General features: G+C 59.0%; 43 protein-coding genes and 1 pseudogene (2 of these 44 only partly in view). 31 read left to right on the plus strand and 13 right to left on the minus strand.

The genetic code is table 11. The features are described 5' to 3' along the window. Positions 1-148, plus strand: the 3' end of a protein-coding gene (locus TU86_RS11020) for an MATE family efflux transporter (protein WP_048364352.1). It extends 1,199 nt beyond the left edge of the window; 148 of the gene's 1,347 nt are visible here — the last part of the coding sequence; its start codon lies off the left edge, out of view; its stop codon occupies positions 146-148. A 75-nt stretch (positions 149-223) separates the two neighbouring features. Here TU86_RS11020 and speA read toward each other — a convergent pair whose 3' ends face one another. The 4 genes from speA to TU86_RS11040 form a co-directional block, all read right to left on the minus strand. Next, positions 224-2,140, minus strand: coding sequence for an arginine decarboxylase (speA, locus tag TU86_RS11025; RefSeq protein ID WP_048364353.1), 1,917 nt, complete (start codon positions 2,138-2,140; stop codon positions 224-226). A gap of 217 nt (positions 2,141-2,357) precedes the next feature. Further along, positions 2,358-2,729, minus strand: coding sequence for a translation initiation factor Sui1 (locus TU86_RS11030; RefSeq protein WP_048364354.1), 372 nt, complete (start codon positions 2,727-2,729; stop codon positions 2,358-2,360). A gap of 218 nt (positions 2,730-2,947) precedes the next feature. Further along, on the minus strand, positions 2,948-3,496 hold the full coding sequence (locus TU86_RS11035; protein ID WP_048364355.1) for an NUDIX hydrolase: 549 nt from the start codon (positions 3,494-3,496) through the stop codon (positions 2,948-2,950). A 3-nt stretch (positions 3,497-3,499) separates the two neighbouring features. Next, positions 3,500-4,567, minus strand: a complete 1,068-nt coding sequence (locus TU86_RS11040; protein ID WP_048364356.1) for a DUF2333 family protein — start codon at positions 4,565-4,567, stop codon at positions 3,500-3,502. Between the two features lie 285 nt (positions 4,568-4,852). Here TU86_RS11040 and TU86_RS11045 point away from each other — a divergent pair, with 285 nt between their 5' ends. From TU86_RS11045 to TU86_RS11110, 14 genes and pseudogenes are all read left to right on the plus strand, one after another. After that, positions 4,853-6,523, plus strand: a complete 1,671-nt coding sequence (locus tag TU86_RS11045; protein ID WP_048364357.1) for a response regulator — start codon at positions 4,853-4,855, stop codon at positions 6,521-6,523. Positions 6,524-8,022: 1,499 nt separating this feature from the next. Continuing rightward, positions 8,023-8,538 (plus strand): annotated as a pseudogene (locus TU86_RS23675) (methyl-accepting chemotaxis protein); the annotation flags it as partial. 124 nt (positions 8,539-8,662) lie between these two features. Continuing rightward, positions 8,663-10,435, plus strand: a complete 1,773-nt coding sequence (locus TU86_RS11055; protein ID WP_048364747.1) for a protein-disulfide reductase DsbD — start codon at positions 8,663-8,665, stop codon at positions 10,433-10,435. 130 nt (positions 10,436-10,565) lie between these two features. Further along, positions 10,566-11,021, plus strand: coding sequence for a type II 3-dehydroquinate dehydratase (gene aroQ / locus TU86_RS11060; RefSeq protein ID WP_019408789.1), 456 nt, complete (start codon positions 10,566-10,568; stop codon positions 11,019-11,021). A gap of 25 nt (positions 11,022-11,046) precedes the next feature. Next, the gene (accB, locus tag TU86_RS11065; protein WP_003439221.1) at positions 11,047-11,505 is read left to right on the plus strand and encodes an acetyl-CoA carboxylase biotin carboxyl carrier protein; all 459 of its coding nucleotides are present in this window, start codon (positions 11,047-11,049) and stop codon (positions 11,503-11,505) included. A 17-nt stretch (positions 11,506-11,522) separates the two neighbouring features. Then, a complete protein-coding gene (gene accC, locus TU86_RS11070; RefSeq protein WP_048364359.1) occupies positions 11,523-12,884 on the plus strand; it encodes an acetyl-CoA carboxylase biotin carboxylase subunit in 1,362 nt (453 codons plus the stop codon). Positions 12,885-13,133: 249 nt separating this feature from the next. After that, positions 13,134-14,012 carry a 50S ribosomal protein L11 methyltransferase gene (prmA, locus tag TU86_RS11075; RefSeq protein WP_048364360.1) on the plus strand — a complete coding sequence of 293 codons (879 nt, stop codon included), beginning with the start codon at positions 13,134-13,136 and terminating at the stop codon, positions 14,010-14,012. 30 nt (positions 14,013-14,042) lie between these two features. Then, entirely contained in the window at positions 14,043-15,281 is a 1,239-nt protein-coding gene (locus TU86_RS11080) for a DUF3426 domain-containing protein (RefSeq protein ID WP_048364361.1), read from the plus strand. A gap of 174 nt (positions 15,282-15,455) precedes the next feature. After that, positions 15,456-16,469, plus strand: coding sequence for a tRNA dihydrouridine synthase DusB (dusB, locus tag TU86_RS11085; protein ID WP_048364362.1), 1,014 nt, complete (start codon positions 15,456-15,458; stop codon positions 16,467-16,469). After that, a complete protein-coding gene (fis, locus tag TU86_RS11090) occupies positions 16,466-16,786 on the plus strand; it encodes a DNA-binding transcriptional regulator Fis (protein ID WP_019408796.1) in 321 nt (106 codons plus the stop codon). The genes dusB and fis overlap by 4 nt, the downstream gene beginning before the upstream one ends. Positions 16,787-16,867: 81 nt before the next feature. Further along, the gene (purH, locus tag TU86_RS11095; RefSeq protein ID WP_048364363.1) at positions 16,868-18,475 is read left to right on the plus strand and encodes a bifunctional phosphoribosylaminoimidazolecarboxamide formyltransferase/IMP cyclohydrolase; all 1,608 of its coding nucleotides are present in this window, start codon (positions 16,868-16,870) and stop codon (positions 18,473-18,475) included. Positions 18,476-18,652: 177 nt separating this feature from the next. Continuing rightward, positions 18,653-19,951, plus strand: a complete 1,299-nt coding sequence (gene purD, locus TU86_RS11100) for a phosphoribosylamine--glycine ligase (protein ID WP_048364364.1) — start codon at positions 18,653-18,655, stop codon at positions 19,949-19,951. Between the two features lie 99 nt (positions 19,952-20,050). Continuing rightward, positions 20,051-22,828 carry a hybrid sensor histidine kinase/response regulator gene (locus TU86_RS11105; RefSeq protein ID WP_048364365.1) on the plus strand — a complete coding sequence of 926 codons (2,778 nt, stop codon included), beginning with the start codon at positions 20,051-20,053 and terminating at the stop codon, positions 22,826-22,828. Between the two features lie 81 nt (positions 22,829-22,909). Next, positions 22,910-23,506, plus strand: coding sequence for a MarC family protein (locus TU86_RS11110; RefSeq protein ID WP_048364366.1), 597 nt, complete (start codon positions 22,910-22,912; stop codon positions 23,504-23,506). 48 nt (positions 23,507-23,554) lie between these two features. Here the strand turns inward: TU86_RS11110 and TU86_RS11115 are convergent, their stop codons facing one another. From TU86_RS11115 to TU86_RS11150, 8 genes are all read right to left on the minus strand, one after another. Continuing rightward, entirely contained in the window at positions 23,555-24,169 is a 615-nt protein-coding gene (locus TU86_RS11115; RefSeq protein WP_157395893.1) for a hypothetical protein, read from the minus strand. A 7-nt stretch (positions 24,170-24,176) separates the two neighbouring features. Then, positions 24,177-24,926: a hypothetical protein gene (locus TU86_RS11120; protein WP_048364368.1), complete on the minus strand. Its 750-nt coding sequence runs from the start codon at positions 24,924-24,926 to the stop codon at positions 24,177-24,179. A gap of 24 nt (positions 24,927-24,950) precedes the next feature. After that, positions 24,951-25,748 (minus strand): hypothetical protein, encoded by a 798-nt coding sequence (locus TU86_RS11125; protein ID WP_157395894.1) that lies wholly within the window; start codon positions 25,746-25,748, stop codon positions 24,951-24,953. 417 nt (positions 25,749-26,165) lie between these two features. Further along, positions 26,166-27,839, minus strand: coding sequence for a precorrin-3B C(17)-methyltransferase (cobJ, locus tag TU86_RS11130; RefSeq protein ID WP_048364370.1), 1,674 nt, complete (start codon positions 27,837-27,839; stop codon positions 26,166-26,168). Beyond that, positions 27,836-28,567 (minus strand): precorrin-2 C(20)-methyltransferase, encoded by a 732-nt coding sequence (locus TU86_RS11135; RefSeq protein ID WP_048364371.1) that lies wholly within the window; start codon positions 28,565-28,567, stop codon positions 27,836-27,838. Before TU86_RS11135 ends, cobJ begins: the two co-directional genes overlap by 4 nt. After that, positions 28,567-29,193 carry a precorrin-8X methylmutase gene (locus tag TU86_RS11140; protein ID WP_048364372.1) on the minus strand — a complete coding sequence of 209 codons (627 nt, stop codon included), beginning with the start codon at positions 29,191-29,193 and terminating at the stop codon, positions 28,567-28,569. The genes TU86_RS11135 and TU86_RS11140 overlap by 1 nt, the downstream gene beginning before the upstream one ends. Next, a complete protein-coding gene (cobG, locus tag TU86_RS11145; protein ID WP_338053664.1) occupies positions 29,186-30,520 on the minus strand; it encodes a precorrin-3B synthase in 1,335 nt (444 codons plus the stop codon). The genes TU86_RS11140 and cobG overlap by 8 nt, the downstream gene beginning before the upstream one ends. Before the next feature lie 106 nt (positions 30,521-30,626). After that, positions 30,627-35,882, minus strand: a complete 5,256-nt coding sequence (locus TU86_RS11150; protein WP_048364374.1) for a dermonecrotic toxin domain-containing protein — start codon at positions 35,880-35,882, stop codon at positions 30,627-30,629. Positions 35,883-36,121: 239 nt separating this feature from the next. Here TU86_RS11150 and TU86_RS11155 point away from each other — a divergent pair, with 239 nt between their 5' ends. The 13 genes from TU86_RS11155 to TU86_RS11220 all read left to right on the plus strand — a co-directional run bounded on the left by TU86_RS11155 (position 36,122) and on the right by TU86_RS11220 (position 49,996). Then, on the plus strand, positions 36,122-37,333 hold the full coding sequence (locus TU86_RS11155) for a bifunctional cobalt-precorrin-7 (C(5))-methyltransferase/cobalt-precorrin-6B (C(15))-methyltransferase (RefSeq protein ID WP_048364375.1): 1,212 nt from the start codon (positions 36,122-36,124) through the stop codon (positions 37,331-37,333). Continuing rightward, the gene (locus TU86_RS11160; RefSeq protein WP_048364376.1) at positions 37,326-38,423 is read left to right on the plus strand and encodes a cobalt-precorrin-5B (C(1))-methyltransferase; all 1,098 of its coding nucleotides are present in this window, start codon (positions 37,326-37,328) and stop codon (positions 38,421-38,423) included. Before TU86_RS11155 ends, TU86_RS11160 begins: the two co-directional genes overlap by 8 nt. Beyond that, positions 38,420-39,148, plus strand: coding sequence for a cobalt-precorrin-6A reductase (locus tag TU86_RS11165; RefSeq protein ID WP_048364377.1), 729 nt, complete (start codon positions 38,420-38,422; stop codon positions 39,146-39,148). The genes TU86_RS11160 and TU86_RS11165 overlap by 4 nt, the downstream gene beginning before the upstream one ends. Positions 39,149-39,501: 353 nt before the next feature. Further along, positions 39,502-39,792, plus strand: coding sequence for an addiction module antidote protein (locus tag TU86_RS11175; RefSeq protein ID WP_048364378.1), 291 nt, complete (start codon positions 39,502-39,504; stop codon positions 39,790-39,792). A gap of 107 nt (positions 39,793-39,899) precedes the next feature. After that, entirely contained in the window at positions 39,900-40,298 is a 399-nt protein-coding gene (locus TU86_RS11180) for a DUF2946 domain-containing protein (protein ID WP_048364379.1), read from the plus strand. A gap of 47 nt (positions 40,299-40,345) precedes the next feature. Further along, entirely contained in the window at positions 40,346-40,840 is a 495-nt protein-coding gene (locus TU86_RS11185; protein ID WP_048364380.1) for a copper chaperone PCu(A)C, read from the plus strand. 48 nt (positions 40,841-40,888) lie between these two features. After that, positions 40,889-41,257, plus strand: a complete 369-nt coding sequence (locus TU86_RS11190) for a DUF2946 domain-containing protein (RefSeq protein WP_048364381.1) — start codon at positions 40,889-40,891, stop codon at positions 41,255-41,257. Positions 41,258-41,357: 100 nt separating this feature from the next. Continuing rightward, positions 41,358-43,448 (plus strand): TonB-dependent copper receptor, encoded by a 2,091-nt coding sequence (locus TU86_RS11195; protein ID WP_048364382.1) that lies wholly within the window; start codon positions 41,358-41,360, stop codon positions 43,446-43,448. Positions 43,449-43,533: 85 nt separating this feature from the next. Beyond that, entirely contained in the window at positions 43,534-44,910 is a 1,377-nt protein-coding gene (locus tag TU86_RS11200) for a PepSY-associated TM helix domain-containing protein (protein ID WP_048364383.1), read from the plus strand. A 166-nt stretch (positions 44,911-45,076) separates the two neighbouring features. Next, on the plus strand, positions 45,077-47,203 hold the full coding sequence (locus TU86_RS11205) for a TonB-dependent receptor (RefSeq protein ID WP_048364384.1): 2,127 nt from the start codon (positions 45,077-45,079) through the stop codon (positions 47,201-47,203). Between the two features lie 50 nt (positions 47,204-47,253). Next, positions 47,254-48,042, plus strand: a complete 789-nt coding sequence (locus tag TU86_RS11210) for an ABC transporter ATP-binding protein (RefSeq protein WP_048364385.1) — start codon at positions 47,254-47,256, stop codon at positions 48,040-48,042. Beyond that, on the plus strand, positions 48,039-48,989 hold the full coding sequence (locus TU86_RS11215; RefSeq protein ID WP_048364386.1) for an ABC transporter substrate-binding protein: 951 nt from the start codon (positions 48,039-48,041) through the stop codon (positions 48,987-48,989). Before TU86_RS11210 ends, TU86_RS11215 begins: the two co-directional genes overlap by 4 nt. Continuing rightward, positions 48,986-49,996 (plus strand): FecCD family ABC transporter permease, encoded by a 1,011-nt coding sequence (locus TU86_RS11220; RefSeq protein WP_048364387.1) that lies wholly within the window; start codon positions 48,986-48,988, stop codon positions 49,994-49,996. Before TU86_RS11215 ends, TU86_RS11220 begins: the two co-directional genes overlap by 4 nt. 39 nt (positions 49,997-50,035) lie before the next feature. On the opposite strand, the gene TU86_RS11225 is transcribed toward TU86_RS11220, so the two are convergent. After that, the gene (locus TU86_RS11225; protein WP_048364388.1) at positions 50,036-53,440 is read right to left on the minus strand and encodes a hypothetical protein; all 3,405 of its coding nucleotides are present in this window, start codon (positions 53,438-53,440) and stop codon (positions 50,036-50,038) included. A gap of 296 nt (positions 53,441-53,736) precedes the next feature. Here TU86_RS11225 and urtA point away from each other — a divergent pair, with 296 nt between their 5' ends. The 3 genes from urtA to urtC form a co-directional block, all read left to right on the plus strand. Beyond that, complete coding sequence (urtA, locus tag TU86_RS11230) at positions 53,737-55,002, plus strand: urea ABC transporter substrate-binding protein (protein ID WP_048364389.1); 1,266 nt, start codon at positions 53,737-53,739, stop codon at positions 55,000-55,002. Between the two features lie 149 nt (positions 55,003-55,151). Next, on the plus strand, positions 55,152-56,654 hold the full coding sequence (urtB, locus tag TU86_RS11235; protein ID WP_048364390.1) for an urea ABC transporter permease subunit UrtB: 1,503 nt from the start codon (positions 55,152-55,154) through the stop codon (positions 56,652-56,654). Beyond that, positions 56,654-57,671, plus strand: partial view of an urea ABC transporter permease subunit UrtC gene (gene urtC, locus TU86_RS11240; RefSeq protein WP_048364391.1) — the 5' portion only. The gene runs 59 nt beyond the window's last position; 1,018 of the gene's 1,077 nt are visible here — the first part of the coding sequence; it begins with the start codon at positions 56,654-56,656; its stop codon lies beyond the right edge, outside the window. Before urtB ends, urtC begins: the two co-directional genes overlap by 1 nt.

The raw sequence follows: 57,671 nt of genomic DNA on the forward strand, positions 1-57,671 counted from the left end.
CGCCCTGCCCGTCGCCTGGGCGTTGCACCAGTATGGCAATCACGGGCTGTGGATAAGTTTTCTGCTGTTCATGGTGCTGCGCAGCGTCACGCTGGGTGCGTATGCATGGCACATGCAGCGCAAAGACGAATGGTTCCATCCCCGCTAATCAGCGCACTTCGCCAGCGCCTGCGCAAAACAAAAACGCCGCCCAATGGGCGGCGTTTTCAAGGCGTGGCGAAACTTACGAAGACAGGTACGACGAACGCGTCAGGCCCAGGCGCAAGGCGTCCAGGTACTGGGCGCGCTCTTTGACGCTGATGTTGGCGCTGGCCACTTTGTCACGGTAGTGGTTCATCAACTCCTCGGGCGACAAGTGCACGTAGCGCAGCATGTCTTCGATGGTGTCGTGGGTCTCGATACCGGCGTGGTACACGCTGCCGTCAGCGTTCTGGTAGATGTTCACCGAGTCGGTGTCACCGAACAGGTTGTGCATGTCACCGAGAATTTCCTGATAAGCGCCCACCAGGAAGATGCCCAGCAAGTAGTCTTCGCCTTCATTCAGGCTGTGGACCGGCAAGCTGGTCTCGATGCTTTGCTCGTCGACGTATTGCTTGATCTTGCCATCAGAGTCGCAGGTCAAATCTTGCAGCACGGCACGGCGCAGCGGCTCTTCGTTCAAACGGTGCAACGGCAAAATCGGCAGTACCTGGCCAATTGCCCAGGTGTCCGGCAGGCTCTGGAACACCGAGAAGTTGCAGATGTACTTGTCGGCCAGCTTGTCATTGAGTTCGTCCAGCACTTGGCGGTGCGAACGCTGACGCGCTTTCAAGGAGTTGTGCAGGCGACGGCAAACGGCGAAGTAGCACTGCTCAGCCAAGGCTTTTTCAGCCAGGGATATCTTGCCGTCTGCGTACTGGGCGGCAATGTCACTCATGTAGTGCGTGGCACGCCAGTAGGTTTCGGTGACCATTTCAATGTCGGTCGGGCCCAGCAGGTCCACCAGCCATTGCACGGTTTCAGGCAGGCTTTCTTTGTTCTCGATGAGCGGCACGTCGTCGTTGTGTTTTTCGACGTCGGTCACTTGCACCACCAGCATGGCGTGGTGCGCGGTCAGGGAGCGGCCGCTTTCAGAAAAGATGTTGGGATGCGGCAGGTTTTGCGCGTCGCAGAACTCTTTGAGCATGCCGACCACAACACCGGCGTAATCGTCCATGTCGTAGTTGATCGAGCTGGCGTTGCGCGAGTGCGTGCCGTCGTAATCCACGCCCAGACCGCCGCCCACGTCGATGTGGTCTACCGGCAGGCCGAGGTTGCGCAGCTCGCCATAGTAGCGAATCGCTTCTTTGAAGCCGTGCTGATAGTCAGCCAGGTTGGCGATCTGCGACCCCATGTGAAAGTGCAGCAGGCGAATGCCTTGGTCCAGACCGGCGGCGCGGAAGCGCTCAACCACCGACAACAGCTGCGCCGCCGACAAACCAAACTTGGATTTCTCGCCGCCGGTGTCTGCCCACTTGCTGGAGGCCAGGGACGACAGGCGCACGCGCAGGCCCACTTGTGGCTTGACCTTGAGCGAGGCCGCCTCTTCGATCACCAGGTCCACTTCGGACTCTTTCTCGATCACGATGAACACGTTGTGACCCAACTTCTGGCCCATCAGCGCCAGACGAATGAACTCGCGGTCCTTGTAACCGTTGCACACGATGGTGCCGCCTTTAGGGGCCAGCGCCAGCACGGCCAGCAGCTCAGGCTTGGAGCCGGCTTCAAGGCCAATCGACACGTCTTTGGTGGCGATGATGTTTTCGATCACCGCCTCTTGCTGGTTCACCTTGATCGGGTACAGCGCGGTGTACTTGCTCTGGTATTCCAGACGCTCGATGTTGGCATCGAAAGCGCCGGTCAGCTGGCGTACACGGTCTTGCAGGATATCCGGGAAACGCACCAGTAACGGCAAGGACAAACCGCTGCTTTTACGCAGTTCGTCGACTTGCTCGTACAGATCGATGGGCGAGCTGTTCGGGCCGTTCGGACGGACTTCTACGCGACCGGCTTCATTGATCGCGAAATACCCGGCCCCCCAATGGCGAATCCCGTAAACACTGCGGCTGTCCGCAACTGTCCATTGGCTGCCATCGTCTTTGCGTGTGCGTCGTACGGACATCGAAGTCCCCTATAAATAAGTCAAATAGCCCAGCCTGAAGGCAAGCTGGCGCAGTCTAAAGCGTGAATATGAAGATTCGTCTGCACAGGGGTAGACCCTGATCACAGCGTGGAGTTTAGAAACCCGTCGTAACAGGCTCTGTGAAAACCATGGCCAGCGGTGACTGTCAGTCCGGAGGGGCAACAGCCTGGCTCAGCGGTGGTTTTCACAGAGGCTGCTAGCCGCCGGACTTCTTGGCTTTAAACCCGAGTTTGACCAATTCGGCTAACAGCAGATCAACGTGCTCGCCCTGGATCTCGATGATGCCGTCTTTCAACGCACCACCGGTGCCACAGCGTTTTTTCAACGTAGTGGCCAGGTCTTTGAGGGCGTCTTCAGCCAGCGGCACACCGGTGATGGTGGTCACGGTCTTGCCGCCACGGCCTTTGCTTTCGCGGCGCACGCGAGCAATGCCGTCACCTTCGGGGATGCGGGTTTGTTTGCAGGTACAGGCGTCCACCGGCTGACGACAGTCCGGACAGTGACGACCTGCGTCGGTGGAAAATACCAAGCCACCAAGGGCGGCGAAGGATGCGGCTTTTTTGGCCACCGGCAATCCTCTAGATGGAGGACGAAAAATTGGCCAGCACATGACGCGGGAGCATCAGGGGTTACCGACCGCGAAGCCCCACTCTGGCAGGGGCAGCGCAACTCAGGCGGCGAACCGCTTGAGCCTGAAAAGGTCGCGCAGTGTAACGACAAAATCGCCGGTGCCCAAGAGCCAATCAGCGGCAATTTACAAACGTTTTCACACCACGGCGCCTGCGCCTACGAAGAATTTTTTCGGGTCTGGACCAGGTAACGTTTGAGCGCCGCCAGTGAGTCAGGGCAGTACGACTGGATTTTACTAAGGAACAACGCCTTGCCCACCGAAATAAAGCGGGCGCTTTGCACTTCTTCAGGCTGGATCTGCAACGGCCCGTCCCAGATGGCTGAAAACACCGCACACCACAGGTGATTATTCGCACTGTCAAAGTAGAAACGCTCATGGGCGATCAATGGCACGCCGCTGACACCCAGCTCTTCTTGCAGCTCACGGGCAGCCGAGTCGGCGTAGCTTTCATCCGCCCCCACCATGCCGCCCGCCGCCACGTCCCAGTAGCCGGGGTACAGCGCCTTGCTCAGCGTGCGCTGATGCACGCACAGCTCACCCGCCGAATTGAATAACAGTATGAACGTGCCGCGCCCGATTAAACCTCGATCACGCAGTTCGGCACGAGGCAAGACACCCAGTAACCGGTCTTCACGATCGACCCAGGCGACTTGCTCGGCATCAGAGGCCGCACGGTGCGCGGCCTCCAAGGCTGAAGTAGCCATCACTTATCCTTGTGAGAGCAATTGACGAAGGTCCATGACCGCCGCGTTGGCGCGGGAGATGTAGTTGGCCATGACCAACGAATGGTTGGCCAACATGCCATAACCGCTGCCATTGAGAATCATCGGGCTCCAGACAGGCTCTTGTGCTGCTTCCAGCTCGCGAATGATCTGACGGACACTGACCGTTGCATTCTTTTTAGCCAACACGTCGGCAAAGTCAACTTCGATGGCGCGCAACAGGTGCGACAACGCCCACGCTTGACCGCGTGCTTCATAGAACACGTTGTCGATCTGCATCCACGGTGTTTCGACGATTTCTTCATCCACCACCGGCACTTGGCCCGGTTGCAAGGACTCGGTTTTCAGCGTGCTATTGAGCTTGACCCGGCCCACACTGGCCGACAGGCGCTGCGACAACGAACCCAAACGCGTGCCCACATCACCCAGCCAGTTGTTCAGGTTGTCGGCACGGGCATAGAACAGTGCGTTTTTCTGGTTCGGGTCGGACAGGCGCGCCTGGTAGCGGCTCAGCGAGTTGATGCCTTCCTGATACTCAGACTCGCTGGACGGCAGCATCCAGCTCTTGTTGTCGAAGTTGAAGCGTGGCTCGGCCTTGGCCAAATCCGCATCTTCGGCCGACTGCGACTGCGAGCGGGCGAAGTCTTTGCGCAAGGCGCGGGTCAGGTCACGCACTTGCACCAGCACGCCGTATTCCCAGCTCGGGATGTTGTCGAGCAGCACGCCTGGCGGAAAGCGGTCATTAGACAAATAGCCGCCCGGCTTGTTGAGCAGCGTACCGGCCACGGTTTTGAGGGTTTCAACCGTGGTGAACCCCGGCACCATTTGCTTGCCGTCACGGTCAGCCGCCTGCTGGGCATTTTGCTGCACAGGGAACAGGTCAGGCTCCTGGCTCCAATACCAGCCAAAGCCCAGGCATACCAGCACATACACGCCCAACAGCGTCGCGATTGAGCGGCTTAGCAAGATGCTTTTGAAATAGCCACGCGGCGCTGTTTTGGTCTCTTTGACCGATTCGCGGGCGCTGCCCTCACGTTTTTTCCAGTCCAGCATGGCTATATCCTTTCGATTACTGAATTCAACGGTTCGACCACAACCCTAACCCATCGTGCCTTCGGTGCCTGCTTTAAATCGCCTGCACGTTGATCTGCAACAAGACGGTCTGGTGGCGCGAGCGGCACTATAAATCATGCTCGCGACGCTGCCACACCCATCGCAACGATTAAAAATGGCACGCTGACAGTTAATTTCAAGCGGGGACTCGTGCATTTTGAAAGAGGTGCTAGCATAGAGCCACCAGTCGAACCTCAGCATGCCCCCTCACGCAGCAGTCAGGATATGACCGAGCAAGAAGACCCTAGCCGCGAGCGCCTAAAGAACCACTTTGCCCAACGGGTCATCCACCAGGCACGTCAAATTCTTGAGATCTGGCAACGCTTGCAAGGTAACGAGTGGTCCCCGCCAGACCTGGCCGAACTCAGCGAGGCGAATCAACGCCTGCTGCGCTTTGCCGAACGCTTTGAACAACCCGAGCACTCACAACTGGCCGGCGCCATCAGCGACGCACTGCAACACGTTGATGCCAATGGTGGGCGGTTGAGCAGCACGCTGATTAGCGACCTCAACCGTTTGATGCAGCGCCTGTCGCGCACCGGTTTGCGCCACGGCGATCAACTGGAGCAGACGTTCCTGCCGCCGCTGCGCAAACCCGTCTACATCTTGTTGCAAGACCTTGACCGTGCTGAACGGTTGGCTAAACAGCTGGATTTCTTTGGCCTGGGCGCGCAATCAATCTCCAGCGTCAAGGCGTTTCGCAGTGCGATGGTCGAACGCTTGCCGGCCGCGATTGTGATGGACGTGGACTTCAGTGGCGCAAACCTAGGCCTGGAGCTGGCGGCACAAGCCCAACTGGGCCTGGAGCAAAAGCTGCCCCTGTTATTTTTCAGCCTGCACGAAACCGACACCCCGACCCGTCTGGCGGCCGTGCGCGCAGGCGGGCAAGAGTTCCTGACCGGCACCCTCGAAGCCTCCAGCCTGATGGAAAAAATCGAGGTACTGACCTGCGTGGCGCAGTACGAACCGTACAAAGTGCTGATCATCGACGATTCAAGGGCGCAAGCGCTGCACACCGAGCGCCTGCTCAACAGCGCCGGCATCGTCACCCGCACCCTCATCGAACCGATTCAGGCGATGGCTGAACTGGCGGATTTTCAGCCCGACCTGATCATCCTAGACATGTACATGCCCGCCTGCACCGGCACCGAACTGGCCAAGGTGATCCGCCACAATGATCGCTACGTCAGCGTGCCGATCATTTACTTGTCGGCCGAAGACGATCTGGACAAGCAACTGGACGCCATGAGCGAGGGCGGCGACGACTTTTTGACCAAGCCGATCAAGCCGCGCCATTTGATTACCACCGTGCGCAACCGGGCTGCCCGTGCGCGCCACCTTAAAGCGCGCATGGTGCGTGACAGCCTCACCGGCCTGTACAACCACACTCACATTCTGCAACTGCTCGAAGACTGCACCTTTCGCGCACGCCGCGAAGACCGTCCGCTGAGCTTTGCGATGATCGACATCGACCATTTCAAACGGGTCAACGACTCCTACGGCCACCCAATGGGCGACCGCGTGATCAAAAGCCTGGCGCTGTTTCTCAAACAACGCCTGCGCAAGACCGATTTCATTGGCCGTTACGGCGGCGAGGAATTCGCCATCGTCATGCCTGACACGGATCAGGAGGCCGCGCACAAAGTGCTGAACACCATTCGCCAGCGCTTTGCCGAAATCCATTACCCGGCGCAACCGACCGATCTGTGCTGCACGTTCAGCGCAGGCGTGGTTGAACTCAAGGACGACACTGACGGCCTGATCATGGCCTCGCAGGCGGACGAAGCGCTGTACCGCGCCAAAAATAATGGACGCAATCTGGTCGAGCGCTACCACCCGACAAGGCCAATTGCCACTATTTGCATGGAATTGCAGGATTCCGTCACATCGCTGTAACGCCAGTGCAATAACTTCAGCCGCTTCTCAATGCGTCGTAGGCAAAATCCCACATGCGCCTGAAGCTGCTTACCAACCTCAATACGGCGTTGCTGGTCGCCGTCTGCCTCGCTCTCGGCGCTACGTTGTGGTGGTCGCAACACGCGCTGGAGCGGCCATTTTTATTGATGGAGCGTTACGTCAACCTGTCACAGCAGTTCCAGAATCAGGTCGCGCGCAATATTGAAGATTATTTGGCCAGCGGCGATGCCCTGCGTTTAAGCGATGCCACGACGGCGCTCGACACGCTGAAAACCGAGTTAGCCCCCTTACCGCCCGCACTGGCCAGCGCCTTGCGCCCCAGCCTTGAAAGCCTGAGCACCTACAGCAACAGCGAGCTGCTGGCGGCGGGCAAACTGGCCGGCGACCCGCAAGCGTTGCTGATTCAGGCCGAGCGCGAGCTAGGCGCCACTCTGGAGCAACTCGCCCAGTACGCCAGCCAAGGCTCAGCCCCCGCCGCACAGGACTATTTAAGCCCTCTGGTTAAGGCGTTTCAGCACGTGGCCACGTTATCGCTGAGCCGCGAAAAACTGGTGAGCAGCGGGCGCAGTGAACTGGCCTCTGACGTGGAACGCGAGTTGGCAACTCTCCAGGCTCAAGCCCACACCCTCGACGCACTGCCCTTGCTCGGCGTCAGTGCCAAAAGCGCCTCGGCCAGCGATGATTTTGCCGCCCTGATGGGGCTTGAGTCCCAACAGAGCGGGCAAGCAGAGGACGCTGCTGTCAGCCTCAAGCGCGAGCTCAATAATCTGCTGAACCGCTACCCTGGCGAACTTAAACGCACGCAAACACAAATCGAACAACGCACACAACTGGCCGCAGCCACCCATGTGAAACTGGACGCGGTGCAACAGGCCATTGCCGGGCTTGAGCCGGTGGTGCGCGCCGAACACGGGCAGATCCAGCAAGAAGTGCGGTTGATTCAAGCCGTGATGATTGCCCTCATCCTGCTGATCGCGCTGTTGATCGACACCCTGCAACGCAAGCTGGCCAAGGTACTGACGCACCTGGCGCCGATGCTCGGGACGTGGGCGCAAGGGGACTTCAGCCGCGATATTCAACTGGGCAACACCAACCGCGAGTTGCACGACATTCAGGCTTCACTCAATCGGCTGCGCACGTATCTGGTCAATCTGGTCGGCACCTTGCGCGTAAACGCCGAACAAGTGGCGGGCAGCAGCCAAACCTTGGCCGAACTGAGCAACGGGCTGCACAGTGGCGCCGAACGGCAAGCGGGGGACACGGCTCAAATCCGCGATGCGCTGGGCGAACTGGAAGCCACGATTTCTCAAGTCGCCGGGGACGCCAGCCAAGCGGCCGATGCCAGCCGCAGTGCCGGACTGGCCGTGGCGCAGGGTCAGCGCGTGATCGGTCAAAGCCTGACCGGCCTGCATGCGCTGGTGGGCGAGGTGCAAGGCAACGCGCAAATGATCGAGCAGTTGGCCGAAGAGTCCGCCACGATTGGCGGCGTGTTGACGGTGATTCGCTCGATTGCCGACCAAACCAACCTGTTGGCGCTCAACGCCGCAATTGAAGCCGCCCGCGCAGGCGAGATGGGCCGCGGCTTTGCCGTGGTGGCCGAAGAAGTGCGCACCTTGGCGCAGCGCACAGCTGGCGCCACCGGGGAAATTCAAACCTTGATCGGCGGGCTGCAAGCAGCCGCGCGCCAATCGGTAGAAGGCATGCGCGCCCAAGTGGTACACGCACAGGCGACAGCACAACAGGCTCAGGCAGCGGACGGCGCACTGGATGAAATCGTCGGGGCGATTGCCACCATCGCTGACACCGCGGTGCGCATTGCCGACGTTACCGCGCAGCAGAGTGGCGCGGTCAGTGAGATCCGCGATCACAGTGAACGCATTCACCAATTGGGCGACGACAACCTGCAACGCATCAGCCAGGGCCGTGATCAGGGCGAACGTTTGCTGGTGCTGGGCGGCGAGCTGAACGCCGCCGTCCAAGCGTTTCGGGTGTGACCCCGTAGCCGCGCGACCGACGGCGAAGCGCTCGTAACGGCCACAGGTGTACGTGCTCGAAGCTGACCTGCACAGTGTTTCTCAGTCCGTTATCATGGCCGCACGTTTGATTTGCGAGATCACTATGCGCCGCCTGCTTTTGCTTATGTGTTTACTCTTCGCCGTGCCAGCCCTGGGCGCGGGGTTGCTGGATAACCGACCCAGCGCCACGCTGGGGGCGATCAATAACAGCCGCGATTTCCTGCCGGTCAGCGAGGCGTTCAAGCTCAACCTGATCCAGAGCACCCCTGAAAACATCAAGCTGCGCTTTGTACCGACCGACGGTTATTACCTGTACCAACACCGTTTCGCGTTCAAGGCCGAGCCTGACGATGTGGCTCTTGGCCCGGTGCAATTGCCGCCTGGCGAACCCAAGCATGATGAGTATTTCGGCGATGTGCAGGTCTATCACGGCATCGTTGACGTGGACGTGCCACGTGCGGCCAACGATCCACGGGCGTTCACGCTGGTGGTCACCTATCAAGGCTGCGCCGACAAGGGCTTGTGCTACCCGCCCGAAACAGTGCGCCTGAATATTGAAGGCACGCCAGCCGCCGACACCGCCACTCCCGGCGCCCCGACTGCGTCCTGGAGCTGGCGCGAGCTGGCGATCTTTTTCCTGGCGGGGCTGGGCCTGACCTTTACCCCGTGCGTGCTGCCCATGCTGCCGATTCTGTCGGGGGTGGTGTTGCGCGGCCAGGTCGGCGGGTGGCGCGGTTTCAGTCTGTCGCTGGCTTACGTGCTGCCAATGGCTGCCTGCTTTGCCCTGCTCGGCGCGCTGATGGGCATGTTCGGCGCTCAGCTCAATCTGCAAGCCCGCTTGCAGTCCGCCTGGGTGCTGGTGCCGTTCGCGATGTTTTTTGCGGTGTTTGCGCTGGCGATGTTTGGCGTGTTCGAACTCAAACTGCCACGCGCCCTCAGCAATCGCCTGGACCGTGTGGCCAATAACACCCAAGGCGGCTCGTTGTGGGGCGCCGCCGTACTGGGTGTGGTCTCCAGCTTGCTGGTATCGCCTTGCGTGTCGGCGCCGCTGGCCGGTGCGCTGCTGTATATCAGCGCCAGTGGCGATGCATTGGGCGGCGGCTTGAAGTTGCTCGTGTTAGGGCTGGGCATGGGCACTCCGCTGGTGATCGTGGCCACCGGCGGCGCGGCCTGGCTGCCTAAAAGCGGACCGTGGCTGGTCACGGTGAAAAATGCCATTGGCGTGTTGCTGCTGGGCTTGGCCATCGGCCTGCTCAGCCGCGTTCTGCCCGGCCCGGCCACCTTGCTGTTGGTCGGTTTTCTGGCCGCCGGGGTGAGCCTGTTTCTCGGCACGCTGGAATTTATCGACAAGTCCCCTCGCCAGCGTCTTGCGCAATTGGTGGGCCTCTTCCTGCTGGTTTATGCGCTCATGTGTTGGTATGGCGCATTAAGCGGCCAGGGCGATCCCCTCAAACCTGGACCTGGCCAGCCCCCTAGCACAACCCAGGGCAGCGCCGCACAACCCGCCAGCCAATGGCTCACTGTCAGCACCCCGGCACAGCTTGACGCCGCACTGGCCCAAGCCAAAGCCGCAGGGCAACCGCTGTTGCTCGACTGGTACGCCGACTGGTGCATCAGTTGCAAAGTAATTGAGCACGAGGTGCTGAACAACCCGCGTGTGCTGGACTTACTCAAAGGCTATCAACTGGTGCGTTTCGACATCACCGCCAGCAACCCCGAGCAACGCGCCCTGCTCGACCGCTACCAACTGTTCGGGCCTCCTGCGCTGATGTTCTTTGACAAAAAGGGCTCAGAAATCAGTGACCAACGGGTCATTGGCGAGATCAATGCACAAGACTTCGCCGAACGTGTCGTCAAGGCGAATGACCAGATCTAGCAGCTGAGTCACAAACTTTGCGCGAACATCGGTCATCGTGCTGGCTATTGCAGTTAACTGGACAGCGATTATGCTTTTGGGCATAGTCGCCCGGCACTGACAACTGCACACAGATAATAAGGAACAGCACATGGCGACTTTCCTGGTGCTACACGGCCCCAACCTGAACTTGCTCGGCACCCGCGAGCCGGGCGTCTACGGCGCCACGACGCTGGCGCAGATCAATCAGGATCTGGAACAACGGGCCCGCGAAGCCGGTCACCATTTGCTCTACCTGCAAAGCAATGCCGAGTATGAATTGATCGACCGGATTCACGCTGCACGCGATGAAGGCGTGGATTTTATTTTGATCAACCCGGCGGCGTTCACCCACACCAGCGTGGCATTACGTGACGCGCTGCTGGCGGTGAGCATCCCATTCATCGAAGTGCATTTGTCTAACGTGCACAAACGCGAACCTTTCCGCCATCACTCCTACTTCTCCGACGTTGCGGTAGGTGTGATCTGCGGCCTTGGCGCCAGCGGTTATCGACTGGCCTTGGAGGCCGCCCTGGAACAGCTTGAACTACAAGCTAAACGCCCCTGACCGACCCATTGGGAGTTGACGATTCATGGATATCCGTAAAGTTAAGAAACTGATCGAACTGCTGGAAGAGTCCGGCATCGACGAGCTGGAAATTAAAGAAGGCGAAGAGTCGGTACGCATCAGCCGCCACAGCAAGACTCCTGCTCAGCAGTTCTACGCCCCGGCTCCAATGCAAGCGCCTGCCGCAGCGCCAGTGGCTGTTGCTCCGGTTGCCACCGTGACTGAAGCCCCTGCTGCACCAAAACTGAACGGTTTTGTGGTCAAGTCGCCAATGGTCGGTACGTTCTACCGCACCCCGGCGCCTACCTCGCCTGCCTTCGTTGAAGTGGGCCAGACCGTCAAGGTCGGCGACACCATTTGCATCGTTGAAGCGATGAAAATGATGAACCACATCACCGCTGAAAAAGCCGGTGTTATCGAGTCCATCCTGGTAGAAAACGGTCAGCCGGTTGAGTTCGACCAACCGCTGTTCACCATCGTTTGAACCACGGGGAGCCAACGATGTTGAAGCCTCAGAAGAAGCTGGAAAAAGTCCTGATCGCCAACCGTGGCGAGATTGCTTTGCGCATCCTGCGGGCGTGCAAAGAAATGGGGATCAAGACGGTCGCGGTGTACTCAACTGCCGACAAAGAGCTGATGCACCTGGGCCTGGCTGACGAAACCGTCTGCATTGGTCCGGCACCGGCCAACCTGTCTTACCTGCACATTCCGGCCATCATCGCGGCCGCTGAAGTGACCGGCGCCACGGCGATTCACCCAGGCTATGGCTTTTTGGCTGAAAACGCCGATTTTGCCGAGCAAGTCGAAAAATCCGGCTTTGCCTTCATCGGCCCTAAAGCTGACACCATTCGCCTGATGGGCGACAAGGTATCGGCCAAGCACGCCATGATTGCTGCGGGTGTACCTACGGTTCCAGGTTCTGACGGCCCACTGCCTGAAGACGAAGAAACCGCGCTGCGTATTGGCCGTGAAGTCGGCTACCCGGTGATCATCAAAGCCGCTGGCGGCGGCGGTGGTCGCGGCATGCGCGTTGTACACCGCGAAGAAGACCTGATCGAAGCGGCCAAGCAGACTCGCGAAGAAGCGGGCGCCTGGTTCAGCAACCCGATGGTCTACCTCGAAAAATACCTGACCAACCCACGTCACGTGGAAGTCCAGGTTATTTCTGATGGCCAGGGCAATGCGATCCACCTGGGCGACCGCGATTGCTCGCTGCAACGTCGTCACCAGAAGGTACTCGAAGAAGCGCCCGCACCGGGCATCGACGAAACCGCACGCGCCGAAGTGCTGGCTCGCTGCGTAAAAGCATGCGTGGACATCAACTACCGTGGCGCGGGCACCTTCGAGTTCCTGTACGAAAATGGTCGCTTCTACTTCATCGAGATGAACACTCGCGTGCAAGTAGAGCACCCGGTGTCCGAAATGGTCACTGGCATCGACATCGTTAAAGAGATGTTGAGCATCGCCGCCGGTAACACGCTGTCCTTCACCCAGGCTGACGTGAACATTCACGGTCACTCGCTGGAATGCCGGATCAACGCTGAAGACCCGGCGACGTTCATGCCCAGCCCAGGCATGGTCAAGCACTTCCACGCACCGGGTGGCAATGGCGTTCGCGTCGACTCGCACCTGTACAGCGGCTACAAGGTTCCGTCCAGCTACGACTCCCTGATCGGCAAGCTGATCACGTGGGGTTCGACCCGTGACGAAGCCATGGCGCGCATGCGCAATGCCCTGGACGAAATCGTGGTCGACGGGATCAAAACCAACATCCCGCTGCACCGCGATCTGGTGAATGACGAAGGCTTCTGCAAAGGCGGCGTCAACATTCACTACCTGGAACACAAACTGGCTAACCAGTAAGTTTGTGCCCTGATCAACAAAGCCGCTTTCGAGCGGCTTTGTTGTGTCTGGCAATCGCAAAAATCGCAGGCTGCGATCTGTTGAGCGTTAAAAGATCGCAGCCAGCACCCGCTTCTACCCATATTCTGCGATTACCGTCAGCAGCGTTTTTCATCGCTTTTGATTACCCGTCACGCCCCTGCTCGCGTAAACTTGCGCGCTTCTCGCAGCCCGACGGCTGCACACTTCTATTTTTCAAAGGTGCCCGCCATGCCTTGGCTGCAAGTACGCCTCGCCATCAGCCCGGAACAAGCCGAAACCTACGAAGACGCGTTCCTCGAAGTCGGTGCCGTTTCGGTCACGTTCATGGATGCCGAAGACCAACCGATCTTCGAACCTGAACTCAATACCACGCCACTGTGGTCGCACACCCATTTGCTGGCACTGTTCGAGGGCGGCACCGAAGCCGAACTCGTGCTGTCCCATCTGGCACTGCTGACCGGCTCACCACTGCCAGAACACCACGCCGAAGTCATCGAAGACCAGGACTGGGAGCGCAGCTGGATGGACAACTTCCACCCGATGCGTTTCGGTCAGCGCCTGTGGATCGTGCCAAGCTGGCACGCCGCACCGGAGCCGGGCGCGGTGAACCTGCTGCTTGATCCGGGCCTGGCCTTCGGCACTGGCACCCACCCCACGACCGCGCTGTGCCTTGAGTGGCTCGACGGCCAGGACCTCAAGGACTGCAACGTGCTGGACTTCGGTTGCGGCTCGGGCATTTTGGCCATTGCGGCCCTGCTGCTGGGCGCCAAAGAAGCCGTCGGCACCGACATTGACGTGCAGGCGCTCGAAGCCTCACGCGACAACGCCGGCCGCAACAACATCGACCCAGCCCTGTTCCCGCTGTACCTGCCGCAAGACTTGCCGCACGTACAGGCTGACGTGCTGGTCGCCAACATTCTGGCTGGACCGCTGGTCGCACTGGCGCCTCAACTGTCCAGCCTGGTGAAACCGGGTGGCCGTCTGGCACTCTCCGGCATCCTCGCTGAACAAGGCGATGAAGTGGCCGCGGCCTACGCTCAAGACTTTGATCTGGACCCTATCGCCAATCGCGATGGCTGGGTGCGCATCAGTGGTCGTCGGCGCTAGAATGCACGCCTGTCTAACCCGGATGGCCGCATGAGCGATAGCTTCGTAACACAGTGCCCCCATTGCCAAACCAGCTTTCGCGTCAGCCATTCTCAATTGAGCATGGCCCGTGGAGTGGTGCGCTGTGGCGCCTGCCTGCAAGTGTTCAATGCCGCACAGCAATTGCTCAACAAGAGCACTGAAACAGAGCAGCAGCCTGTCGCTGCCGCCCCTGTTGCTGTCGTGCCCGAGGCCGTCGAGCCACCCACCAGGCCCGAGCCGATCAGCCAGACGCAATGGCAGGCAGGCGAACTCGACCTCGAGCATCTGGATCTGGACAAAGAGCTGGCCAAGCTTGAGGAGCTGGAAATTCAGCCCAGCAAAAGCTTTGGCCAGCCGCACACACCTAAAGAAGACACGCTGAGTGCGCACCGCGAAAGCGACACCGGCGAAGACAACCCTTGGCCCGACAGCCTGTTCAGCGACTCGGCCGCAGAGCGCGCCGACACCTCGGCATTGGCGCAAACACCGGCTGAGCCGACGAAACCCGGTCGCACCGAGCCGTCACTGTCACGCGATCTCGAGGAGTCCGATGACACGCCGCCCCTTGAGCATTCGCGGCAAGAGGAGCAAATGCCGCCGCTGAGGCCTATGTCCGCTGTGGATGACGATGACGACGACGAGCCAATCGCCGCGCCGCCTGTCACCAAGGGCAAACGCAAGCGTAACGAACCGGGTGTACGCGAAGAACTGCTCCAGGACTTGGTCGATGACCCGCTGCAACTGGATTGGCAAAAGCGCAGTACGCCGTGGGGCAAGCGTCTGCTGTGGCTATTGCTGGCGTTATTGGCTGGCGCCGCACTGGCCGGGCAATACATCGCGGGCCACTTCGAAGAGCTGGCCCGACAAGACCAATATCGCCCGCTGTTTCAGCAACTGTGCCCGACGCTCGGCTGCACCGTGCCGTCCAAAGTCGACATTGATCGCATCAAAAGCAGCAACCTGGTGGTGCGCAGCCACCCAGAGTTCACCGGTGCGCTGGTGGTGGACGCGATCCTGTACAACCGCGCGCCGTTCTCGCAACCCTTCCCGCTGCTGGAACTGCGCTTCGCTGACCTGAACGGCAAAATGATCGCCAGTCGTCGCTTCAAACCCGGCGAATACTTGGGCGGCGACCTGGCCAAACAAGCCGAAATGCCGCCCCAGACGCCAATCCATATCGCCCTGGACATCCTCGACCCAGGTCCGAAAGCCGTGAACTACAGCCTGAGTTTTCATTCCCCGGAATGATCCCCTGCGCGCCTGGTGGCAAACGACACGCCTGAAGGTTGTCGTTTGCCATTGGCTTTATGCCTAAATTGTTCAAAAAACATCCAACCCAGCCTTTATCCAGTCATCGAGAGCGGGTATCATGCCAACCCTTTTTCGAACTCCCAAGATCCGGCCCCACAACAGGGAAGTCCTATGTCGGCGGTACGCATCGGCCCATATACATTGCACAACGGTTTGATTCTCGCCCCTATGGCGGGAGTCACCGACCAGCCCTTTCGTCAGCTTTGTCGACGGATGGGCGCAGGCCTGGTTGTTTCGGAAATGGTCACCAGCGACATGAGTCTCTGGAACAGTCGTAAATCGCGCCTGCGCATGATTCACGACGGTGATCCCGAGCCGCGCTCGGTACAGATCGCCGGCGGTGATGCGCAAATGCTGGCAGACGCCGCCAGGGCCAATGTGGAACTGGGCGCACAGATCATTGATATCAACATGGGTTGCCCGGCAAAAAAGGTCTGCAACAAGGCCGCCGGTTCCGCCTTACTGAAAGACGAAGCATTGGTGAACGAGATCCTGCAAGCCGTTGTGGCTGCGGTTGATGTGCCGGTCACCTTGAAAATCCGTACCGGCTGGGACCGGGACAACAAAAACGGCCTTACGGTGGCCAAGATCGCCGAACAGGCAGGCATTACAGCACTGGCGGTACACGGCAGAACCCGTGCCGACCTTTACACCGGCGAAGCCGAATACGACACCATCGCCGCGATCAAGCAGGCCGTGTCGATACCGGTCTTTGCCAACGGCGACATCGATTCACCCCACAAAGCCCGGCATGTGTTGCACGCGACCGGCGCTGATGGACTATTAATTGGCAGGGCGGCTCAAGGGCGGCCCTGGATTTTCCGCGAAGTTGATCATTTTCTGCGAACCGGCCAGCTGTTGCCGGCACCGCCGATGAGCGAAGTGGAACGTATTCTGCTAGAGCATCTGGCCGCCTTGCATGCCTTCTATGGGGAGGTATTGGGCGTACGTATTGCCCGCAAGCATGTCGGCTGGTATCTCGCAACCTTGCCGGGCGCCAAGGAGTTTCGCGCCCACTTCAATCGTTTAGAAGACACGGAAGCACAATGCGCCAACGTTCAGGCGTTTTTCGCCGAACGACACAAGAGCCTGGGGACAGGGGACGAAGGATGGGTGGCCGCATGACGATGATGACCGAGACATTAGTGAGTGGAACAACGCCCGTGAGCGACAACGTCAATTTGAAACAGCACCTCAATACGCCGAGCGAAGAAGGCCAGACCCTTCGCGGGAGTGTCGAAAAGGCGCTGCACAACTATTTCGCCCACTTGGAGGGCGCTGAAGTCACGGACGTATACAACCTGGTACTTTCCGAAGTCGAGGCCCCCCTGCTCGAGTGCGTCATGAACTACGTCAAGGGCAACCAGACCAAAGCCTCCGAGATGCTGGGCCTCAACCGCGGCACGCTGCGCAAAAAACTCAAACAGTACGATCTGCTGTAAGCATTCAATCAAACCTGAAAGGCGTCCTCGTAAAACGGGCCGCCTTTTTTGCTGACTCCTTTGCTTTTGATGGAAATCGAGATGACCGATCAGACTACCCGCCTGCCGATCCGCCGCGCTTTAATCAGCGTTTCCGACAAAACCGGAATCCTTGATTTCGCCCGTGAACTGGAAGCCCTCGGCGTCGAGATCCTGTCCACTGGCGGTACGTTCAAGTTGCTGCAAGACAACGGCGTGGCCGCAGTTGAAGTCGCCGATTACACCGGCTTCGCGGAAATGATGGACGGTCGGGTGAAAACCCTGCATCCCAAAATCCACGGCGGCATCCTGGGCCGTCGCGGCATTGACGACGACATCATGAACGAGCACGGCATCAAGCCGATCGACCTGGTCGCGGTCAACCTCTACCCGTTCGAAGCCACCATCAACAAGCCGGGTTGCGACCTGCCTACCGCCATCGAGAACATCGACATCGGCGGCCCGACCATGGTCCGTTCGGCGGCTAAAAACCACAAAGACGTGGCCATCGTGGTTAACGCCAGCGATTACGCCAACGTGCTGCAAAACCTCAAAGCCGGCGGCCTGACCTACGCTCAGCGTTTCGACCTGATGCTCAAGGCCTTCGAACACACCGCTGCCTACGACGGCATGATCGCCAACTACCTGGGCACCGTGAACCAGGCCGCCCAAACCTTGAGCACTGAAGACCGCGGCCAATTCCCGCGCACCTTCAACAGCCAGTTCATCAAGGCGCAAGAAATGCGCTACGGCGAGAACCCGCACCAGAAAGCGGCGTTCTACGTTGAAGCCAAGCCTGCCGAAGTCAGCATCGCTACCGCGACTCAGCTGCAAGGCAAAGAGCTGTCGTTCAACAACGTGGCCGACACCGACGCTGCGCTGGAATGTGTGAAAAGCTTCGTCAAACCGGCGTGTGTGATCGTCAAGCACGCCAACCCGTGCGGCGTAGCCGTCAGCCCGGACGCCGAAGGCGGCATCCGCCAGGCTTACGAACTGGCGTATGCCACCGACACCGAGTCCGCATTCGGCGGCATCATCGCCTTCAACCGCGAGCTGGACGCCGAAACGGCCAAGGCCATCGTTGAGCGTCAATTCGTTGAAGTCATCATCGCCCCGTCCGTAAGCGCCGAAGCACGCGCCATCGTCGCCGCCAAAGCCAATGTACGCTTGCTGGCCTGTGGTGAGTGGAGCGCAGATCGCGTACCGGCATGGGACTTCAAGCGCGTCAACGGTGGTTTGCTGGTGCAAAGCCGTGACATCGAAATGATCGGCAGCGAAGACCTCAAAGTCGTCACCCAGCGCGCACCCACCGAGCAAGAGATCAACGACCTGATCTTCGCCTGGAAAGTGGCCAAGTACGTGAAGTCCAATGCGATCGTTTACGCCAAGGGCCGTCAAACCATCGGCGTGGGCGCGGGCCAGATGAGCCGCGTAAACTCGGCGCGCATTGCGGCCATCAAGGCCGAACACGCGGGCCTGCAAGTGCAAGGCGCGGTCATGGCGTCGGACGCTTTCTTCCCGTTCCGTGACGGTATCGACAACGCCGCCAAAGCCGGTATCACGGCCGTGATCCAGCCGGGCGGCTCGATGCGTGACAACGAAGTGATTGCAGCCGCCGACGAAGCAGGTATTGCCATGGTGTTCACCGGCATGCGCCACTTCCGTCATTAAGCATTATTGAAGGCGCCGCATAGTCTGTAGCCGCTGCCGCAGGCTGCGATAAGACCCGAAGGGTCTTCAGCGATCTAAACATCCTGCAACCGCTTCGCGGTTGATCGCAGCCTGCGGCAGCGGCTACAGAGCCTGACGTGCGCCCCACAGAATTCAGCGTCATCCGAGGTTTTTGAAATGAATGTTTTGATCATTGGCAGCGGTGGCCGCGAACACGCACTGGCCTGGAAAGTAGCTCAGGACCCCCGTGTCGCCAAAGTATTCGTTGCCCCTGGCAACGCCGGCACCGCCACCGAAGCCAAGTGCGAGAACGTCGCCATCGACGTGCTGGCCCTTGAACAGTTGGCCGACTTCGCCGAGAAGAACGTTTCCCTGACCATCGTCGGCCCCGAGGTGCCATTGGTAGCGGGCGTGGTCGATCTGTTCCGCGCCCGTGGTCTGGACTGCTTCGGCCCGACCGCTGGCGCTGCCCAGCTCGAAGGCTCCAAAGCGTTCACCAAAGATTTCCTGGCGCGTCACAAGATCCCGACCGCCGACTACCAGAACTTCACCGAAATCGAACCGGCGCTGGCGTATCTGCAAAAAGTCGGCGCGCCGATCGTGATCAAGGCTGATGGCCTGGCCGCCGGTAAAGGCGTCATCGTTGCCATGACCCTGACCGAAGCCGAAGACGCTGTGCGCGACATGCTCGCGGGCAATGCGTTCGGCGACGCCGGTTCGCGCGTGGTGATCGAAGAATTCCTCGATGGCGAAGAAGCCAGCTTTATCGTGATGGTCGACGGCAAGAACGTGCTGCCAATGGCCACCAGCCAGGACCACAAACGCGTCGGCGACGGCGACACCGGTCCCAACACCGGCGGCATGGGGGCTTACTCCCCTGCCCCGGTGGTCACCGCACACGTTCACCAACGTGTGATGGACCTGGTGATCTGGCCGACCGTGCGCGGCATGGCTGAAGAAGGCAATGTCTACACGGGTTTCCTGTACGCAGGGCTAATGATCGACAAAGCCGGCAACCCGAAAGTCATCGAATTCAACTGCCGCTTTGGCGACCCCGAAACCCAACCGGTGATGTTGCGTCTGCAATCGAGCCTGGTGCTGCTGGTTGAAGCTGCATTGGCTCAAGCACTGGACAAGGTTGAAGCACAATGGGACCCGCGCCCCAGCCTGGGTATCGTTTTGGCAGCAGGCGGCTATCCTGGCGACTACGCTAAAGGCGCGGTCATTCACGGACTGGACGCCGCTGCAAAGCGCGAAGGCAAAGTTTTCCACGCCGGCACGGCGCTGAATGCCGCAGGCGAAGTGGTGACAGCCGGTGGTCGCGTGCTGTGTGCTACGGCGATGGGTGACACGGTCCAGGCCGCTCAGGAGCACGCGTACGCCTTGGCCAAAGCCATCGAGTGGGACGGCTGCTTTTACCGTAACGACATTGGCTACCGCGCCATTGCACGCGAACGCGGTGAAAACAAGGAGTAAGCCATCCTTATGGATAGGCAGGGGTGCCCAACCCTTGCCTAACCATTCCAGCGCCGCGCATAGTTATCATTAGGCTTTATTCTACGAAGGGACTTCGCCGTGCGCTGGCTCAGGATCGCCACAGGTTTTATTGTCAGTTTACTGACCGCCATGCTCATCTTTCTGCCGGCACATGCTGCCCAAGGCAGCAGTTGGTCAGTGCTCTCAGATCCTGAAGGCACCTTGCAAATAAGCGACGTGCGTTCTGCCCGATTTGCCAATCAATTCAGCCCTGTCGAACTCGATCAGCTCAAAGCGGCTGAGGCGGGAGAAGCGTTGTGGGTGCGCTTTCGACTGGTGCCCGACAAACACGAACAAATCCTGCGCGTTTTTGCCCCCGACTTGTCCCGCTTGGACATGTACGTACTTGATGATCAAAAACTGATCAACGAAGTGACAACGGGCAATAATCTGTCCCAAGCCGACAAACCACTCCCCAGCAGTGACTATATGTTGCCGCTGCCTCAAAGCAGTCACACGCTGGATGTGTACTTGCGCATGGTCTCCGATCATCAATTGCGCCCTTACATCACCCTCGACACAGCGGTGATGCTCGCGGCCAATCAGGGCAAGCCTCTGCTCTATGGTTTGTTACTGGGTTGCATGATGATGTTGGTGCTGCACAACCTCACACGTTTTGCGTTCACCCGCTCCATCAGTAGCCTGTGGCTGGCGGTGTGTGAAGGCTTGCTGCTCAGCAGCTCGGCCTTGTTCCTGAACCTGATAGGGCCTTGGCTGCCCGAGTGGCATGGCGCGCAGACACCGGGGGCGTATCTGGCGCTGCTGCTGACCGCACCGTGCGGTTTGATGTTCGCCTACAGTTTTTTCTCGACCCGTGGTCCGCATCCACTCAACCGCCTGCTGCTCGCCGACATTCTGATCATCAGCCTGGGGGGCTTGCTGCTGCTGTTCATTGACAGCCTGCCGCTGAACCTGATGACGTATGCATTCGTCGCCCTGGCCAGCCTGAGCATTTTGCTGGTCTCGGTGTATCACCTGCAAAAAGGCTATCGCCCCGCGCGCTTGTTCGTGATTGCCATTGCGATTTTCAATATTGGCACGCTGGTGATTCTGCCCGCCCTGTTGGGCCTGACGCTGATTGCTCCCCAAGAACTGGTGCTGGCGCTGATGGCCATTGTCTGCATCAGTGGTTTTCTGATGAGCCTGGCCTTGAGCGAACGCAACCGCAGCATCACCGAGGATGCGTTCAGCATCAGCCGCGAACTGGCTGCCAGTAATGCCGAGGTTAATGCCAAAGCCGAGTTTTTGGCCAAAATCAGCCACGAGATTCGCACCCCCATGAACGGCGTTCTGGGCATGACCGAGTTGCTGCTTGGCACACCGCTGTCGGTCAAACAGCGCGATTACGTGCAAACGATCCACAGTGCAGGCAACGAGTTGCTGACACTGATTAACGAAATCCTCGACATCTCCAAACTTGAGTCCGGGCAAATCGAGCTGGACGACGTGCAATTCGATCTCAACGCCCTGATTGACGATTGCCTGAGTATTTTCCGCACCAAGGCCGAACAGCAAAACGTTGAACTCATCAGCTTCATTCAGCCACAAGTGCCGCGCGTCATTAGTGGCGACCCGACTCGCTTGCGGCAAACCTTGCTCAGCCTGCTCGAAAGCGCACTGAAGAAAACCGACGAAGGCGAAATCCTCATCGTGGTTGCCCTCGAAGAGCGAACCGGTCCGCCGCGTCTGCGCATTACGGTTCAGGACTCCGGCCAACCGATGGATGAGCAGGAACGGGATGCACTGCTGCACGCTGAACTGCACAGCAAGAACTTCCTGGCGGCCACTCGCCTGGGCGGACACCTGGGGTTGGTGATTGCCCGCCAGTTAATCATGTTGATGGGCGGTGAGTTCGGCATTAAACCCGGCCTGAGCAAAGGCAGCAGCTTGTGGATGACCCTGCCTCTTGACCCGCAGCATCTGGAGCACCAGACCTCAGACCTGGACAGCCCGCTCAAAGGGGCACGGGTGCTGGTGGTCGACGACAACGACACCTGCCGCAAAGTGCTGGTGCAGCAATGCACCGCGTGGGGCCTTAACGTCAATGCCGCCGCCTCGGGCAAAGAAGCCTTGGCCTTGCTGCGAACCAAAGCTCACTTGCGCGACTATTTCGACATTGTGTTGCTGGACCAGAACATGCCCGGCATGACTGGCATGCAACTGGCCGCCAAGATCAAGGAAGACCCGAGCCTGAACCACGACATTTTGCTGGTCATGCTGACGGGTATCAGCAATGCCCCCAGCAAGATCATTGCGCGTAACTGCGGGATCAAACGCATCCTGGCAAAACCGGTGGCCGGCTATACCCTCAAAACCACCCTCGCCGATGAACTTAGCCAGCGCAACAAAGGGCATGCCACCAGCAAACCCCAGCCTAGCCACCCGGCATTGCCGACGACGGTGCCGAGCGACTTCCGCATTTTGGTGGCCGAAGACAACAGCATTTCCACTAAAGTTATCCGCGGCATGCTGGGCAAACTGAACTTGCAACCCGACACCGCGTGCAACGGCGCCGAGGCACTGAAGGCCATGAAAGCCGAGCGCTACGACCTGGTGCTGATGGATTGTGAGATGCCCGTGCTGGATGGTTTCTCGGCAACCGAACAACTACGCGCGTGGGAAGTCAGCCATCAACGGGTACGTACACCCGTGGTGGCGCTAACCGCCCATATTCTGGCCGAGCACAAGGACCGCGCCCGCCAAGCGGGAATGGACGGCCACATGGCCAAACCGGTTGAGTTATCGCAGTTGCGCGAACTGGTCGAGTATTGGGTGGCGCAGCGTGAGCTGCGTCAATCTCAGATACAGCCTTCCTAGCTACATTACCTGTATGCCTGCCGACAGAGTTCCAACTGCCTGATAGACTTTCGGCGCCTTCCTTCGATGTGAGCTCATACCATGCTCCATGTGCTGTTCAGTGTGTATTTGAAGATGCTGGTGCTCTACAGCCCGTTCTTCGTGCTGTCGTGCTTTATCAGCCTGACGCGTGGCTACTCGAACAAGGAACGCCGCCGCCTGGCCTGGAAGGTCGCCCTCGCGACGTTGATTTCCAGCGTGTTGCTGTACTTGTTTGGACGCACGATTTTCAACGTGTTCGGCATCACCGTGGATGCCTTCCGCATCGGCGCCGGCAGCGTGCTATTCATCTCGGCGCTGGGGATGGCCCAAGGTAAATCAGCCGTGCAAACCGACAACGTTCAGCAAGACGTCACCATCGTGCCGCTGACCATTCCGTTGACGGTTGGCCCGGGCACCATTGGTGCCTTGTTGGTCATGGGCATCAGCCAGCCGCACTGGGACGACAAGCTGATGGCGATTGTCAGTATTGCCCTGGCGAGCCTGACAGTGGGCGTGGTGCTGTACTTGTCCAACCGGATTGAACGCATCCTGGGGGAGCAAGGCTTGCAGATTGTCAGCCGCTTGATGGGCCTTTTTGTGTGTGCGCTGGCTGCACAAATTATCTTTACCGGCGTTAAAGGCTACATGGTGCCTTGAACAAAAAACCGCTGCTCAAGCCCTAGAAGCCAGAGACAGCGGTTCTATTTACAGCTCAACCTCTTTAATCATTGTCGCTGCCCAGTCACCCACTACCTGCTGCACCTCAGTTCGCCGGTTTTCATATACTTTCGGTTCGAACAGAAAACTGCCGCCTTTCGCATTCAACTGCACCAAACTCAACCTTGAGTTAGCCCTTGGAGACGTGCAGGTAAGCTGCAACCCGCACACAAAAATCTGGAACTCACCGTTGCGTGTCATTTCACACGGAACACATTGATAGCGGGTTAAACGCGCCTCACCAGGAGGATTCATCAAGTAACTCAGGGCATCACGTTCCAGGTCCAAAGCAGCAAACATCGCCCCCAAATGCTGAGCCAGGGGCTGGGTACTTTCCATGCCCGCGATCTGCACCTGGTAATCACGCACTTGATGAGCATTGGAGATCAGTAAAGGCCGCTCGACTATATAAGATCTGAGGGTCAAGCCCAGGCTTAACAGCGCATATTGATAATACGACAACCATGCCCAATCTCCGGCCTCAGCCCCCCGATTTGCAAACACGGCGGCATACAAAAGGCAATCCTGAATACCCTGTTTATGGCTTTCGGGCATACCAGGGGTGAACGTGACGAGCGTATCGCCAATTAGAGTTGCGTTCATGGGCTTGTCACCCACGCAACCTGGTTAAGTCAAGCGGCGGGTCCGGCAGCCGCGCTGAGCTCCAGGGCATCACGTATTGCCCTGGCTTATCCCCTAACTTTTTGACCACCGTGCCCCTGAGATTGGCGTAATTACGCCTACTCATCTCATACGAATACGCTTGAAGCTCTAACTTGCTTTCAGGGTCGATCACGAGTGTTTGGTTTAAAAAATCCGTGGCCAATACCGTATGCGTTGTAAAACTTAGCATCAGGGTGTGAATCACTGGCCCCACGCCCATAAGTGCAAACTTCATACACACCTGGAAGCGATCGGGTACAGGGCACTCGGTGCTCTCTAAATGCTCCGTGTGCAAGGGCCACACCGTCTGCTCGCGCCATACATTCAATGCGCGCTCTGAAGGCGGCGAGGTTTTGAGCGAGGCGACCAATGCAACAAACCCAGCCCTCACATCAGCCGTAAAAAGACCGCCACTTTGGTTTGTTACAACGTCGTCAATGCTTAAGGTTTGCACGCCGTCCAAAGCAAAGTAAGGCTCGTTCAGTCTGATCCAGTACACATTGTCCAGCATCGTCTGGCAGGCCTGCTCTCGCTCAAGGTGCTGCGACACTTGTGGGTACTTGGCTCGCGCACTCAACTGTGCCAACAACAATGAATTCGAAACATCAGCTATTTGCTGCGCGGGCATGACGTCCCCCGGCAGCGGCGCTATCACCACGCCTGCATTTACAAAAATGTGTTTAGGTTGCTTAAACATCGAGACGTCCTCGCTGACCCACTTTCAAAGTTCTATGTTTTCAATATAGTTTTTCCCCGACGCTTCAAGCTTATTAATGATGGTCTGTCGAACTACCGCGTATTGTCGTTGGTTAAGCGTGGAATTACTTGCCGCCGCGTACAGGTCAACGTTGCTGTGGTTCCATTTCCAAAAAAGGACTCTGGTCACCCGGGAGGAGGACTTGAACTGCATACACGTTTTGATCATGAGCACCCCGCCGTCACGGGTCGCGATACACGGCAGAATCTGAAAGTTGCCCGAATTCACACCCTTGGTTTCATTTTCAAACAGGCTCAGGGCTTTGGGCGTGTCTTTGAGTGCGTTTAACACTTGGGCAAGCACATCCAGAATCACCTTGTTAGGCCCCACCACACTGGCAATGATTTCCAGAGCCACTTGATCCATGGTGAACGCCTGCTTAAGTCCGGTCACTTTGTGTATGGCCTCACCGGTTGTCGTCCAGCCGCACTTACTGAGAATTTCATTGTAGTAATTGAAACGCTCAACACGGTGCGTGTCTTTATTGGGGTACTTCTTGTCGACGGCCAATTGAGCAAATAACACGCCATCTTGCACATCCTGTTTCAGCTGCTCACTCAGGCCACCAACAAATGACACCACGCTGTTACCCGTCACCAGCGCACTGTCACCGTCCGCCTTCATTGTTTTTAAAGCCGTGGCCCTGAGGGTCTTGAAGCGGGGAATCAGCGAGGGGGCTACCACGGGAAGTTCCAGACTGCTCACAAAACCAAGACGTTCCACGTCATCAATGCCGTTCACATCACTGTTTTCAATATCCATATCATTCACCTTGTCGGCCATCATGGCCCTTAAATGTTTATTACTGCCTGCCGGATGCAGACAATAAAAACATTAGACACCCCACCTGCTTGCGTCCAATGCGCTGAATAATTAACTGCGTAAATACCGTGCAACACTTAATCAAACTTCCCTGAGTTATATATTTACCACTCGCCGGCACAACCTATGAAAACACACACTTACACACTCCCCCTGCTTTTTATTTATTCACGTCAAAATATGAAAAAACAATACACCCCGCACTTCAACACGCTCTATTACCTTAATCAGTAACTTTCGAAGACTTATTGCACGCGCACAGGCGAACATTCTGACGTCGCTACCCCATCAAAATGAATGAACTCTTTATTCAAAAATGAGAGCTATGGCCCTGTGACGGGCCATAACGTCATGAGGTCAGGGCTTATCGCCATACCAGCGTGGCGTATAGACCCACTCGCGCCCGTCAGCACGTGGGAAGGTGCAGGTGGTCGATGAACCAATAATGACCATCGTGCGCATATCCACTTGGTCCGGCGTCAAGTCTCCCAGGGTGGTCACCCGTAACGTCTGACCCGGCCGCCCGATATCACGCCCCAACACGACAGGTGTTTGCGGTGTGCGATGGCGGGCGACGATTTCCAGCGCCACGCCCAGTTGCCAGGGGCGTGAGCGTGAAATGGGGTTGTAGAACGCCAATGCCAGGTCCGCCTCGCCCGCCAGATCCAAGCGTTTCTCGATGATGCTCCAGGGCTTGAGGTTGTCAGAGAGCGACATCACGCAGAAGTCGTGCCCCAAAGGCGCACCGGCCTGTGCGGCGGTCGCCAGCGAAGCCGATACGCCGGGCAATATTTCAAGATCAACGCTGTGCCATCGCGGGTCGCTGGACGCGTGCAACGCCTCAAGCACTGCGGCCGCCATCGCGAATACGCCGGGGTCGCCAGAGGACACCACCACCACTGAGCGACCTTGTGCGGCCAACTCGAAGGCATGCCGGGCGCGCTGCATTTCTTCGCGATTGTCCGTGCAATGCAGCACCTGATCCGCACGAAACGGCCCGGCCATGCGCACGTACGTTTCATAGCCCAGCACGTCATTGGCCTGTGCCAGCGCTGCCTTGACCGCAGGCACCATCAGCTCGGCTGCGCCAGGCCCCAGCCCAATCACCGCCAAACGCCCGCGTGCGCGGCCTATTTGCTGGAGGTCCAACGGCAAAGACGCTACCCCCAATACCACGCCATTCAGCGGATTTCGCCAGGTTAATGGCTGAGCGCAGAAGTCATCACTGGCTTGGGCAAAACGCAATGGCACCTCCCACTCAGCAGCCAGCTCATGCAGTTGAACATCTGCCATCAATGTGTCGTCGGCCACGATACAAGCCAGGGATTGCCAGGCCAGTTTCGCGTCCTGCAAGGCTTCACGTATGGCCTGAGCGCTAACCACTGTGTCCAGTCTGGCCACTACATTGCGCGGGTAGATCCGCAGCTCGTCAGCCACGGGATCGCGCTCATCACTGCCCACATGAATCGCCAGACGCGCCTGCGGACTGACCGCCAATTGCGCGCTGGCCAGCCACGGGGCGTCACCTTCAATGCGCACCGACTCACCGGCCAACAAATCTGAAACAAAACGTTTGCCCAGTTCCAGATCGCCCAACGCGTAGCCACTTGGCGGGTTCAGCAAGCAGGTCCCAAATCGCAGTTCGCCGCTGGTGGTGATGGCGGGTGCAATGCCCAAACCGACAGCGATCTTACGCGCCAGATCATTCACCCCGCTCAACCCGCCCAACAATGGCACTACTGCGCTGGCGTCTTCGGCCACCGCCAACACGGGTGGTTCGGCGCCTTTTTCCAGCAACAGCGGTGCGAGGGTGCGGATCACGATACCCGCCGCACACAGCGCAATAATCGGTGTGTCCTGCTGATACAGCTGACGCAGGTTGGCGCCAAAGTCGCTGTAGACGCGATCAGCACCGTCAACCCGTTCGGCCAGGCCATGAATCAATGCATCCGGGTACAGTTGCTGAATACGCCGTGCTGTCGCCAGGCTGCCATTGCCCAGAATGACAATGGCCGGTGCGGTACGACTCATCCTTGCCACCGTTCGCCAGGCACGATAATCAGCGAGAAGTACGGCGATGACATCGGGTCGACCTCATTGAACGGCACAACTTTCTGATTGCTCATGGTCGCGCGCTCTACGTACAGGGCACGGTCGGCCAACCCCAATTCGGTCAGGACTTCACGCACCTTATGAAAGTTGCGCCCCAGTTTCATGATGACGGCAGCATCGGCATCGGCCAAACGACGTTTGAGTTCATCGTGCGGCAAAACGCCCGACAACACTGACAGGCTCTGGTTACGGTAAACCAGCGGCACACCGAGCACTGATGCGCCACCCAACATCGAACACACACCCGGTACCACTTCGGCCTCGAACTGGTGTGCCAGTCGGTCGTGCAAGTACATGTAAGAACCATAGAAGAACGGGTCGCCTTCGCAGATCACGGCCACATCGCGGCCAGCTTGCAAGTGCTGCGCGACGTCTTCTGCGGCCTGATCATAAAAATCGCTGATCACTTGCTCATACGACAGCGGTGCGGGCAGCACTTCGGTGGTTACCGGGTACACCAGCGGCATCAAGCTTTGCGCGCCTTGCAGGTGAGCCTCAATGATGCCGAATGCGTTGCCTTTTTTACCTTTGGCCACGAAATAGGCCACCACCGGCGACTCGCGCAGCAGGCGCAAGGCTTTGACCGTAATCAGTTCAGGATCGCCAGGGCCAACACCCAAGCCGATCAAACGTCCAGGCTGCGTCATTACTCGATCTCCGTCGCCAGTGCGTTTACCGCGGCCGCAGCCATGGCGCTGCCGCCACGACGACCCTGCATGATCACAAACGGCACGCCACGGCTGTCTGCCGCCAGCATGGCCTTGGATTCGGCCGCCCCGACAAAACCGACCGGAAAGCCGAGGATTAACGCAGGCTTTGGCGCGCCGGCGTCGATCATTTCCAAGAGGTAAAACAGTGCGGTCGGTGCGTTACCAATCACCACCACGCTGCCTTCCAGGTACGGGCGCCACAGTTCAAGGGCCACGGCGGAGCGGGTGTTGCCCTGCTCTAGGGCCATCTGGGCCACACCGTCTTCTTTAAGGGTGCAAATCACCTTGTTGTTGGCAGGCAAACGGGTGCGTGTGACCCCTTCAAGCACCATGCGCGCATCGCACAAAATCGGCGCGCCAGCGGCCAGCGCATCGCGTCCGGCCTTGCCTGCACCCGGTGAGAAACGCAGGTCTTCGATAGCGTCGACCATGCCGCAGGCGTGAATCACGCGCACAGCAAGTTTTTCGAGGTCAGCCGGGATGCTGTCGAGGTTGGCCTCGGCCCGAATAATGGCGAACGAATTGCGATAGATCTCTTGACCGTCGCGGATGTAATCAATCATCGGTGTTGCTCCGTTGGCGGGCCTCAAGCCAGGCGCCTGCCGCTTCAATAGTGAGGTTGCACCCGCGCAGAACGCCGAAACCGGCGTGTTCTGGGGCGCGTAAATAGAGGTCGTAATGACCGGGCGCTACGGCCAGCAATGTGACCGGCGCAATGTGGGCAGCCGCGCAGGAACGCTGGCAGCCACTGAGGTGGATGTTGAGAGGTTGTGACAACAGGGTCGCGAGCTGACGCGCATCCTGCTTGGTGTCTGCCAAGCCTTTGGCACAGGCGCTGGACCCGGTGCAGGCGACCAGGTGCGACAGCGGATCGGTGACATCACACAGCAAGCCCAGGGCTATTAGTTGTTGGGTCACTTCGGGCGCCAGTTCGGCGCGGATATGGGGCAACAGCACGCTCTGCCATGGGGTAAAGCGCAAGGTGCCATCGCCGTAATCGCTGGCGATCTGCGCCAACCCATTGAGCATGGCCGCGTTCAATCGTCCCAACGGCGGCACAGCCCCCACATACACCCGGCCCGTTTCACGTTGTGGATACGTGCCAATGTGCAGAGGCGTCTCAGGGGTATGACGGCGCCATGCGGCCAGTTGAACTGGCGCAACACTGAGGCGTTCTGCCAATTGCTGGACGAACTGTGTAACAGGTACCTCTTTGAGCAGGTGGCGCATGCGCGTGTGCTCAGGGCGCGCCCTATCAAGGAACAGGTTCAGCACGGCCATGATCAGCTCATGCCCCTGTGCAACCGGCACTGCCGCCAATGCCGCGTCGTGTGCCGGACAACCTGCCAGACCAAAACCCAGCAGCACCTGCCCCTCGTGCTCAAACGCGGATAACCACAGATCATGCGGATGCTCCAGCATTGCCAGCGCTTCCCCCCCGTCGAGCTGAACAGCGAACTTGGCTGACAATTCGGACAACCTTGGGGTTGTTTCCAAACTGGCGAGGACCTCTTGGGCCAATGGCCAAGTGTCCAGTGCCATTGCCGGATCAATGCCCGCACTGGGGCTGAGCATCAGATTACGCACTTCATCACTGGCCGCCGTGTTCGGGCCAAGCCCCGCTGCCAGCAACGGCGCAATCAGTGCCGAATGCTGCGAGCCTACCCCGCGAATTTGCAGATTGGCGCGGTTAGTGGCTTCGATCACCCCGCTGGCATAGTGCATGGCCACATCGGCCACTGCCCGTGCCTGACTGGCTGTGATTGAGCCTCCGGCCAGTTTGACCCGACATATACCGCCGTCCATTGCCGGAACAATGCGCAGCAACCCCGGGCACCCCGAGGGGCGAACAGGCGTTTGGGACGGGGTATTTGATGAGGGTGTGTTCACGGGTTAACCAAGGCAGGCAGTACGCTCTTTGAGGGCGCGTATTATGCCTGCTTTGGGCAACAGCATGAAAAGCTTGCCGGACGGAATGACAGGGGCTACCCCGACGTTACGCGGATACGGGGTAATTACGCCCCAAACGCAATAACAGCAAAACGACTGTATCGGCATTGGCCAGCATTAAGTCGACGCGTTTGGCAGGATCATGTTTGAAAACCTGCCGCGCTTCTTCCAGCGTGTTCACACCGGCAATACTTTTGACCTTCGCCTTGGCAGGTCCTGACGGTATGTCCGACCACCCCATCGTGTCGGGATCAAGCTTTTGAAAAATATGTTCGAGGGGTAATTGGGGGGTGTGGCATTGCTGGAAGGTTTCGGTCATATCTTTCAACTCACGCCCAAGAGGCTCGCTCGTGTCGAACAAGTCCAGATAGGGAAAGCCCGCATTCAAATAATGAATGTCTTCAGTACCCAATACCTGATGCGTTATTTCGTGCAGCAGAAATGATGCCTGCAACTGGCGGCTGACCGGAAAGGGGGGAACTGTTTGTTTCAGGTAGGGATGGCTCAACAGATACGGCTGCTCAAACACCGGGCTGAAAAACTCCTCGGTCAAGTACACACGCTTGGCTCCATCCAATCGGTTGACAAAGGCTGAGGAATGCGAACCGAATCGAGACCGGCACACCACGTACTTATTGGACGTGTGTGGCGACATTTCGGGGTGCATAAAACGCGCAAGCATGTCGTCGAAAGCGCGACTGAGCTGATCTTCCAGGGCTTGATCGACACTGCCTACATCAAAGAAACGGGAGATCCATTGACGATTTTGTACAGCCTCTGCGTCTGGCCCATGCAACGTTTGCAACGCACGCCTGCTGCGTTGCAAATAACCGATCGCCATTGAATGAGCCTCGCGGATGGCAAGTGCCTTGTGGGGGTAGCGCCGCTCAATACTTTCCATGCCAATGGCTCGGATTTCATAACTCAGCGCATTTACCGCCAGGTTGGTATAGCCGTCCAGCCGCGAAAGTACGGCGCCCCCGAACAGAAACTCGTCTGCATCTACCTCCCAGACCTGTTGAGTGTTGAGTTTGATCAATGGCCCTTCACGGTGCTCACCCATATAAATGCGCCACCGCTGGCGCCACGGGTAAATGCGAAACACTTGCCCTCGCCAGTGCACATATTTAAGGCCCGATCGCGGATCGCTGTAGATCTGGCTGTCGAGGTCCTTATTCAGGTCTCTCAGAGCAATGTCATTGGCCTGGAAAGGCGTAAGCGCCGCTTGCTGTTTTTCACGCGTGGTCTGTGTCTCAGAGGGCAACCTGCGCTGCGCCGGTTTTAAGGTCACGGTGCTGTTTTCAAGGCCAGGATGAAGCGTGCGCCGGCTTGAGGCCAACATCACCAAGGCGAGTGCAAACTGCTCAACCGATAAGACCCAGTCACCTTTTTTAAAGGACGCGACCCCTTCACGCGCCAAGCCAACACCTTGCCAAACAACGAATGGAATACTCAATTTGCCAGGCACGAACATGATTGCGGTGCTGACCACCAACGTAAGCAAATACTTAAACGACTCCCAGTCTTTCTCGGCAGTGGTTTTGGACTGCAAGGCCGCCATCGCCAACAGTAAATGGTAGTTGTCGCTGTAGAGCTGTAGAAACAGATTCCCCGCGATGGGCCGACTGGCCAGCGTGACAGGTGCCGGTGTTGACAGGTCACCCAACACCGTTGAATCGATATAGCGCGGTAAGTGTGGCTCGACAAAACCACCGTTGGCGTAAGTTTTGTGCTCACTGGCGGGCAGACGCTGCAACAACAGGGTTTGCAACGCGGCACTGCTGTGTATATCAGCCAACACAGCCGTTTCGCTGGCATATTCGGTCAACGAAAAACGCTGGCTGTACATCACCCACAGCAGGCACGGCCCGGTTTGAGCGCCCAACGGGCCAATCATGTAAATACCGGTTGCCGGGTCCGGCTCTAGCCCGGTATCCGCTATGAGCTCCAGGGGTTTAATGATGACCGCAACATCCGTGAGCGCCTCGCGCGCTGTTCCGTCTGGGCGGCTCAGCACATGCTCCAGATAACGATAAGCGGTCTCGCTGAGCCTGCCACTGAGCTTTCCTTGCAGCCCTTGCTCCAATGTTTGCAAAACGAGCTGTTCGGCAAACTGATGCTGGCGCAAAGCGACCCCTTCATGCCCTGGGGCCAACCGGGTTTTCAACACCTGTTGGTACGCCCCCCCTATGTCCAATTTTCTGACCATACGCTTGAGGTAGCCGGCGTCCAGCGCTACCGGTAACGCGGCTCCATTGCTTGAGCGTAAAAAAATCGCCCCGCCCACCAGTCGATAAAAACCGTTGAGCGCAAACTGTGTGAGGGTCTGGACTTCACGAGAGGTGGCCGCCGGTAAAAAAGACGGTGTACTGCCAACAAGAACCGGCGCCGCATCGTAAGTATCAACCACCACCTCAATAGCATCGGGGTCAAGCACAAGGCTGGGGAAGTCTACGAGCAGGCGCGCCTTGAGGTGTGTTCTTGAATAGTCGTTGATGTCAGGAATGTCTCGCAGGTAGTAGCCTTTTCCCTGCACAACATATTGATAGCGTTGAAGCAGGTTGGCGTATTGCAGTTGCTCATCTGCCGAGGCATTTTTCAGCCAGTCAGGCAGCGAAGCCTTGAACACTTGTGCATCTGCCAAGGCTTGCGCATAACCAAATGTGACCCCGGCACGCCCCTCAACCAGCTGACTTAGCGCCATATTCTCAAACGCTTGCGCACTCATCTTTGCCTCGTGCGCGCGCAGGCACAGGTAATCGGCGTCTTTAAGCATTTTGCCAATGGCCAGGTTTTGGCTATCGCGCACAAAGTCAGATTCGATCCGGTCAAAATAAAGCCACGGCTCACGCTCTGCGGGGTGTCCGTCTTGCTGCCGGTCCAAATACGCCTCGACCAACGGTTGTTCCGCGCAGCTCACATGGTTCAGCAGCCCCCCGCGCAAGGTCTTGTCCAGCCAACGCGCCTCAAGCCCGGCGCGACAAACGTCCAGAGATTCGAACCCCTCAAAACCCAGGAGCGGCGTCCAGATAATCGCGCGACCCGCATGGATCGACTCCAACCCTCCACGCTCGGTGACCAGAAAACAATTGGCCACGGCCACTGCGTTTAGCATGCCTCCCAGTGCCAACGAGAAGCGATAAACATCGGGCACGAAATGCTTGAGAGCAGGTCGGGCAGTACTCACCGGATAACCCAGAACGGTTTTGACAATTGCCTGGTCAGTCAAACTCAGACTGTTGTCCAGATAGTTGAGGCGTACTTCAGCACGTAGCATCACCATCCTTAACATCGCCAACCGACTCGCCAGAGAGTCATCTGCCAGCGGGTTGCGCCGGGCAAAAAAGAATGCCGTTAGCTGTTGCTGATAATGCGGGGCAAAATTCTTTACCGCCTGGTCCAGCACCGTCAGCAACTTGGTCCCGCCGAATTTTTTTAGCGGCTTTACTTCGTCACTGACCTTCGATGTCACCCCGACCTGAATGTGCGCAGGATCAAGGGGAAAAGCATGGCGCCCCGTAAAATGCTCTAAAAATGCATCAACCAGCGAACTCGCACGATGCACCACTGCACCCGGGGCCTGTGGGGGCCTGTCGAAAATCTGGACCACAGTATGGGTAATATCCAGTCCAGCGTGCCCTGCTCGCATCAAGGGTTCCAACAACTGCTGTCGGGCAGCTGAACGAGGTGTTGGCCAGTGTCGCAGCAGTGCATCGCGCTGCGCTTGCACTATTGGCAGCTTGAGGCTGAGCAAGTCTGCCAGGCCGCCATTGTCGTTGCACGACAGCCTTAACCCATTGGTATTGGGCACAAAACGACTGTCCCAGCGGCCTTGGGTATTGCGCCGCAAAAATGCGGGGTCGATCAGGCCTCGAATATCAAGCGCATGGTCCAACGCCGCCAGCACTTGAGTTTGAACCTGATATTGGTGCAACAAGTAGCCAAAGTCGCGAGCTTGTTTGAGGCGAATATCCAGCATGCATTGGTCGAACACATCACCTTCGATATTTTCGACGCTCAGACGCGGCGCAGACATACCCGCCAACAACGCCTGCTGATCCAGGGGGGCGTGATGTGCAATGGACTCGTATGCCGAAGGGTCCCTGAGTGGATTTAGCACATACGCCTTGAGCCGGGCGCGAGAGGACAGCTTTGTCAAACCCGTCGATGCGCTGAACAAAAACACCTCCGAGGTTTGGCCCGGAACAAAAATCCCCAACAGTGCACAGAGCAACACCTCGGCCCCGTCCACTTGGAACACCCGTAACCGGATCGCCTGGATCTTACGGGGACCACTTGCACCGGACGCCAGCTGCTTCAAATCCAGGAACTGTTCGGCGCTTATTTCCCCGGCATGATGTGCCTGCACGGCGTGCTGAAAAAAAATATCCCTTAACCGGGCGACACAATAAGCGTGCGCGGTGGGTTTAGGTGCCTGCGCTTCGCGCCAATAATCTGCCAAAGCCTCATTCATCTGCATGGGCAGTTGCTCGGTTGCAGCCCGTAATACGCCGGTAAATCGGGTCAGCAACGTGTCATCGTCATCCTGGACATGCTGAATAAACGGGCCAGAGAATCTGTGATTCTCATCCGCCGCCAGCTGGCCCTTGACGAAAAAATCCAGGGCGACACTGCTCAGGCTGGTCACTGTTTCACTGGGCACAGAAGAATGAGCTCCCCGCCGGGTGCTGTGAACCCGAATGCTATGAGCGTCTAACGATTGCCCCGCAAACGCTCGCTCCAGCTGCACCTTCAGTTGGGCATCCAGCAAAGAACGCAAGGACGGGACAGCGACCAGTGACGCGAGTGTGTCCTCCTGACTTTGTTGCACTAAGCCAGCCATGCTCTGGCTGGCGTGAGCCTTGATCGACAATGACAAGGGTTGAGTCAGTAACTGGATCTGACCGGGTTGCGCCAACGCCGGCCGAACATCTACCGGGACCACATGCAGCCACTCAACGCGCTTGACCGGATCATCCAGTGCCTGTTCAAGCCCATGACGCAAAGCATCGACATTGACGTATCGCTCTAACCCGCCCAGTACTGTCAGTAAAAACACATATTCATCCGGGCAAGCATTGTGTCGGAGCATGTAAGCGCCAGCCAACAGCGCAGGTCGGGACTGATGTCGGGATACAAACAGGCTATTGGCCCAAAGCCCGGTGTCATCCTCAAGCACCTGTTTTAACCACGCGCCCTCAAGTGCAGTAATGGCACCTGATGACTCAGCGGCCGCAAGCCCGCTGCGAAAGGTGTCTTGCAGGGACTGCGAAGCATAAAAAGAATGTCCTGTCAGGTTCATGGGGTATTCCTGAAAAAGAACTCAGACGCTACCCACCTGCGTGATCAGGCATGCGTTACATAGTTAGTGCATCAGGCGCGCTTTTGTAAGCATGTGCATATCGGTACACCCCCGTCTGCACGCTGAGCGACCACACGCAAGGGCAGCTCCGCGTCAAGCCGCGTATCATGTGGCCCTTATCGCCCGGCCTTTGATCGGTACGGCGAGCAGACAGATTGATCTTGAACATGAGGATTGGCATGGCGCCCTGGCTAACAGTTGTGGGAATCGGTGAAGACGGCTTCAGCGGTCTGGGCAAAAACGCCCGGCGAGCGCTGTTGAGCGCAAGCACAGTGATGGGCAGCCAGCGTCAGCTGGATCTGCTGCCTGTGTGTATGCGTGCCGAACGCCAACGCTGGCCAAGCCCCTTTTCACTCACGCCCGTGCTGGCGCTTCGTGGCAAGCCGGTCTGTGTGCTGGCCAGTGGCGATCCCATGCTGTTCGGCGTGGGCGCCAGCCTGGCGCGCACCGTTCCCGGCGATGAAATGCAAATATTGCCGTCACCTTCTTCGTTTTCATTGGCCGCCGCACGCTTGGGCTGGGCCTTACAGGATGTGATCACGTTATCGGTGGTGGCGCGTCCCCTCGCCGCCCTCAATGCCCACTTGCACAGTGGTGTACGCCTGCTGGTATTGAGCAATGACGCCAGCAGCCCCGCCGCCATCGCGGCGCTGTTGCGCGAGCAAGGCTTTGGGCCTAGCCGCCTGTGCGTGCTTGAACATCTGGGCGGCCCGACCGAACGACGCGTCCAGGCGTGCGCCGCCGACTGGGATAACCCGCCCCTCGCCGATCTGAATGTGCTGGCAATCGACTGTGTGGCCGATGCCAGCGCACAACCGCTGTCGCGTATCGGCGGCCTACCCGACAGCGCTTTCAAGCATGACGGCCAACTGACCAAACGCGATGTGCGCGCTATCACCCTCGCCCGCCTCGCACCCTTACCCGGTCAACTGCTGTGGGACGTGGGCGCGGGCAGCGGTTCCATCGGCATCGAATGGATGCGCTGCTACCCCAGCTGTCGCACCGTGGCCATTGAGGCGGACAGCGGCCGCCAATCGCTGATCGAACACAACCGCGACGCGCTGGGCGTGCCCGGCCTGCAATTAATTCGCGGCAAAGCCCCGCAGGCGCTCGACGGGCTGGAGCGACCGGACGCCATTTTTATCGGCGGCGGCGTGACCCGTGAAGGCGTGCTCGACACCTGTTGGCAGCAGCTCAAGCCCGGCGGGCGGCTAGTGGCCAATGCCGTAACCCTGCAAAGTGAACTGTTGCTGATGAGCTGGCGCGAACAACATGGCGGTGAGCTGACGCGCATTCATATCGCCCAGGCGCAGCCCTTAGGCGACTTCGACACCTGGCGCCAAGCACTGCCGATAACCCTTTTAGACGTGACCAAAGCCCTTGATGCGTGACGAAACCGCCGAACAACCCGCACCGCTGCGCAGCGGTCTGACCACTGGTAGCTGCGCGACGGCGACCAGCCTGGCCGCCGCCCGCCTGCTGCTGAGTGGCATAAGCCATGACGCGGTTGAAATCACCCTGCCCAAGGGCAAAGTCGTGACCATGCGCCTGGAATTCTGCCGCCTTCACGCGCAGGGTGCCGAAGCCGGAACCCTCAAGGACGCAGGCGACGACCCAGATGTGACCCATGGGGCGCTGTTGTATTCGCGTGTGCGCCTGCTACCGCAGGCGGGTATCTCGTTTGTCGCCGGTCAGGGCGTTGGCACCGTGACGCGCCCCGGCCTGGTGCTGGCTGTAGGCGAGCCTGCGATCAACCCGGTGCCGCGCAAGATGATCAGCGATCACTTGCTGCAATTGGCCGCAGAGCACGGTTACGGCGGCGGGTTTGAAGTCACGGTCAACGTGCGCGATGGTGAATCGCTGGCGCTCAAAACCATGAATCCGCGGTTGGGGATTCTGGGCGGGCTGTCGATTTTGGGCACCAGCGGCATCGTGCGCCCATTCTCCTGTGCGGCCTACATCGCCTCAATCCATCAAGGCATCGACGTGGCCAAAACCAATGGCTATCTGCACATTGCCGCCTGCACCGGCAATGCCAGCGAAGACACCATGCGCCGCGTGTACCACTTGCCGGAAATCGCCCTGATCGAAATGGGCGACTTTGTGGGGGCGGTGCTCAAGCACCTGCGCAAAGTCCCTGTGGATAAGTTGAGCCTGTGCGGCGGCTTCGGCAAAATCAGCAAACTGGCCGCCGGCCACATGGATTTGCACAGCCGCCATTCCAGTATCGACTTGGCGCAGTTGGCGCAATGGGCCGCCGCCATTGGCGCCGACGCTGAGTTGCAAGCCGCCATCCGTGCGGCCAATACCAGCCAGCAAGCCTTGGCCATGGCCAGCGCGGCGGGCATCGCGCTCGGAGACGCTGTGTGCCAGCACGCACTCAATTTTGCACGCAGCGTGGTGCCTGCGCAGGTGCAAGTCGAAGTCTTCGCCATCGACCGTCAAGGGGTCATCGTTGGCCACGCCGGAGCCTTTACATGACGCGCATTTTATTACTCGGCGGGGTCACCGAAGCACTGGCCATTGCCCGCACGCTGGGGCCGCAACACGTTTACAGCCTGGCGGGTATGGGCCGCGTACCCACTGACTTGCACTGCCAAGTGCGGGTCGGGGGGTATGGCGGCGCAGAAGGATTGGCACAGTACATTCGCGAGCAACGCATCGACCTGCTGCTGGATGCGACCCACCCGTATGCCGCGCAAATCAGCCACAACGCGGCCGAGGCGGCCCGCTGCTGCGCCATTGCGTGCTGGGCCTTGCGCCGCCCGGCCTGGCAGGCCCAGGCCGCTGATGACTGGCGTGAAGTTGCCGACTGGGCCGAACTGGTGGCCGCCCTCACACCGTTCAAACGACCGCTGTTTACCTTGGGCAAAGAACCGCTGGCGCACCTGCATGAGATTCCAACCGATCAGTTCTGGACCTTGCGCGCGCTGGACCCGTATCCCGGCAATGAGCGCTGTGAAGTCATCGGCGCACGCGGTCCGTTCAGGATTGAGGACGAACGGTTGCTGTTTGAGCAGCGCCACATCGACGTACTGATCAGCAAGAACAGCGGCAGCAGCGCCACCGAACCCAAATTGCAAATCGCCCGTGAGCGTGGGGTGCCCGTGTTGATACTCAAGCGCCCGGCACTGGCGAAGGTAGACCGGGAATTTTGGACGGTGGGGGATGTGCTGGAGGCATTGAAACAGAAAAAATATTTTTGAATGTGTAATTGATGCCTGGGTGTATCCCTGGGGATACGATTCGCCACATGATAAATTTCGAACACACCCATGAATGCTCAAAATGGCTAAGCGCGTTAAAAGACAAGGTTGGGCAAGCACGTATTCTGGCTCGCATCCGAGCCGCAGGATTAGGCCATTTCGCTGACTGCAAGCCTGTGGGCGAACGCGTTTACGACATGCGTATCCAGTGCGGGCCTGGTTAAAGGGTCTACTACACCCGCAAAGGAGCAATGGTTGACCTGCTGCTTATGGGGGGAGATAAAACCACTCAGGCGCGCGAGATAAAACGCGCAAAAAACAGGGCACATATGTTGGGTAATGAGGGCTGAACCATGACCGAGCAACTTACCCGTTTCGATACCGTTGGTTACTTGAAAAGCCCTGAAGAAATGGCGGCCTATCTCAATGCATGCTTCGAGCAAGACCCAGGTGACGGCAGTCTGATTCGCGCTGCACTTAACGATATCGCTCGCGCTCAAGGCATGAGCCAGCTATCACGGGACACAGGGCTGGGCCGCGAGAGCCTCTACAAAGCACTCGGCAGCAGTGGCAATCCGCAGTTCGCGACTGTCATCAAAGTCATGAAAGCACTGGGACTCAAACTGCACGCGAGCGCAGCCTGAGGCTGCGCCACGGTATCTAGCGACACTTCGCCGCACGCGCTCTTTTTACTTACGCTCACCATTCAGGCTAAATAGCCGCCTTGGTCGCGTAACTCACGGAACCCGTCATGTCACGACAACGCTTTGCATTTGCCTGGATCGCCTGCTTTGCAGTGCTATTCAACATGCTCGCCATGTCGATGGCAGGCGCGATGACTGATGCCACCTCAGCCCCCACCGAACAGTTCATGTGGAGCAGCTTTTGCACTTCTACCGGCACCCAGATGGTGGCCGTGTCGTTAGGCAAAGTTGACGCTGGCGACAGCCAAAAAGACGATCACTCGACGATGCAGCACTGCTGGTGCTGCTCAGGCTCGGCGCCGTTAGTCGCCTTGCCGGCGCATATCCCCACGCTGTATTTCGCCGCCATCGAGCATGGCCACAGCCTGATCGCCGACCACCTGAAGCGCCCCACCCCGCGCCAGCAATGGCCGAGCCTCAACCCCCGCGCCTCGCCTCTGGTCTGATTCAGCCTCGCAACCCCTTTGCGTTTGAATCGTTCCGGAGAACTGCCATGTTGAACCTGTCACTGGTCAAGCACGCCCTGATTGCGGCGGCTGTGTTATTGCCTGCCTGCTTTGCCAACGCCCACGAATATAAAGTCGGCGCACTGCAAATTGCTCACCCGTGGTCACAAGAGCTACCACCGAATGCGCCCACTGTGGCGGCGTATTTCGTCATCAAAAACACCGGCAACAGCGCTGACCGTTTGCTGAGTGCCGAGACGCCAATTGCCGAAAAAGCCGAGATTCATGAACACGTCATGCAGGGCGACCTGATGAAAATGCAGCATGTGCCCACGGTTGATATCCCGGCAGGCGGCACTCTCACGTTCGCGCCAATGGCCTATCACGTGATGCTGTTCAACCTCAAAGACCGCAGCCTGCTGCAGGACGGTAAACACTTCCCGCTGACCCTGAACTTTGAAAAGGCAGGTGCGGTGCACGTGGACGTGAATGTGCAAAAACAACCCCCAGCCGCCAGCATGGAACACCTGCACGCCCACTAACGGCCAAGGTTTTTAAACCCGGTGCGCGCGTCTCGCGCCAGGCCGCCCATGTCGCAGATTCGCGGCAGTTGGCTGAGCCTGTTTGCCATGTTGATGATCTTCATCGGCCCGCTGATTTCCCAAGCGATGCCGATGGATCATCACGCCTCCATGCCCATGCCGATGGACATGCGCATGGCTGCGCACAGCGAACACGCAGAGCCTCAGCAACCGCCCGAGGACCATCACGCGCTCTGGGAAAAGTGCGGCTATTGCACGCTGCTGTTCAGTTGCCCCGCACTGCCCGGTGCCGTTGATCTGGTCCTGTTCGATGCGCCAGCCCCCAAAACGTACCTGGCGTCCAACCCGCGGCTAGGGCATGCCCGCCAACCGGTGTTCCCCGGCGCTCGCTCCCGCGCCCCGCCTGTATTCCTTTAAGCAACGACACCACATCAACCCCCGAGCCCCCCTGTATGCGCTGCTGTAGACAGCCGCAGGTAGGTGGCCGAGTTGTATTCGCTTGAATATTGGAATGCTTATGTCCCGTTTTACTGCTGCCTCCCGTTTGCCTCACGCCCAAACGGTGTTTCCTTTCGCCCTCAGCGCCCTGTGTTGCGCAGTGTTTGCACCCGCGGCGCTGGCTGCTGAGCCGGTAGATGCACACGCCACACACGTGCGTGAACTCAGCCCGACCGTGGTCACCGCGGTAGCTCCCAGCTCGCCGCTGACCATCGTCACCAACCCCAAAGACCCGCGCCAGCCGGTGCCCGCCAGTGACGGCGGCGATTACCTGAAGACCATTCCCGGCTTCGCCCTGATCCGCAACGGCGGCACCAACGGTGACCCGGTGTTGCGCGGCATGTTCGGCTCACGGCTCAACATCCTCACCAACGGCGGCATGATGCTCGGTGCCTGCCCCGGTCGCATGGATGCACCCACCTCCTACATCTCGCCGGAAACCTACGACAAACTGACGGTCATTAAAGGCCCGCAAACCGTGCTCTGGGGACCGGGTGCCTCGGCAGGCACGATCCTGTTTGAACGTGAACCAGAGCACTTTGGCGAACTGGGCACACGGGTCAATGCCAGCGTGCTGGCCGGCTCCAACGGCCGCTTTGACAAAACCATCGACGCCGCCGCCGGTGGCCCGCTGGGCTATGTCAGGGTGATCGGCAACACCGCACACTCTGACGATTACAAAGACGGCAATGGCGACACCGTGCCCTCGCGCTATGACAAATGGAATGGCGACATCGCCCTGGGCTGGACCCCCGACGCCGACACGCTGCTGGAACTCACCGCAGGCAAGGGCGATGGCGAAGCGCGTTCGGCAGGACGCGGCATGGACGGCAGCCAATACAAGCGCGAAAGCCTGGGCCTGCGCTTTGAAAAGTCCAACATCGGCGAGGTGCTCGACAAGATCGAAGCGCAGGTTTACTACAACTACGCCGACCACGTGATGGACAACTACACCCTGCGCACCCCGTCGGGTACCGGCATGATGGCGGGGCCGATGGCGTCCAACGTCGACCGCCGCACCCTCGGTGCACGGATCAAGGCCACTTGGCGCTGGGCCGACTACCAGTTGATCAGCGGCCTCGACGCGCAAACCAACGAACACCGTAAACGCATGGGCATGGGCATCAACACCTACAAGGATCAGAACTGGAGCAAAGACGCTGACTTCCACAACTATGGCGCCTTTGGCGAACTGACCTGGTACGCCGCTGACCGCGACCGCGTGATTGCGGGTGCCCGCATAGACCGTGCCTCAGCCAAGGACTTTCGTGCCCGCATTGGCTCGGGAATGATGAGCAAGCCCAATCCGACGCTGGATAAAACCCGCGCCGATACTCTGCCCAGCGGCTTCGTGCGCTATGAGCACGACCTGGCCGACAGCCCCACCACCGTTTACGCAGGCGTGGGCCACACCCAGCGCTTCCCGGACTATTGGGAGCTGTTTTCACCGACCTCAGGCCCCGCGGGTTCGGTGAACGCGTTTGATGCGATCAAGCCCGAAAAAACCACCCAGCTCGACATGGGCCTGCAATACAAGACTGAGAAAGTGGAGGCGTGGGCCTCGGTGTATGCCGGAGAGATTCGCGACTACATCCTGTTTGACTACGCCAAGGGCTCGTCACAGGCACAGAACATCAACGCGCGCGTGATGGGCGGCGAGCTGGGGGCCGCGTACCAGCTGACGTCCCACTGGAAAGCCGACGCGACCCTGGCCTATGCCTGGGGTAAAAACACCAGTGATGGCAAGGCATTGCCACAAATGCCGCCGCTCGATACCCGCCTCGGTCTGACCTACAGCGAGGACGACTGGAGTGCCGGTGCCTTGTGGCGTGTGGTCGCGCGCCAGGACCGTATTGATCGCAACGCTGGCAACGTGGTGGGCAAGGACTACGACAAAAGCGCGGGCTTTGGTGTGTTCTCGCTCAACGGCGCCTACCGCCTCAACAAAAACCTCAAGGTCAGCGCCGGGGTCGACAACCTGCTGGATAAAAACTACAGCGAGCACTTGAACATGGCAGGCAACGCGGGCTATGGCTACCCGGCCAGCGACCCGACCCCGATCAACGAACCCGGCCGCACGTTGTGGACCAAGATTGATGTGAGCTTTTGATAGCCCTGTGACCTTCTGACCCCAACCCTCTCCCTCAGGGAGAGGGCTTCAATCACAACACGCGCTAACTTGCGGAGCCGCTCACATGAGCCAACCCACACCGTCTTTCTACAACCTGGCCTGGCGATGGCATTTCTACGCCGGGCTGTTTGTCGCCCCCTTCATGATCCTGCTGGCCCTGACCGGGATTATTTACCTGTTCAAGCCCCAGCTCGACCCGCTGCTCTACGACCACCTGATCAACGTCAGCCCGGGCCATCACCGCCTCAGCGCCGACCAACAACTGCAACGCGTCCAAACCACTTATCCACAGGGCCACATCAGCCAGTACCTGCCAGCGCTCAACCCGCAACGCAGCGGCCAGTTCGTTATTCATAACGCTGGCCGCGAGCTCAATGTGTTCATCAACCCCTACAGCGGCGAAATACTGGGCGAGCAAGATGCCAAGCTCAACCTGCAAGCCGTGGCCCGCGCGCTGCATGGCGAGTTGATGATCGGCACCCTCGGCGACCGGCTGGTGGAGCTGGCCGCTGGCTGGGGCGTGGTGCTGGTGATTTCCGGCCTGTATTTATGGTGGCCGCGCGGGCAATCAGCGGCCGGGGTGTTATGGCCTCGCTTGAGCCGGCGCGGACGCGTGCTCTGGCGCGACCTGCACGCGGTAACAGGTTTTTGGGGCGCCGCCTTGCTGCTGTTCATGTTGATCAGCGGCATGACCTGGACCGGTTTTTGGGGCAAGCAATATGCCGACCTGTGGAACCAGTTCCCGGCCGCGATGTGGAACAACGTCCCTCAATCGGACTTGCAAGCGCGCAACCTTAATACCGCCACCCGCCAAACCGTGCCGTGGGCCATGGAAAACACGCCCATGCCGCTTTCGGGCGCCCACGCCGAACACAGTGGCCACACTGCTCACGCCAGCGGCCCCGCCGCACCGCGCGTGACCCTGCAACAAGTGGTCGACACCGCGAACAGGCGCAACGTCGAACCCGGTTACAGCATCACCCTGCCGACCACCGCTGAAGGGGTTTTCACCGTCGCCGTCTTTGCCGATGACCCGCGCAACGACGCCACGCTGCATGTCGATCAATACACGGGCGAGGTGCTGGCCGACGTGCGCTGGCAGCATTACAGCAACGTCGCACGCGCCACGGAAATGGGCGTGATGCTGCATGAAGGCAAACTCTTTGGGTCGCTGAATCAAATCGCCATTTTGCTGGTGTGCCTGATGATTCTGCTCAGCTCGATCAGCGGCCTGGTGATCTGGTGGAAACGCCGTCCACAGGGGCGTTTAGGCATACCGCCGCTGCGTCACGCACTGCCAACCTGGAAGACCGGCGTAGCGATCATGCTGCTCCTCGCTGTCCTCTTCCCGCTGGTGGGCGCCTCATTGCTTGCAGTCTGGGCCGTGGACCGCTTGCTGCTGATTATTCGTTCAAAACAGCAACATGAGCGCCACTCATAGGCAACGTGAATACTTCGAGAGATCCCGTCTAGAGACTTGGGGATAATGGCGCCCTGATAAAACGCCCGAAAAGAGCTGTTACTTTATAACGGCTTTATTTAAGCTCCATCACCCGCCGCCAGGAGGCAGCGGGCATACCCCCAGAAAAAAGCGACTGACCGCCCCGATGAATAAGTACCTGCTTTCCAGCCTTTGCCTGTTGGCGATCAACCACGCGCACGCGGATGACACTGCGCCGTCGCTGATGCTACCCGCCGCCGCCATTACCGCGCCTGAAGTCGATGCCGAACACATTGACCTCAAAACCGCCACCAGCGCCGGTTCGCGCCTGAGCCTCAACAGCCTCCAAACCCCCGCCAGCGTTGAAAACTTGACCGGCGAGCAGATTCGCGCACGCGGGGACCGCAGTGTGCAGGACGCCGTGACCCGCACGACCGGCATCAGTTTTACCGGATCGCCCGGCAACGGCGGTTCGGCGTATGCGGCCCGAGGCTTCGTCGGCGAAGGCTCGGTCATGCAGCTTTACGACGGCGTGCGCATGTACAGCGGTGCGGGCACCGTGACCTTCCCGGTGGACGACTGGTCGGTAGAGCGCATCGACGTGCTGCGCGGCCCGGCCTCGGTGTTGTATGGCGAAGGTGCGACTGGCGCCGTGATCAACGTGATCCCGAAAAAGCCCTTCAGCGGCGACATCGAAAACCAGGTGCGCATCGGTTACGGCTCCTACGACACTCGGCAACAGGCGCTGGACAGCGGCGGTTCGCTGACCGACACCCTGAGCTATCGCTTGAACATCAACCACCTCCAGAGCAACGGCTGGATCGACCACGGTGATTCGCAAAAAACCTTCATCAGCGCCGCCCTGCGCTGGCAGGCCACCGATGACCTGGCGTTCACCCTGAGCCACGACTACGGCGATCAGGAGCCGCAAAACGACTTCGGCGTGCCGTTGATCAATGGCCGTTATCACAAGAGCCTGCGTGACAAGAACTACAACGTGCGTGACGCCAAGCTGCACTACAACGACCAGTGGACACGTCTCAACAGCGAATGGCAGATCAGCGACAACCTGAGCGCCAGCAACGACCTGTATTACCTCAAGGCCCAGCGCCGTTGGCAGAACGCCGAGAACCACGGTTGGGATCAAGACCGTCAAACGTTATTGCGCAGCGGCTACTTCAGCATCAAGCATGATCAGGAACAGATCGGTGACCGTCAGACGTTCACCCTCAACCATGATCTGTTCGGGCTTAAAAGCAGAAGCCTGGTGGGCATGGACTACAACCGCATCCACTTCAGCCTGCACAGCAACTCGCCGTATCACGATGTTGATTCAGACGGGCAGCCCGTTGATCTGTACCACCCGGATCGCGGCGAATTCCAAAGCGCGTCGCCCTACCGCGACCAGTTCACCACCACCACGCAACAGGTGTCGCTGTTCGCCGAAAACCGCACTGAGCTGACCGATCAACTGTCGCTGGTCACCGGTGTGCGCCGTGACATCGTGCACCTGGACCGCGACGACTTTGCCGCAAACGGCGACACCACGCGCAGTGACCGCAGCCTGTCAGCCAACAGCTGGAAAGTCGGCCTGGTGTACGAACTGACCCCGGACATGTCGATCTACGCACAACAAGCCACCAGCGTCGATGGCGTCGGCGGGTTGATCAGCCTGGACGCAGGTCAGCAAAACTTTGATCTGGCCCATGCGCGTCAAACTGAAATCGGCTTCAAACAGATGTTCTGGAACCAGCGTGGGGAGTGGACCTTGGCGGCGTACCACATCGTCAAAAAGGACTTGCTGACCACCGACCCCAACAACGCGACTCGCACCCTGCAAGTGGGCGAGCAGTCCTCTAATGGCCTGGAAGCCAGCCTTGACCTGCAACTGCCCAACCGTTGGGCACTGCAAGCCAACGCGTCGATCGTGCGCGCCGAGTACGACACCTTCAACGACGACGGCGTGTCGCGCAAAGGCAACCGCCCCACCGACGTGCCGCGCCGTACCGCCAACCTGTGGCTGAGCAACGCCATCACCGACGACGTGCGCGCCGGCGCAGGTGTGCGTTATGTCGATTCGCGCTATGCCGACACCGCCAACAACGTCGAGCTACCGAGCTACACCGTGGTTGACGCCACCGTGAGCTGGAAAGCCTTGCCTAAAACGACTCTGGGCGTGCGACTGAACAATTTGTTCAACCGCCAATACGCCGTAAGCCAATACAATGGCGGCCAACAATGGATCATGGGCGAGCCGCGCTCGTTCTTTGTGACTGCCGATTACGCCTTTTAAGCACACCAGTTCCTGCACTGATCAGCGTTAACTCAAGCCCCGGATGCTTTATGACCCGTCTCACCCTCACTCAGCTCGCCTGGTCGCCTTTGGGCCACGGCCATTGCCATCACCAGTTCCACCTGCGTGATGCCAGCCTGCACGTGGCCGCAGGGGAGTTCGTGGGGTTGATCGGGCCTAACGGCAGCGGCAAAACCAGCCTGCTGCGCTGCGCCTATCGCTTCAGCAAGCCTGAATCCGGCAGCGTGCATCTCGAACAGCACAACCTGTGGCAACAGTCGCCCCGCTGGTGCGCACAACGCATCGCCGTGGTGTTGCAAGAATTCCCCGATGCTTTTGGCCTGACCGTCGACGAAGTGGTCGCGATGGGCCGTACCCCGCACAAAGGCTTGTTCGACGGCGACACCGAGGCCGATCGCCAACTGGCGAAAAACGCCCTCGAATCGGTAGGCCTGCACGGCTTCGAAGACCACGCCTTCGCCACCTTGTCCGGCGGGGAAAAACAACGCGTGATCCTGGCCCGCGCCCTGACCCAGCAACCCGACCTGTTGGTCCTCGACGAGCCAACCAATCACCTCGACCCGCGCTATCAACTGGCGTTGTTGCAACTGGTCAAACGGCTGAACATCGCCACCCTGGCCAGCATCCACGACCTCAACCTGGCCGCCGCCTTTTGCGACCGCCTGTATGTCATCAACCACGGCAACATCATCGCCAGCGGCACGCCCCGCGAAGTACTGACCGTGGAGCTGTTGCGCGAGGTGTTTGGCGTCGACGCGCTGATCGACGACCATCCGCTGTCCGGCTACCCGCGCATCACCTGGATAACCCAACCATGAACCTGATCCGCCTCGCTCTATGCTTAAGCGTGTTGTTCGGTGCCCAACTGGCCCAGGCCGACGCCACCCACTACCCGCTGACGATCAAAAGCTGCAACCGCGACGTGACCTTCAACGAGGCGCCCAAACACGCGGTCAGCCACGACATCAACATGACGCAAATGATGCTCGCTCTGGGCCTCAAACCGCACATGGTCGGCTACAGCGGCATCAGTGGCTGGAAGGCCGTGACGCCGCAGATGAACGTGATCCTCGACGGGCTGCCGGAGCTGGCAAGCAAGTACCCGTCAGTCGAGACCCTGCTCAACGCCAACGTTGATTTCTTCTTCGCCGGTTGGGACTACGGCATGCGCGTAGGCGGCGATCTCACCCCGCAAACCCTGACCCCACTGGGCATCAACGTTTACGAGCTGACCGAGTCGTGTGCGTTTGTGATGAAACGCCCACCCGCGAGCATGGAGGACACCTATAACGACCTGCGCAACCTCGGCAAAATTTTCGATGTACAAGACCGCGCCAACGCCCTGATTGCACGCATGCAGCAGACAATCGCCGAGGTGCAAAAGACCCTGCCAGCTACAAAGCCGCGTGTGTTTTTGTATGACAGTGGCGAAGACCGCGCCATGACCTCGGGCAAACTGGGTATCCCCCATGCCTTGATCGAAGCCGCAGGCGGCAACGACATCCTGAGCGATATTGACGCCAGCTGGACCCGCATCAACTGGGAGACCGTGGTCGAGCGCAATCCCGAGGTGATCGTGATCGTCGATTACAGCGAAGTCAGCGCCGAGCAAAAACAGCACTTCCTCCAGACCAACCCTGCGCTGCAATCGGTCGATGCCGTTCGCAACCAACGCTTTATCGTCATCCCTTACGTGCAAGCCACGCCGGGCATCGACAACGTGCTGGCCATCGAAACGCTCGCCAAAGGCTTTCATCCTCAATGATGTCTCGCCGCTACGCGCTGTTACTGCTGAGCCTTGGCGCACTGCTGCTGGTGTCATGCGTGGTGTCGCTGGGCTTTGGCCCGGCGCGGGTGCCCGTGGACGTGGTCTGGCACATCGTGCTGCACAAGCTGTTGGGCATCGGTGAGGTGAGCTGGAGCGCGGGGCAGGAACATATCGTGTGGCTGATCCGTGTGCCGCGCATGCTGCTCGGTGCCTTGGTCGGCGCCGGACTGGCGTTGATCGGTGCCGTGCTGCAAGCCGTGACGCGTAACCCGCTGGCCGATCCACACCTGCTGGGCGTGACCAGTGGCGCCACGTTGGGCGCGGTGATTGTGGTGCTGCACGTGGGCGAAATCGTCGGCCTGCTGACCTTGCCCATCGCCGCCTTTATCGGCGCACTGTTGAGCATGGTGCTGGTGCTGGCCATCGCCAGCCGTCACGGCCGATTAGACAGCGACCGCCTGTTGTTATGCGGGGTTGCTGTGTCGTTTGTGATGATGGCCGTGGCCAATACCTTGCTGTTTTTAGGCGATCATCGCGCCAGCTCCGCCGTGTTGTTCTGGATGCTCGGCGGCCTGGGGTTGGCGCGCTGGGAGCTGCTGGCCATCCCCAGCGCCAGCGTGCTGCTGGGGCTGATTTTACTGCTGGGCATGGCCCGCCCGCTCAACGCGTTGATGGCGGGCGAGCAAACCGCTGTCACCCTGGGACTGAATGCGCGCAATGTGCGGCTCAAGGTGTTTTTGATCGCCTCGTTGATGACCGGTGTACTGGTGGCCATCAGCGGTTCAATCGGCTTTGTCGGGCTGATGATCCCGCACATTGCCCGCCGCTTGGTGGGCGCCGAGCACCGGCGGTTATTGCCTGTTTCAGCGTTGCTGGGCAGCGTGTTTCTGGTGTGGGTCGATGTGGCTGCACGCACCCTGATCGCTCCCGAAGATTTACCGATTGGCGTGGCCACGGCGGCGATTGGCGGGTTGTTTTTTATCGGGTTAATGCGCAAACGCTAACCCCTCGTACTCACCGCCAGCGACTCTGCCTGCCCTGTCTTACAACTCATCTTTGTTGATAAGCGCAGGCGAACGCACCCACGGTAACTCAGGCTTGACCTTGGCAGGCTCCGTGGCTTGCCAGTTAGCCGTTACCCACCCCACTTGCGCCCAATTTGTACCGGGGCTGACAACCACCAGCTCGCCTGCCTTGAGCAACTTGGCGATGTACTGACTTTTTGTTTCGAGGCCTTTATCAACCCAGTCCTGATCCTGGTACTGGTTTTCCCAATAGTCATAGCCCACGACCGACTGGCATAAATCGTTTTCAGCCTGACCGGGACGTCGTACGTATTTCAACAGTGCGCCGTCATTGCCTGACAAGAACGCGAGATTCACTGAGAACTCCAGCCGCTCCAGGTTCTTGACCACATAGCAAATGTCCATCGGCCAAAACATGTGGTCGACCCAGTTGCGCTGCTGCGGCCTGGCAATACTCGGTTTGATCGGTGGGTGCGCATTGTGAACCGCGATCGGCCCATACCCGGACGGCAATCGGGGGAGCGGACGTGCGGAACCCGAAGACCGCTCAAACAAGGCATTTAAAAAAATGCGGTCCTGAGCGTTTGCGGGCACACCATTGATCTGAGGTTCGAGGGGCACATAAAGGGTATCTGCCGATGAATAAAACACGGCCCCCACAATTTTTTGGGCGTGCGGCAAGACCATTTTCCGGTGGCTATAAAGTGCCGCATCGTCAACGTGGCTAAACATCGGGCCAAGCGCCGGTACATTCGGCGCGGGTTCATTGCTGAGGGCGGCAGCCGGTGCGTAGGGCTGCCATGCACTCGTCACACGGCCCGGTGCAGCCCACACGTTGTTGGTTAAGAGGACGTCCATATGCCCACCGGACGCTACTTTACGGATGTAATCAGGGGATCGAAGCGTGTGATTGTTCAACAACACCTGCACGGGCGTGTGAGGCCCCGACGCGCTGTCCAGTACCAACAAGGTGTTGAGGTTTTCAGTGCGGTAACTCAGCAGAGCGCCATTGCGGGTGGAGATAAACATCTGTGGATAATCGCTGCGCCAGGGTGAGTGGTCGCGGGCCATGCTCGACAGCACTGCAAGGTCTATCAGGTCAGAAGGGGCTATGAAGTCGGCAAAGACGTCGTCTGTTGCCAGAGCCACGGGGGTTTTTGGCGTGGCCATATAGACAGCGTTAAGGATGAAGCCGGCCGCAAAGCTATAGTCTGTCGAGCCAAAAGGGCGAGGGAAAATCTGCCCCAACAGTGCACTGCGTGCGGGCAGTGGCTCTGTGACGAGATACTGCTCACTGTGCTCGCGCTTGAGAATCACCCCGAACTGAGACGTTGCACGCGCGCCCATCCGCGCATGAACGTAGCGCATGGCGTCTTGAGCCTGCGAAAAAAGCGGGCCGTACGCAGGTTGCAAACTGAGGCGGCTCATCACGACAGGTGGCCGGGCGGGTTTCCAGGTCGGCGTCACCGGGCCACGAGCGCCCCATAACGGGCTGCTCACCACGACACTCAACCCACCTGCACGGGCCACCTGCGCTACGTATTGAGTCGGGGTCAGTGTGTTGGCACGCAGCTTGTTCTGCGTCTGATTGTTGCGCACCTGTTCGGGGTGCGCCTCTGGCGGTGAAAGCCGCGCAAGTAGTTTTTTCTCACTATCAGAGCCAGTCGATGCGTACTTGAGCAGTGCGCCGTCTTGCGCTGAAAAATAACTCACCCGCCCGCGACGATCGAGGATGGCCGCGCGCAGTTCATGCGCCCCGAACATGTTGCGATTCACACGCTCCTCATTGGCCGTGCGCCAAAGTTGAAGAGGGCGAACGCGGTGCGTGTGATACACCGCGACGATCAGGCACCCATAAGGAATATATGCCGCCAACTCCGGTGGAAAAACCATTTGGGGATCAAAGGTTTCAGTGTTGACAGCCAGCGGCTCTGTCACGACAAAGAGATTGTCTTCGCGCTTGAGGACCAGCCCTCCGTAGGTGAAGTCCACCCGTCGGTCGATCTGTTCATGGGCGTATCGCGCGGCATCGTCCATATCCACAAAAACCGGGCTGAGCGTGCGTCGCATAAAGCCTTCAAACGGCTTCCAGGCGTACGACACTCGCCCTTCCCGGCCCCACACATCGCTGCGGCGTAACACCTCCAACTGACCTGCATAGGCCAACGCATGGACCAATACATCGAACTTCTCGGCGCCCGACAACACGTTGTGAAGCAGTTTCAAGCCACCGCCTTGACTCTGTGGCAATTTTGCAAACTGCATGTTCTCCACCGGATGAGACTTGGAGATGTACTTCAACAGCGCGCCGTCACGGGTCGCAATATAAAGAGGCAACGCATCAATCTGATCCGCAGGGCCCAGCCCTTGTGCCAGCGAGAGGGCCTTTTCCAGTGCTTCGGGGTGCAAGAAGTTTTTAAACAACGACACCTGCTCATGCGGTAAATGGGCGGGATCGCGGTATTCAGAATCACAGCCATACAAGGCCACAATCGTAAAGTTTGCAGGCAATTGTGGGCGCCGTTCACTGTCAAGGGTAAACGCCCGTACCAGCGCAAAGTCCAGCGCTTCGGTCACCGGTTGCGAAACCACAAATTCATCACGCGTGCTGTTTTTGAGAATAAAACAGTAATGCTGACTCGACGTTTTTGCGCTAAGCGATAGCGCATATTCAAGAGCCAATTGCTCACTGGCCAGCACCGGGCCATACGCTGGCCGTTGAATAATCACATCATCCGTGTCAAGGGCGCGCAAAGGCAAAGAAAAGAACCCCGGTGATAGCCTGCCCGTTTGCCCGCTCCACACCTCAGTGGACTCAATGACGTCAACCTGCAACGTGTCAACCACTTGCTGGAAGAAGCCCTGCAATCCGTTCGGCTGATCGTCTTCCTCGACCTGCGACAGAAAAGCGAAGAGCTCTTTAGCATCGTCTGTGGGCCGCGCTTGAGCCTTGAGCAGCGAGCCATTGAAACCGGACAAGTAATGCACATCCGCAAAGCGGCCCATACCCAACAGGCTGTGAATATTGGCCGGTAAAAAAAAGTTGGCCAGCGTGATCACTTGCTCCCTGGACACTTTGGCGGGCACCGTTTCTCCCCCGCCAAGTTGATGCGACCTGGAGTAATAAAAGCCGTAACACCTGAAGCCTTGAGGTTGTTTGAGCTGACCTTTGTCATCCACTGAAATAAATTGAGTCGGGCTAAAACTCTCGCCTGCCATCTCCACCGGGCGCGAGGCCAGGTAGCGGCCTTGGGCATTTCTTAAAATCACCCCGGCGTACTCCACCTCACGCTTGTCACCTATCAATTGATGGGCAAACCGCGCGGCATCATCGGGGGTCAAAAAAGGCGGGCTCAAGGTCGGCAGACGGCCCTGGGTATTGCGCGGGTAAAGCACCTGCGCAATGTCATAGACGGGTTCCATCGCTAAAAACTCCTTTATTGAGTCGTGACCGGCATGTGCGCGGTCACGCTCATACTTCGCTTCGCAAGGAGTGCGCAGGTGGTAGTTAGTTAGCGGCCCCGGCCCACAAGCACCAAGGCAGCGCACGCCAGCGCACTGCACCTCCCCTCGGGCGCCAAACGGGTGCACCGATGCGCCCCTTCTTTGCGCAAAGCCCCGGTCTTGAGCGCTGTTTCAATCCCGGCACAGCCTTTGCAAAAGCTTGCTCATCGTTCGAATCCATCCCTGATGAACCTCGAGTTCCTGGAGATCGCACCATGAAGCGTCGCAGCCTGATCAAAGCGTTCACCTTGTCGGCCTCCATTGCCGCCCTGGGCCTGACCTGGACGGTGCACGCCGCCGAGACCATCAAGGTGGGCATTCTGCATTCGTTGTCCGGGACCATGGCGATCTCTGAAACATCACTCAAAGACATGGCCCTGATGACCCTCGACGAGATCAACGCCAAAGGCGGGGTCAACGGCAAAATGCTCGAAGCGGTGGTGGTCGACCCAGCGTCCAACTGGCCGCTGTTCGCGGAAAAAGGCCGCCAGTTGCTGACTCAGGACAAAGTCGCGGTGGTGTTCGGCTGCTGGACCTCGGTGTCACGCAAGTCCGTGTTGCCGGTGTTTGAAGAACTCAATGGCTTGCTGTTCTACCCGGTGCAATACGAGGGCGAAGAAATGTCGCCCAACGTGTTCTACACCGGCGCTGCGCCCAACCAGCAAGCGATTCCGGCGGTTGAGTACCTGATGAGCGAAGACGGCGGCAGTGCCAAGCGCTTTGTGCTGCTGGGCACCGACTACGTCTACCCGCGCACCACCAACAAAATTCTGCGCGCATTCCTGCACGCCAAAGGCGTGGCCGACAAGGACATCGAAGAGGTCTACACCCCGTTCGGGCATAGCGATTACCAGACCATCGTGTCCAACATCAAAAAATTCTCGGCGGGCGGTAAAACCGCTGTGATCTCCACCGTCAATGGCGACTCCAACGTGCCGTTCTACAAAGAGTTGGCCAACCAGGGCATCAAGGCCACCGACGTGCCGGTGATTGCGTTCTCGGTGGGTGAAGAAGAACTGCGCGGCATCGACACCAAACCGTTGGTGGGCAACCTGGCCGCGTGGAACTACTTCGAGTCGGTTGAGAACCCGGTCAATCAAAAATTCGTCGCCGACTGGAAAGCCTATGCCAAGGCCAAAAACCTGCCGGGCGCGGACAAGGCCGTGACCAACGACCCGATGGAAGCCACCTACGTGGGCATTCATATGTGGGCGCAGGCGGCTGAGAAAGCCAAGTCCACCGATGTGGATAAAGTGCGCGAAGCCCTGGCCGGCCAGACCTTCGCGGCACCCTCGGGTTACACCCTGACCATGGACAAGACCAACCATCACCTGCACAAGCCGGTAATGATTGGTGAGATCCAGCCAGACGGTCAGTTCAGTGTGGTGTGGCAAACCGAAGGCCCGATCCGCGCACAGCCGTGGAGCCCCTACATTACGGGCAACGACAAAAAACCGGATTACGCGGTGAAGAGCAACTAGTCACTTAAAAGCCCCTCTCCCCCCTCTCCCCCCTCTGCCGGAGGGCGAGGAGCTGATGTGTGGCGTTTAGTCCCCTCTCCCTCTGGGAAAGGGCCAGGGTGAGGGTCAGCGCCCTGAAGCTCGACCACCTGCAAACAGGGACACTCGCTATGCCCACTGCCCTTTATCGTTTGATCCTCGCGTTGCTGCTGTGGCTGCCGCTGGCCGCCTACGCCGATGACGCCAGCGACTTTGCTGCGGCCAACCTGCCACAGCAGGTCAAGCTGCTGGAAAGCTGGGCCGCCCAGCCCGACCCGGCGCGTACCGAATTGATCATGGCCCTGCAACAGGGCCAGATCACGGTCGACGGCCAACCCAAAACCGTGCGTTTGAACAACCGCCTGCGCGGTTTGATCGACACCGCACTGGCCAGCCATCAACTGCTCTCGGCCGACCCCACGCTGCGCCTGAGCGCTGCGCAACAATTGCAAAAGAGCGCCAAGCCTGCGCAGTGGGTGCTGCTCAACCGCCGCCTGACCCTCGAAGCGGACGACAAGGTATACGCAGCCCTGAACCTGGCGCTGGCCAATTTGCAGTTGGTCGATGCCGACCCGACGGTGCGTTTAGCCGCCGTGCGCCTGCTCGGCGAAACCGGCGAGCCATTGGCCCGCACCCGCCTTGAAACCCTGTTGCAGCCCGAGGTCGAGACCGACGCCCGCGTGCGCACCGCCGCCGAGACCAGCCTGGCGCAAGTCAAACGTAAATTGTTGATCGGCGACCTGCTGGGTCAAGCATTCAGCGGCCTGTCACTCGGCTCGATTCTGCTGCTCGCGGCTCTCGGGCTGGCCATCACCTTCGGCCTATTGGGGGTGATCAACATGGCCCACGGCGAAATGCTGATGCTCGGTGCCTACTCCACGTATTGCGTGCAGTTGCTGTTCCAGCGCTTCGCCCCCGGCGCCATCGAGTTTTATCCGTTGCTGGCCTTGCCGGTCGCGTTCTTCGTCACGGCGGGCGTGGGCATGGTGCTGGAGCGCACAATCATTCGTCACCTCTACGGCCGCCCGCTGGAAACCTTGCTCGCCACGTGGGGCATCAGCCTGATCCTGATCCAGTTGGTGCGTGTGCTGTTTGGCGCACAGAACGTTGAAGTGGCTAACCCGGCGTGGCTCTCGGGCGGCATTCAAGTGCTGCCCAACCTGGTACTGCCCTACAACCGTCTGGTGATCATCGCGTTCGCGCTGGCCGTGGTGTTTCTGACGTGGTTGCTGTTGAACAAAACCCGCTTGGGTCTCAACGTTCGCGCCGTCACTCAAAACCGCAACATGGCTGCCTGCTGCGGCGTGCCCACCGGGCGCGTTGACATGCTCGCGTTCGGTCTGGGTTCGGGGATCGCCGGGCTGGGCGGCGTGGCCTTGAGCCAGGTCGGCAACGTCGGCCCCGACCTCGGCCAGGGCTACATCATCGATTCGTTTCTGGTGGTGGTGCTGGGCGGCGTCGGCCAACTTGCAGGCACGGTATACGCCGCATTGGGACTGGGTATCGCCAACAAAATCCTCGAACCGCAGATCGGTGCCGTGCTCGGCAAAATCCTTATCCTGGGGCTGATCATTCTGTTCATTCAGAAACGCCCGCAAGGTCTCTTCGCGCTTAAAGGACGGGTGATCGACTGATGAATCAGCCACTGATGCTCACCGCAACCCAAAAAGCAGGCCCGGCCCTGACAGCACTGATTGGCGGACTCGTCCTGCTGGTGCTGCTGGCCTTGCCCTTACTCTCATTGCTGCCCGCCGACAGCCCGTTTCAAGTCTCGGCGTACACCTTGACCCTGGTCGGCAAAATCCTCTGCTATGCCATCGTTGCGTTGGCACTCGACCTGGTGTGGGGCTACGCCGGGCTGTTGTCGCTGGGCCACGGTGTGTTCTTCGCCCTGGGCGGTTACGCGATGGGCATGTACTTGATGCGTCAAACGTCGGGCGATGAATTGCCCGCGTTTATGACCTTTTTGTCGTGGACTGAATTGCCGTGGTACTGGGTCGGCACCGAGCATTTTTGGTGGGCCATGTGCCTGGTGGTACTGGCGCCCGGTTTGCTGGCGCTGGTGTTTGGGTTTTTCGCCTTTCGCTCACGGATCAAGGGCGTGTATTTCTCGATCATGACCCAAGCCCTGACCTTCGCCGGGATGCTGCTGTTTTTCCGCAACGAGACCGGCTTTGGTGGCAACAACGGCTTCACCAACTTTCGCAGCATTCTGGGCTTTGGCATCACCGAACCCGACACTCGCGCCGCGCTGTTTTTCGCCACGGTGCTGTTGTTGGCGGGTAGCCTGTTTGTGGCCTGGCGCCTGGCGCGCAGTAAGTTTGGTCGGGTACTCACCGCAGTGCGCGATGCTGAAAACCGCCTGATGTTTTGCGGCTATGACCCGCGCGGTTTCAAACTGTTTGTGTGGGTGTTGAGCGCCGTGCTGTGCGGTTTGGCCGGAGCCTTGTATGTACCGCAAGTGGGCATTATCAACCCCGGCGAAATGTCCCCCACCAACTCCATCGAAGCGGCGGTATGGGTCGCACTGGGCGGGCGCGGCACGCTGATCGGCCCGTTGCTGGGCGCAGGCGTGGTCAACGGCATGAAAAGCTGGTTCACCGTGGCCTTCCCTGAATACTGGCTGTTCTTTCTGGGTGCACTGTTTATCG

This window comes from Pseudomonas weihenstephanensis (assembly GCF_001043055.1).
In the GTDB taxonomy this organism is placed as follows: domain Bacteria; phylum Pseudomonadota; class Gammaproteobacteria; order Pseudomonadales; family Pseudomonadaceae; genus Aquipseudomonas; species Aquipseudomonas weihenstephanensis.

Bases quoted from the DNA above. Each gene is read 5' to 3' on its own strand.
- speA (WP_048364353.1), bottom strand. From the start codon at position 2,140: ATGTCCGTACGACGCACACGCAAAGACGATGGCAGCCAATGGACAGTT.
- TU86_RS11035 (WP_048364355.1), bottom strand. From the start codon at position 3,496: ATGGCTACTTCAGCCTTGGAGGCCGCGCACCGTGCGGCCTCTGATGCC.
- TU86_RS11040 (WP_048364356.1), bottom strand. From the start codon at position 4,567: ATGCTGGACTGGAAAAAACGTGAGGGCAGCGCCCGCGAATCGGTCAAA.
- TU86_RS11045 (WP_048364357.1), top strand. From the start codon at position 4,853: ATGACCGAGCAAGAAGACCCTAGCCGCGAGCGCCTAAAGAACCACTTT.
- TU86_RS11055 (WP_048364747.1), top strand. From the start codon at position 8,663: ATGCGCCGCCTGCTTTTGCTTATGTGTTTACTCTTCGCCGTGCCAGCC.
- aroQ (WP_019408789.1), top strand. From the start codon at position 10,566: ATGGCGACTTTCCTGGTGCTACACGGCCCCAACCTGAACTTGCTCGGC.
- accB (WP_003439221.1), top strand. From the start codon at position 11,047: ATGGATATCCGTAAAGTTAAGAAACTGATCGAACTGCTGGAAGAGTCC.
- accC (WP_048364359.1), top strand. From the start codon at position 11,523: ATGTTGAAGCCTCAGAAGAAGCTGGAAAAAGTCCTGATCGCCAACCGT.
- prmA (WP_048364360.1), top strand. From the start codon at position 13,134: ATGCCTTGGCTGCAAGTACGCCTCGCCATCAGCCCGGAACAAGCCGAA.
- TU86_RS11080 (WP_048364361.1), top strand. From the start codon at position 14,043: ATGAGCGATAGCTTCGTAACACAGTGCCCCCATTGCCAAACCAGCTTT.
- dusB (WP_048364362.1), top strand. From the start codon at position 15,456: ATGTCGGCGGTACGCATCGGCCCATATACATTGCACAACGGTTTGATT.
- fis (WP_019408796.1), top strand. From the start codon at position 16,466: ATGACGATGATGACCGAGACATTAGTGAGTGGAACAACGCCCGTGAGC.
- purH (WP_048364363.1), top strand. From the start codon at position 16,868: ATGACCGATCAGACTACCCGCCTGCCGATCCGCCGCGCTTTAATCAGC.
- purD (WP_048364364.1), top strand. From the start codon at position 18,653: ATGAATGTTTTGATCATTGGCAGCGGTGGCCGCGAACACGCACTGGCC.
- TU86_RS11110 (WP_048364366.1), top strand. From the start codon at position 22,910: ATGCTCCATGTGCTGTTCAGTGTGTATTTGAAGATGCTGGTGCTCTAC.
- TU86_RS11115 (WP_157395893.1), bottom strand. From the start codon at position 24,169: ATGAACGCAACTCTAATTGGCGATACGCTCGTCACGTTCACCCCTGGT.
- TU86_RS11120 (WP_048364368.1), bottom strand. From the start codon at position 24,926: ATGTTTAAGCAACCTAAACACATTTTTGTAAATGCAGGCGTGGTGATA.
- TU86_RS11125 (WP_157395894.1), bottom strand. From the start codon at position 25,748: ATGGATATTGAAAACAGTGATGTGAACGGCATTGATGACGTGGAACGT.
- cobJ (WP_048364370.1), bottom strand. From the start codon at position 27,839: ATGAGTCGTACCGCACCGGCCATTGTCATTCTGGGCAATGGCAGCCTG.
- TU86_RS11135 (WP_048364371.1), bottom strand. From the start codon at position 28,567: ATGACGCAGCCTGGACGTTTGATCGGCTTGGGTGTTGGCCCTGGCGAT.
- TU86_RS11140 (WP_048364372.1), bottom strand. From the start codon at position 29,193: ATGATTGATTACATCCGCGACGGTCAAGAGATCTATCGCAATTCGTTC.
- TU86_RS11150 (WP_048364374.1), bottom strand. From the start codon at position 35,882: ATGAACCTGACAGGACATTCTTTTTATGCTTCGCAGTCCCTGCAAGAC.
- TU86_RS11155 (WP_048364375.1), top strand. From the start codon at position 36,122: ATGGCGCCCTGGCTAACAGTTGTGGGAATCGGTGAAGACGGCTTCAGC.
- TU86_RS11160 (WP_048364376.1), top strand. From the start codon at position 37,326: ATGCGTGACGAAACCGCCGAACAACCCGCACCGCTGCGCAGCGGTCTG.
- TU86_RS11165 (WP_048364377.1), top strand. From the start codon at position 38,420: ATGACGCGCATTTTATTACTCGGCGGGGTCACCGAAGCACTGGCCATT.
- TU86_RS11175 (WP_048364378.1), top strand. From the start codon at position 39,502: ATGACCGAGCAACTTACCCGTTTCGATACCGTTGGTTACTTGAAAAGC.
- TU86_RS11180 (WP_048364379.1), top strand. From the start codon at position 39,900: ATGTCACGACAACGCTTTGCATTTGCCTGGATCGCCTGCTTTGCAGTG.
- TU86_RS11185 (WP_048364380.1), top strand. From the start codon at position 40,346: ATGTTGAACCTGTCACTGGTCAAGCACGCCCTGATTGCGGCGGCTGTG.
- TU86_RS11190 (WP_048364381.1), top strand. From the start codon at position 40,889: ATGTCGCAGATTCGCGGCAGTTGGCTGAGCCTGTTTGCCATGTTGATG.
- TU86_RS11195 (WP_048364382.1), top strand. From the start codon at position 41,358: ATGTCCCGTTTTACTGCTGCCTCCCGTTTGCCTCACGCCCAAACGGTG.
- TU86_RS11200 (WP_048364383.1), top strand. From the start codon at position 43,534: ATGAGCCAACCCACACCGTCTTTCTACAACCTGGCCTGGCGATGGCAT.
- TU86_RS11205 (WP_048364384.1), top strand. From the start codon at position 45,077: ATGAATAAGTACCTGCTTTCCAGCCTTTGCCTGTTGGCGATCAACCAC.
- TU86_RS11210 (WP_048364385.1), top strand. From the start codon at position 47,254: ATGACCCGTCTCACCCTCACTCAGCTCGCCTGGTCGCCTTTGGGCCAC.
- TU86_RS11215 (WP_048364386.1), top strand. From the start codon at position 48,039: ATGAACCTGATCCGCCTCGCTCTATGCTTAAGCGTGTTGTTCGGTGCC.
- TU86_RS11220 (WP_048364387.1), top strand. From the start codon at position 48,986: ATGATGTCTCGCCGCTACGCGCTGTTACTGCTGAGCCTTGGCGCACTG.
- TU86_RS11225 (WP_048364388.1), bottom strand. From the start codon at position 53,440: ATGGAACCCGTCTATGACATTGCGCAGGTGCTTTACCCGCGCAATACC.
- urtA (WP_048364389.1), top strand. From the start codon at position 53,737: ATGAAGCGTCGCAGCCTGATCAAAGCGTTCACCTTGTCGGCCTCCATT.
- urtB (WP_048364390.1), top strand. From the start codon at position 55,152: ATGCCCACTGCCCTTTATCGTTTGATCCTCGCGTTGCTGCTGTGGCTG.